The 57283-nt window shown below is 63.1% G+C and carries 50 protein-coding genes and 1 pseudogene; 27 read left to right on the forward strand and 24 right to left on the reverse strand.

Annotated elements, in window-relative coordinates; genetic code table 11:
• Nucleotides 1-11 precede the first annotated feature (11 nt).
• Together JC607_RS01585 and JC607_RS01590 are read right to left on the reverse strand one after the other, a co-directional pair.
• Nucleotides 12-1529, reverse strand: a complete 1518-nt coding sequence (locus JC607_RS01585) for an ABC transporter substrate-binding protein (protein WP_198835199.1) — start codon at nt 1527-1529, stop codon at nt 12-14.
• 80 nt (nt 1530-1609) lie between these two features.
• On the reverse strand, nt 1610-3175 hold the full coding sequence (locus tag JC607_RS01590) for an NAD(P)/FAD-dependent oxidoreductase (RefSeq protein WP_198835200.1): 1566 nt from the start codon (nt 3173-3175) through the stop codon (nt 1610-1612).
• Nucleotides 3176-3347: 172 nt separating this feature from the next.
• Here JC607_RS01590 and JC607_RS01595 point away from each other — a divergent pair, with 172 nt between their 5' ends.
• The 5 genes from JC607_RS01595 to JC607_RS01615 are packed head-to-tail and all read left to right on the forward strand — an operon-like array spanning nt 3348 to nt 9856.
• Nucleotides 3348-4139: a cyclase family protein gene (locus JC607_RS01595; RefSeq protein ID WP_198835201.1), complete on the forward strand. Its 792-nt coding sequence runs from the start codon at nt 3348-3350 to the stop codon at nt 4137-4139.
• 4 nt (nt 4140-4143) lie between these two features.
• Nucleotides 4144-5703, forward strand: a complete 1560-nt coding sequence (locus tag JC607_RS01600) for an NAD(P)/FAD-dependent oxidoreductase (RefSeq protein WP_198835202.1) — start codon at nt 4144-4146, stop codon at nt 5701-5703.
• A complete protein-coding gene (locus tag JC607_RS01605; protein WP_198835203.1) occupies nt 5700-6173 on the forward strand; it encodes a MarR family winged helix-turn-helix transcriptional regulator in 474 nt (157 codons plus the stop codon). Before JC607_RS01600 ends, JC607_RS01605 begins: the two co-directional genes overlap by 4 nt.
• 3 nt (nt 6174-6176) lie before the next feature.
• Nucleotides 6177-8318 (forward strand): indolepyruvate ferredoxin oxidoreductase subunit alpha, encoded by a 2142-nt coding sequence (locus JC607_RS01610; protein ID WP_198835204.1) that lies wholly within the window; start codon nt 6177-6179, stop codon nt 8316-8318.
• On the forward strand, nt 8315-9856 hold the full coding sequence (locus JC607_RS01615) for an indolepyruvate oxidoreductase subunit beta family protein (protein WP_198835205.1): 1542 nt from the start codon (nt 8315-8317) through the stop codon (nt 9854-9856). Before JC607_RS01610 ends, JC607_RS01615 begins: the two co-directional genes overlap by 4 nt.
• A 51-nt stretch (nt 9857-9907) precedes the next feature.
• On the opposite strand, the gene JC607_RS01620 is transcribed toward JC607_RS01615, so the two are convergent.
• Together JC607_RS01620 and JC607_RS01625 are read right to left on the reverse strand one after the other, a co-directional pair.
• Complete coding sequence (locus JC607_RS01620; RefSeq protein ID WP_198835206.1) at nt 9908-11017, reverse strand: 3-hydroxyacyl-CoA dehydrogenase NAD-binding domain-containing protein; 1110 nt, start codon at nt 11015-11017, stop codon at nt 9908-9910.
• Between the two features lies 1 nt (nt 11018).
• The gene (locus JC607_RS01625) at nt 11019-11774 is read right to left on the reverse strand and encodes an enoyl-CoA hydratase-related protein (protein ID WP_198835207.1); all 756 of its coding nucleotides are present in this window, start codon (nt 11772-11774) and stop codon (nt 11019-11021) included.
• Between the two features lie 105 nt (nt 11775-11879).
• Here JC607_RS01625 and JC607_RS01630 point away from each other — a divergent pair, with 105 nt between their 5' ends.
• The 10 genes from JC607_RS01630 (at nt 11880) to JC607_RS01675 (ending at nt 21598) form a co-directional block, all read left to right on the forward strand.
• A complete protein-coding gene (locus JC607_RS01630) occupies nt 11880-14165 on the forward strand; it encodes a bifunctional salicylyl-CoA 5-hydroxylase/oxidoreductase (protein ID WP_198835208.1) in 2286 nt (761 codons plus the stop codon).
• Entirely contained in the window at nt 14162-14902 is a 741-nt protein-coding gene (locus JC607_RS01635; RefSeq protein WP_198835209.1) for an SDR family NAD(P)-dependent oxidoreductase, read from the forward strand. The genes JC607_RS01630 and JC607_RS01635 overlap by 4 nt, the downstream gene beginning before the upstream one ends.
• Entirely contained in the window at nt 14899-15330 is a 432-nt protein-coding gene (locus JC607_RS01640) for a MarR family winged helix-turn-helix transcriptional regulator (RefSeq protein WP_370584727.1), read from the forward strand. Before JC607_RS01635 ends, JC607_RS01640 begins: the two co-directional genes overlap by 4 nt.
• Nucleotides 15327-16154 carry an enoyl-CoA hydratase family protein gene (locus tag JC607_RS01645; protein WP_198835210.1) on the forward strand — a complete coding sequence of 276 codons (828 nt, stop codon included), beginning with the start codon at nt 15327-15329 and terminating at the stop codon, nt 16152-16154. The genes JC607_RS01640 and JC607_RS01645 overlap by 4 nt, the downstream gene beginning before the upstream one ends.
• Before the next feature lie 73 nt (nt 16155-16227).
• Entirely contained in the window at nt 16228-17364 is a 1137-nt protein-coding gene (locus JC607_RS01650; RefSeq protein ID WP_198835211.1) for an acyl-CoA dehydrogenase family protein, read from the forward strand.
• A gap of 38 nt (nt 17365-17402) precedes the next feature.
• Entirely contained in the window at nt 17403-17855 is a 453-nt protein-coding gene (locus JC607_RS01655) for a cupin domain-containing protein (protein WP_198835212.1), read from the forward strand.
• A 10-nt stretch (nt 17856-17865) separates the two neighbouring features.
• On the forward strand, nt 17866-18288 hold the full coding sequence (locus JC607_RS01660; RefSeq protein ID WP_198835213.1) for a thioesterase family protein: 423 nt from the start codon (nt 17866-17868) through the stop codon (nt 18286-18288).
• The gene (locus tag JC607_RS01665; protein ID WP_198835214.1) at nt 18285-18683 is read left to right on the forward strand and encodes a RidA family protein; all 399 of its coding nucleotides are present in this window, start codon (nt 18285-18287) and stop codon (nt 18681-18683) included. The genes JC607_RS01660 and JC607_RS01665 overlap by 4 nt, the downstream gene beginning before the upstream one ends.
• Nucleotides 18684-18762: 79 nt before the next feature.
• On the forward strand, nt 18763-20388 hold the full coding sequence (locus JC607_RS01670; RefSeq protein WP_198835215.1) for an AMP-binding protein: 1626 nt from the start codon (nt 18763-18765) through the stop codon (nt 20386-20388).
• 34 nt (nt 20389-20422) lie between these two features.
• Nucleotides 20423-21598, forward strand: coding sequence for an acetyl-CoA C-acyltransferase (locus JC607_RS01675; protein ID WP_198835216.1), 1176 nt, complete (start codon nt 20423-20425; stop codon nt 21596-21598).
• A gap of 145 nt (nt 21599-21743) precedes the next feature.
• Here the strand turns inward: JC607_RS01675 and JC607_RS25925 are convergent.
• From JC607_RS25925 to JC607_RS01690, 3 genes and pseudogenes are all read right to left on the reverse strand, one after another.
• Nucleotides 21744-22133: pseudogene (locus tag JC607_RS25925) on the reverse strand (ABC transporter substrate-binding protein); the annotation flags it as partial.
• Nucleotides 22134-22172: 39 nt separating this feature from the next.
• Complete coding sequence (locus tag JC607_RS01685) at nt 22173-22976, reverse strand: YggS family pyridoxal phosphate-dependent enzyme (protein WP_198835217.1); 804 nt, start codon at nt 22974-22976, stop codon at nt 22173-22175.
• Between the two features lie 89 nt (nt 22977-23065).
• Complete coding sequence (locus JC607_RS01690) at nt 23066-24580, reverse strand: PLP-dependent aminotransferase family protein (RefSeq protein WP_198835218.1); 1515 nt, start codon at nt 24578-24580, stop codon at nt 23066-23068.
• Nucleotides 24581-24770: 190 nt separating this feature from the next.
• On the opposite strand from JC607_RS01690, the gene JC607_RS01695 reads away from it, so the two are divergent.
• Nucleotides 24771-25973 carry a benzoate/H(+) symporter BenE family transporter gene (locus tag JC607_RS01695; protein ID WP_198835219.1) on the forward strand — a complete coding sequence of 401 codons (1203 nt, stop codon included), beginning with the start codon at nt 24771-24773 and terminating at the stop codon, nt 25971-25973.
• Between the two features lie 34 nt (nt 25974-26007).
• On the opposite strand, the gene JC607_RS01700 is transcribed toward JC607_RS01695, so the two are convergent.
• From JC607_RS01700 to JC607_RS01710, 3 genes are all read right to left on the reverse strand, one after another.
• A complete protein-coding gene (locus JC607_RS01700) occupies nt 26008-27540 on the reverse strand; it encodes a heme biosynthesis protein HemY (RefSeq protein WP_198835220.1) in 1533 nt (510 codons plus the stop codon).
• Nucleotides 27541-27550: 10 nt separating this feature from the next.
• Nucleotides 27551-28693, reverse strand: coding sequence for a COG4223 family protein (locus tag JC607_RS01705; protein ID WP_198835221.1), 1143 nt, complete (start codon nt 28691-28693; stop codon nt 27551-27553).
• A gap of 75 nt (nt 28694-28768) precedes the next feature.
• Nucleotides 28769-29491: a uroporphyrinogen-III synthase gene (locus tag JC607_RS01710; protein ID WP_198835222.1), complete on the reverse strand. Its 723-nt coding sequence runs from the start codon at nt 29489-29491 to the stop codon at nt 28769-28771.
• 118 nt (nt 29492-29609) lie between these two features.
• On the opposite strand from JC607_RS01710, the gene tsaD reads away from it, so the two are divergent.
• The 4 genes from tsaD to JC607_RS01730 are packed head-to-tail and all read left to right on the forward strand — an operon-like array spanning nt 29610 to nt 32331.
• Nucleotides 29610-30692 (forward strand): tRNA (adenosine(37)-N6)-threonylcarbamoyltransferase complex transferase subunit TsaD, encoded by a 1083-nt coding sequence (gene tsaD, locus JC607_RS01715; protein WP_198835223.1) that lies wholly within the window; start codon nt 29610-29612, stop codon nt 30690-30692.
• Nucleotides 30689-31639, forward strand: coding sequence for an NAD(P)H-dependent glycerol-3-phosphate dehydrogenase (locus JC607_RS01720; RefSeq protein WP_198835224.1), 951 nt, complete (start codon nt 30689-30691; stop codon nt 31637-31639). The genes tsaD and JC607_RS01720 overlap by 4 nt, the downstream gene beginning before the upstream one ends.
• 3 nt (nt 31640-31642) lie before the next feature.
• A complete protein-coding gene (locus JC607_RS01725; RefSeq protein WP_198835225.1) occupies nt 31643-31915 on the forward strand; it encodes a YciI family protein in 273 nt (90 codons plus the stop codon).
• Nucleotides 31912-32331 carry an EVE domain-containing protein gene (locus tag JC607_RS01730; protein WP_198835226.1) on the forward strand — a complete coding sequence of 140 codons (420 nt, stop codon included), beginning with the start codon at nt 31912-31914 and terminating at the stop codon, nt 32329-32331. The genes JC607_RS01725 and JC607_RS01730 overlap by 4 nt, the downstream gene beginning before the upstream one ends.
• Nucleotides 32332-32501: 170 nt before the next feature.
• Here JC607_RS01730 and JC607_RS01735 read toward each other — a convergent pair whose 3' ends face one another.
• The 3 genes from JC607_RS01735 to ahcY all read right to left on the reverse strand — a co-directional run bounded on the left by JC607_RS01735 (nt 32502) and on the right by ahcY (nt 35691).
• The gene (locus tag JC607_RS01735) at nt 32502-33704 is read right to left on the reverse strand and encodes an MFS transporter (protein ID WP_198835227.1); all 1203 of its coding nucleotides are present in this window, start codon (nt 33702-33704) and stop codon (nt 32502-32504) included.
• Between the two features lie 110 nt (nt 33705-33814).
• Nucleotides 33815-34156, reverse strand: a complete 342-nt coding sequence (locus tag JC607_RS01740; RefSeq protein WP_198835228.1) for a DUF2853 family protein — start codon at nt 34154-34156, stop codon at nt 33815-33817.
• Between the two features lie 146 nt (nt 34157-34302).
• The gene (ahcY, locus tag JC607_RS01745; RefSeq protein WP_198835229.1) at nt 34303-35691 is read right to left on the reverse strand and encodes an adenosylhomocysteinase; all 1389 of its coding nucleotides are present in this window, start codon (nt 35689-35691) and stop codon (nt 34303-34305) included.
• Between the two features lie 176 nt (nt 35692-35867).
• Between ahcY and JC607_RS01750 the strand changes: the two genes are divergently transcribed.
• Nucleotides 35868-36470, forward strand: coding sequence for an HD family hydrolase (locus tag JC607_RS01750; protein ID WP_198835230.1), 603 nt, complete (start codon nt 35868-35870; stop codon nt 36468-36470).
• Here the strand turns inward: JC607_RS01750 and JC607_RS01755 are convergent.
• Entirely contained in the window at nt 36430-37686 is a 1257-nt protein-coding gene (locus JC607_RS01755) for a PP2C family protein-serine/threonine phosphatase (protein ID WP_198835403.1), read from the reverse strand. The genes JC607_RS01750 and JC607_RS01755 overlap by 41 nt on opposite strands.
• 263 nt (nt 37687-37949) lie before the next feature.
• On the opposite strand from JC607_RS01755, the gene JC607_RS01760 reads away from it, so the two are divergent.
• Nucleotides 37950-38378 (forward strand): Hpt domain-containing protein, encoded by a 429-nt coding sequence (locus tag JC607_RS01760; protein ID WP_198835231.1) that lies wholly within the window; start codon nt 37950-37952, stop codon nt 38376-38378.
• Nucleotides 38379-38387: 9 nt separating this feature from the next.
• On the opposite strand, the gene ilvA is transcribed toward JC607_RS01760, so the two are convergent.
• Nucleotides 38388-39635, reverse strand: a complete 1248-nt coding sequence (gene ilvA / locus JC607_RS01765) for a threonine ammonia-lyase IlvA (protein ID WP_198835232.1) — start codon at nt 39633-39635, stop codon at nt 38388-38390.
• Nucleotides 39636-39794: 159 nt separating this feature from the next.
• On the opposite strand from ilvA, the gene JC607_RS01770 reads away from it, so the two are divergent.
• A complete protein-coding gene (locus JC607_RS01770) occupies nt 39795-41027 on the forward strand; it encodes an argininosuccinate synthase (RefSeq protein ID WP_198835233.1) in 1233 nt (410 codons plus the stop codon).
• A gap of 69 nt (nt 41028-41096) precedes the next feature.
• Here the strand turns inward: JC607_RS01770 and JC607_RS01775 are convergent, their stop codons facing one another.
• Nucleotides 41097-43352, reverse strand: a complete 2256-nt coding sequence (locus JC607_RS01775) for an NADP-dependent malic enzyme (protein ID WP_198835234.1) — start codon at nt 43350-43352, stop codon at nt 41097-41099.
• 129 nt (nt 43353-43481) lie between these two features.
• Here JC607_RS01775 and mutS point away from each other — a divergent pair, with 129 nt between their 5' ends.
• Entirely contained in the window at nt 43482-46109 is a 2628-nt protein-coding gene (gene mutS / locus JC607_RS01780) for a DNA mismatch repair protein MutS (RefSeq protein WP_198835235.1), read from the forward strand.
• Between the two features lie 65 nt (nt 46110-46174).
• On the opposite strand, the gene JC607_RS01785 is transcribed toward mutS, so the two are convergent.
• Together JC607_RS01785 and hrcA are read right to left on the reverse strand one after the other, a co-directional pair.
• Nucleotides 46175-46714: a nucleotide exchange factor GrpE gene (locus JC607_RS01785; protein ID WP_198835236.1), complete on the reverse strand. Its 540-nt coding sequence runs from the start codon at nt 46712-46714 to the stop codon at nt 46175-46177.
• Between the two features lie 41 nt (nt 46715-46755).
• The gene (gene hrcA, locus JC607_RS01790) at nt 46756-47826 is read right to left on the reverse strand and encodes a heat-inducible transcriptional repressor HrcA (protein ID WP_198835237.1); all 1071 of its coding nucleotides are present in this window, start codon (nt 47824-47826) and stop codon (nt 46756-46758) included.
• Nucleotides 47827-47970: 144 nt separating this feature from the next.
• On the opposite strand from hrcA, the gene rph reads away from it, so the two are divergent.
• The 3 genes from rph to hemW are packed head-to-tail and all read left to right on the forward strand — an operon-like array spanning nt 47971 to nt 50464.
• The gene (gene rph, locus JC607_RS01795) at nt 47971-48687 is read left to right on the forward strand and encodes a ribonuclease PH (RefSeq protein ID WP_198835238.1); all 717 of its coding nucleotides are present in this window, start codon (nt 47971-47973) and stop codon (nt 48685-48687) included.
• On the forward strand, nt 48684-49295 hold the full coding sequence (gene rdgB, locus JC607_RS01800; protein ID WP_198835239.1) for an RdgB/HAM1 family non-canonical purine NTP pyrophosphatase: 612 nt from the start codon (nt 48684-48686) through the stop codon (nt 49293-49295). The genes rph and rdgB overlap by 4 nt, the downstream gene beginning before the upstream one ends.
• Nucleotides 49292-50464, forward strand: a complete 1173-nt coding sequence (gene hemW / locus JC607_RS01805) for a radical SAM family heme chaperone HemW (protein ID WP_198835240.1) — start codon at nt 49292-49294, stop codon at nt 50462-50464. Before rdgB ends, hemW begins: the two co-directional genes overlap by 4 nt.
• Here the strand turns inward: hemW and JC607_RS01810 are convergent, their stop codons facing one another.
• Genes JC607_RS01810 through rho form a run of 6 tightly spaced genes read right to left on the reverse strand, consistent with a single transcriptional unit; the run spans nt 50465 to nt 57252 of the window.
• Nucleotides 50465-51352 (reverse strand): ParB/RepB/Spo0J family partition protein, encoded by an 888-nt coding sequence (locus tag JC607_RS01810; protein ID WP_198835241.1) that lies wholly within the window; start codon nt 51350-51352, stop codon nt 50465-50467.
• A gap of 22 nt (nt 51353-51374) precedes the next feature.
• Nucleotides 51375-52160, reverse strand: a complete 786-nt coding sequence (locus JC607_RS01815; RefSeq protein WP_198835404.1) for a ParA family protein — start codon at nt 52158-52160, stop codon at nt 51375-51377.
• Between the two features lie 4 nt (nt 52161-52164).
• Nucleotides 52165-52800, reverse strand: a complete 636-nt coding sequence (locus JC607_RS01820) for a 16S rRNA (guanine(527)-N(7))-methyltransferase RsmG (protein ID WP_233092557.1) — start codon at nt 52798-52800, stop codon at nt 52165-52167.
• Nucleotides 52801-52803: 3 nt separating this feature from the next.
• A complete protein-coding gene (gene mnmG / locus JC607_RS01825) occupies nt 52804-54669 on the reverse strand; it encodes a tRNA uridine-5-carboxymethylaminomethyl(34) synthesis enzyme MnmG (protein WP_198835242.1) in 1866 nt (621 codons plus the stop codon).
• A gap of 11 nt (nt 54670-54680) precedes the next feature.
• The gene (mnmE, locus tag JC607_RS01830) at nt 54681-55961 is read right to left on the reverse strand and encodes a tRNA uridine-5-carboxymethylaminomethyl(34) synthesis GTPase MnmE (RefSeq protein ID WP_198835243.1); all 1281 of its coding nucleotides are present in this window, start codon (nt 55959-55961) and stop codon (nt 54681-54683) included.
• A gap of 22 nt (nt 55962-55983) precedes the next feature.
• Nucleotides 55984-57252, reverse strand: coding sequence for a transcription termination factor Rho (gene rho, locus JC607_RS01835; RefSeq protein WP_092902145.1), 1269 nt, complete (start codon nt 57250-57252; stop codon nt 55984-55986).
• Between the last annotated feature and the right edge of the window lie 31 nt (nt 57253-57283).

The following is a 57283-nucleotide window of genomic DNA, read 5'->3' on the forward strand; positions in this document are numbered from 1 at the left end:
CGCCTCCACCCTCAGCCGCGCTTCATCAGATGCGGCAACAGCGCACCCGAAGCATGCGGCACCACAACCACACCCTTCGCCGAGAGGATCGGCTGCACATATTGCAACAGCGGGATCACCAGCGCCTCTTCCGCGATGAACCGGTCCACCGCCTTCCAGCCTGCGATCCGCTTCGCCTCCTCCTTCTCACCCCAGAGCGGGTTGATCATGTCGATCAGATCCTGCCCGTCCCAGACCGAATGCGGGCTCGGCCCGAACATCGCGAACCCCGTCCCCGTCGTCGGGTCGCCGACCGAGTTGCCCCAGTTGTAAAACGCCGCCGGCGCCAGCTGATCGGCCGCGCGCAGCTCGTAATGTTTGGCGATCTCATAGACCTCGATCTCGGCCTCGATCCCCACCCGGCGCCACAGACCCACAATCGCCTGGATCATCTCGTAATCCTTGGGCTTGAAACCCCGCGTCGTCTGAATTTTGAACTTCACCGGACTATCGGTCGAATAGCCCGAGGCGGCGAGCAGTTCGACCGCCTTTTCCGGGCTGTAATCCACGGTGATCGACGGATCATAGGCCTCATATTCCGGCGTCTCCAGCGTGTCGATCTTCACGCCATACCCCGACAGAAGCCGGTCGATGATCGCCTGTTTGTCAATCGCATGCACCGCCGCCTTGCGGACATTCGGATCCAGCATCACATCGATATCATTGAGGAAAATCATCCCGATATCCGAGATGGGCGTCGCCACGCCGTTCATAGATCCCTTGAGGCGGTCATATTCCTCATAGGGCATTTCCAGCGTGACATGGCTGTTGCCGGATTCGATTTCCGCCACCCGCGCCGCCGCATCGGTCACGAATTTGATCGTCACCGTTTTGAACTCGGGCGCGCCGCCCCAATAGGCCTCATTCGCCTTCAGCCGCACAAAGGCGTTGCGCTCGAATTTCTCGACCATATAGGGGCCGGTGCCGATCGGTGCCGCCTCAAATCCTTCGGCGCCTACCTTTTCGTAATAGGCTTTGGGCAGCACATAGCCGGTCAGGAAATACATCCATTTGAAAATCGTGGGGTCAAACTGCTTCACATCGGCGATGACGCGATTGCCCTCGACCCGGTGATTTTCCAGCGTGCCCCAGACGAACTGAATCGGGCTGCCGGTTGCCGGATCGGCCACCCGCGCCAGGCTCCAGGCCACATCCTCGGCGGTGAAATCCGAGCCGTCATGCCATTTGACGCCCTCGCGCACCACCATCCAGATCTGGCTGTAATCCTCGTTCCAGCCCCATTCGGTCAAAAGCCCCGGTGCCGGTTTCAGATCGGGCTGTTGCAGGATGAACTGGTCGAACACCGACTGGTAAATGCCCTGGATTGTCGGGTTCACCGCACTCGGGCCGGTGGTCGGATCCCAGCTGGGCAGCGTGACGTTATAGGCGATCACCAGCTCGTCGATCTGCGCCAGCGCGGGCAGGCTGAAGGCGCCGAGTGTGACACTGGCGGCTGAGAGCTGCAGCAAGGCTCTGCGGTTGAGTTTCATATTGTTTCCCTGTCGTTTTTATGTGGATGGGTCAGTGATCGCGCGCCGGTCTGATGCCGGCTTGCCGCGCGGGACAGTCGTTACTTTGCCAGTCTCCTCGCCAGCAGATAGCCGGGCCCCGCGCCGGTGCCGGCCCCGGGCCAGACTGCCGCGCCGGTCAAATGCAGGTTTTTCAACGGCGTCGAGCCATCGGAATGGCCCCGCGCCGGGCGGAACATGAAGTTTTGCGACATATGGTGGCTGCCACAAACCTGATCGCCGCCGACCAGATTCGGGTTCTCCGCCTCCAGATCCAGCGGCGAGACTACACGCTTCCCGAGGATCTTCGCCCGCGTGCCCGGCGCGTAGCGTTCCAGAATATCCAGCGCACGTTCCGCCATCGGGGCGGTGGCCTCGTCCCAGCTGCGCGCGGTGATCCGGCCCGCCGCATCGCCTTTGATATCGCCCGGCACCATCCGCACCTGCACCCAGAGGATATGCCTGCCCTCCGGCGCGCGCGACGGGTCCTGACCGGTCGGCTGGCCGACCACCAGGATCGGCTCATCAGGCAAAAGCCCGGCCTGGGCCTGCTGATAGACCCGCGCCTGCTGATCCAGGCTCGGCGCGAGGTGGATATAGGCGAAACGCTTTAGCTCCTCTCCCGCGGCCCAGTCGGGCAGGCTGTCCATCGCGAGATGGATCATCATCGTGCCCGGCGCATAGGCGTAGTCAGACATCGCCCTGTCGAAACGCGGCTCGGTCGCACCGGTCAGCCGCAGCAGAGCCTGCGGCGCCACCCCGGCGATCACCGCTTTTCTCGCTGCAATGCGGCGTCCATCGGCCAGTTCAATGCCGCTCGCCTTGCCATTTTCATGCAGGATACGGCTGACGCTGGCGCCGCATTCGATGCGCCCGCCCCTTGCCTCAATCGCCGCAACCATCGCCCTGATGATGGTATCCGCACCGCCCTGCCCCAGCATCATCCCGAAATTTTGTGAAACCATTCCCTCGAGATAGGGAAAAATACCGCCCCCCGCGACATCGGGCGCGTAATCGAGATGCAGCCCCCAGGCCCCCAGAAGCGCCTGCATCTTTGGCGAGCGGAAGGTCTTTGTCAGAAAGCGGCGCGGCGTCTGCGCCATGAATTGCGCGATGTCGAGACTGCCGCCGATTTTGTTGCGACGCAGCATTTTAAACATGAAATATGCAATCGCATTGAATTTCATCGGCATTGAAAGGATGCCGCCAATCGCTTCTGCCATTTGCGGAAAGCTCTCGATCAGCTCTGCCCAGGCCTCGGCATCTGCGGGATCCTCGGCTTTGATCCGCGCGAGGGTTTCGGCGCGGTCCGTGGTCACGCCCAGCCAGCTCCCATCCGGAAAGGCCGAGGCAAAGGGCTTTGACACCGGCAGAAAGGTGCAGCCATGCCGCGCGAGCTCCTGCCCATACTCCTTATAAAACGCCGATCCGGCGAAGAGATTGAGGTTCATCGCCGCCCAGTCATGGCGATAGCCCGGCAGGGTATAGTCGCCGGTCTTCACCGCGCCACCAGGGACAGAGGCCTGTTCGAAAAGCCCGACTTTCCAACCCTTTGCCGCCAGGTGCAAGGCACAGGCAAGGGCGTTATGCCCCGCCCCGATCAGGATCGCATCATAGCTGTCGGACATTTTTCTGATCCCTGCGTTTTAAGATATATTTGCAAACGCATTTATTTCTGTCTAGCGTGATTCTCACAGGCGCTGAGAAAAGCGTCACGCCGCGCCGGAATGGTCCTGGAACCAAACAGGTGGCGCGCCGGACACCAATCAAAGACCGCATGGTCAGACAGGGAGAACGGATATGACCGCAGCCAATGCGCTGATACAGCTTGCGGGTTTGCTGGCTTCGGGCGGGGTCAGGGTGGTTGACCTGACCGCAACGCTCGGGCCGGAAACGCCGCTTCTGAAACTTCCGCCGACATTCGCGAAAGACACGCCGCCGGTAAAGATCCACAAGATCAGCGAATATGACGAGAATGGCCCCTTCTGGGCCTGGAACTGGCTGGAGCTTGGCGAACATTCCGGCACCCATTTCGACGTGCCGCATCACTGGATCACCGGGCGCGAAAACCCCGAGGGCTATACCGATACAATCGACGTCCAGCGCCTGATCGCCCCGGTCAATGTGCTGGATTTCAGCGCGGACTGCGCGGCCGACCCGGATTTCCTGCTGACCATCGACCATGTAAAGGCCTGGGAGGCAGAACATGGCGCGATCCGGGCCGGCGAATGGGTCGTCCTGCGCTCGGACTGGGATCGGTTTAACCATGACGAGGCGCTTTTCCTGAATGCCAATGAGACCGGCCCCCATACCCCCGGCCCGACCGCTGAAGTGGTGCAATATCTGATCGATAAGGGCATTGTCGGCTGGGGCAGCCAATGTATCGGCACCGATGCGGGCTGTGCCGGTGGCATGAACCCGCCCTATCCGGCGCATAATCTGCTCCATGCCAATAACCGCTTTGGCCTTGCCTCGCTGGTCAATCTCGACAAGTTGCCGGCGAAGGGCGCGATCCTGATTGCAGCTCCTTTGAAAATCAAACAGGGCACCGGCTCGCCGATCCGTGCGCTGGCGCTGATACCGGGAGGCTGACCCTATGGCCGCTGTCGACCACATCATTATTGGATCCGGGATCAACGGGCTGGTTGCTGCCAGTCTGCTGGCACTGAAGGGCCGCAAGGTCCTGGTGCTGGAACGCGAAGAGGTCGCGGGCGGGTGCCTGCGCACCACCGAGCTGCATCCCGGTTTCCTGCATGATCCGATGGCGGCCACATTCGTTCTGTTCATGACTGGCCCGGCGGGGGCGGCGCTTGGGCCGCATCTGGCGAAACACGGGTTCGACTATTGCCACACGCCGCATCCGACGGCGGTGCTGCGCCCGGACGGGCGTGCGCTGGTGCTCTCGACCAATCGCGCAGAGAATGTGGCGGCGCTGAACGCGGCCGCACCCGGAGACGGCGATGCCTTTGCCGCCGAGGTCGACCGGCTGGCGGCGGATGCGCCGTTCATGTTCGCGATCCTGGGTCAGCCGCTGTGGTCCTGGGCCACGCTGAAGGTGCTGCTGAAAGAGACCCGCAAACGCGGATTGCGTGGGATTGCGGGCTGGATGGGCCAGCAGCTTGACCCGATGCGCGGCTGGCTTGAGACCACGTTCAGATCCGAGGAAACCCGTGCGCTGTTTGCCCCCTGGGCGCTGCATTGCGGGCTGACGGTCGAGAATGCCTATTCCGGCGCCATGGGCCGGGTGATCGCCTTCGCGCTCGAGGCCGCTGGCGCGCCGATCTCGAAAGGCGGCGCGGGCCAGGCGGCGAAGGCTTTCGTCTCGCTGATCGAAGCCAATGGCGGCGAGCTGCGCTGCAACGCGGATGTTGATGAAATCACCGTGGAAAAGGGCCGGGTGACCGGTGTCAGGCTGAAGGATGGCACGGCGATCCGGGCGAAATCGGTGCTGGCCTCGGTCGCGCCGGGGCAGCTTTACAACCGGCTGCTGAAGTCTGTGACCCTGCCCGAGGAACAGGCCGCGCTGAAACGCTTCCGCCATGGGCGCGGCGATTTCCAGCTGCATTTCGCGCTGGACGGGGTGCCGGAATGGAAGACACCGGGGCTGGATCAGGTGGCGCTGATCCATCTGGCGGAAAGCGTCGATGCGGTGTCGAAAGCCTCGAACGAAGCGGAACGCGGCCTCTTTCCGGCCAGGCCGACGATCTGCGTCGGCCAGCCCTCGCGACTGGACCCTTCGCGCTGCCCCGAAGGCAAGGCCGTGCTCTGGTTGCAGATCCCCGATGCGCCAACCGTGATCAAAGGCGATGCGGCGGGCGAGATCCAGGCCCGCGACTGGGACGAGGCGCGCGAGGCTTTCGCCGACCGCCTCCAGGCCATTCTCGCCAGCCATATCAAGGATTTCGACGGGCTCGTGCTGGCTCGGCGCGCCTATAGCCCGAAAGATCTGGAACGGATGAACGTTAACCTTGTCGGCGGCGACCCCTATGGCGGTTCCTGCGCGGTGGATCAGTTCTTCATCTGGCGACCGTTTTACAATGCCACCAATGGCACCGGCCCGGTGCGCGGGCTGATCCATATCGGCGCCTCGACCCATCCGGGGCCGGGGCTGGGCGGCGGCTCGGGCTATAATGCCGCAAAGAGGCTGGGCGCATGAGCAGTGAACCCCCTGCCCCCGCGCAGCGCCTTGGTCAGATCGGGCTGTCTTCCTTCCCGCCCTATCTGATGAACCGGCTGATGGGCCAGTATAACGGCATTTTGCGCAGCGAGATGGCCGATATGGGCCTGACCACCGCCAAGATGCGGGCGCTTGGCGTGCTTTCGGTGCTGGACGGCCCGCTGATCCGCGAACTGGCGGAACTCGCCGTGACCGAACAATCGACCCTGTCACGCGCGCTAGACCAGCTCCAGGCCGAGGGGCTCGTGCGGCGTGAGGCCGATGCGAATGACAGCCGCGCCACGCGGATCTATTCGACCGATCTCGGCCGCGCCGCGTTTGAACGGATCTGGCCGCATATGGCGCTGGCGACCGAGCGGATGTTTCGCGGCATCTCGGATGACGAGCGGCATGCTTTCGTCGGCACATTGCAAAAAATGCTGGCCAATATCTGCAAGCAAGAGGTTTAAGCCATGGCAGAGCGCAGTTTCAAAGCCGAGGTCGAACATCTGCGCAAGGGCGCGGGCGAGACCTTTACGGGCGAAGGGATCCTTGCGCTGACCAAGGCGCTTCTGGAATCCGGCGTTGGCTATGTCGGCGGTTATCAGGGCGCGCCGATCTCTCACATGATGGATGTGCTTTCCGATGCCGAAGAGCTGATGGCCGAGCTTGGCATCCGGTTCGAGGCCAATGCGAATGAGGCGGGCGCGGCGGCGATGCTGGCGGCCTCGGTGCATTATCCGATCCGGGGCGCGGTCACGTTCAAGGGGCCGGTCGGCGTCAATGTGGCTTCGGATGCGCTGGCGAACCTGACGGATTCCGGCGTGAATGGCGGCGCGCTGATCATCGTGGGCGAGGATTACGGCGAAGGGTCCTCGATCATGCAGGAACGCAGCCATGCTTTCGCGATGAAATCGCAGATGTGGCTCTTAGATCCTCGCCCGAACCTCCAGGCGATGGTGGATGCGGTGCATTACGGCTTTGACATGTCCGAGGCGACCAATACGCCGGTCATGATGATCGTCCGGATCCGGTCCTGCCATGTTACCGGCACGTTTGAATGCCGCGACAACAGGCGCCCCGCTTTGACGGTGAAAGACGCGCTGAAGAACCCGCAGACCGATTTCACCCGGGTTGTGCTGCCGCCCTTCACCTATCTGCATGAGCAGGACAAGATCAACAATCGCTGGCCGGCGGCTGAGAAATACATCACCGAACACAAGCTGAACGAATTTTTCGGCCCCTCCGGCGGCAAGACCGGGCTGATCGTCCAGGGTGGCATGTATAATGGCGTGATCCGGGCCTTGCAGCGCATGGGCCTCGCCGATCTTTACGGCAATACCGAAGTGCCGATCTATTGCCTGAACGTAGCCTATCCGCTGGTCTCATCCGAATTTCTGGCCTTCTGCGAGGGCAAGGACCATGTCCTTGTCGTCGAAGAGGGCCATCCGGAATTCATGGAGCAGCAGCTCTCGACCTATCTTTACCGCGCCGGGTCTTCGGTCAAACTCCATGGCAAGGGCATCCTGCCGATGGGGGGCGAATATACCGGCCAGGTCATGCTCGACAGCCTGACGGCCTTTCTGAAGATCGCGGCGCCCGGGATGCTGCCCGCGACGGTTCGCGCGCCCAATGAAGACAAACCGCAGCTGCCCGATCTGACCAAAGTGGTGCCGATGCGCCCGCCGGGATTCTGCACCGGCTGCCCCGAACGCCCGATTTTTGCCGCGCTGAAAATGGTGCAGCAGGAACGCGGCAAGCATCAGATCACCGCCGATATTGGCTGCCACCTGTTCGGCGCGATGCCGCCCTTTTACGTCGGCGGTGCCACGATGGGTTACGGGCTTGGCCCGGCGGCCAATGCGGCCTTTGACGGCGGTGGCGAGCGGCGGCCGATCTCGATCATCGGGGATGGAGGCTTCTGGCATAACGGGCTGAACAGCTCGATCGGCAATATGGTGTTCAACAAATCCGATGGCCTCGTGGTGGTGGTCGACAATTACTATTCGGCGGCCACCGGCGGCCAGGATGTGATGTCCTCGCGGGCGGTAAACGACACCAAGGCGACCAACAATCCGATCTCGCAGGCGGTGAAGGGGATCGGCGTGACATGGGTGCGCCAGATTGACCACACCTATGATGTGCCGAAGCTGAAAGCCACGATCACCGAGGCCCTGACCACGCCGGAAAAAGGGCCGAAGGTCATCGTCGCCTCGTCGGAATGCATGCTGAACAAGCAGCGCCGCGAGCGGCCTTTGAAAGCCAAAGCAATCAAAGAGGGCCGCCGGGTCGAAGCGCCGCGCTTTGGCGTGGATGAGACGGTCTGCACCGGCGATCACGCCTGTATGCGGCTTTCGGGCTGCCCCTCGCTGGGGTTGAAACATACCAGCGACCCGCTGCGCGACGATCCGGTGGCCTGGATCGACCAGACCTGTGTCGGCTGCGGCAATTGCGGCGAGGTGGCCGATGCGGCGGTGCTCTGCCCCAGTTTCTACCGCGCCGATGTGGTCCATAATCCGACCGGGTTCGAGAAATGGCGGGCCGGGCTGCGCGCCCGCCTGATCTCCTGGCTCGCGCGGCGCCGCGCCGCCCGCAGGCTGGAGTTCCCGGTATGAGCCTGCATGAGGTTCTTCCCCCGCATCAGCCGGATGAAAAGCTGAAATCCATCATCAAAGTGGCGATCTATGCGGTCGGCGGCCAGGGCGGCGGCGTGTTGACCGGCTGGATCGAGGATCTGGCGCGCGCGCAAGGGTTTGCGGCCCAGGCCACCTCGGTTGCGGGCGTGTCGCAGCGCACCGGCGCCACGATCTACTATGTCGAGATGGCGCCGATGGAAGGCGGCCAGCCGGTCTTTTCGCTGATGCCTGCGGCGGGCGATGTCGATGTGATGATCGCCGCCGAATGGATGGAGGCAGGCCGCGCCATCATTCGCGGCTTTGTCACGCCGGAGCGCACCACGCTGATCGCCTCGACCCATCGCAATCTGGCCGTGTCGGAAAAGATGGTGCCGGGCGATGGGGTCGCCGACCCCGAGGCGGTGCGAGAGGCTGCGATCCAGACCGCAAAGCGCCTCTTTGCCGCCGATTACGAGGCGGTGGCGGTGAAAAACGGCTCGATCATATCCTCGACCCTGTTCGGGGCGCTGGCGGCGTCGGGCGCGCTCCCTTTCCCGCGCGAGGCGTTTGAAGAGGCGATCCGCCAATCCGGCGGCAAGGGGATCGAGGCCAGTATTCGTGCCTTTGGCGCAGGCTATGACGCCGCGCTGAGCGGCGATATCGGCAAGAACGAACCTGCGCCCCGCGTCACTGATACGCCGGTGCGCGGCCCGGCAAAGCTGATGGCGGCCTGGGAAAAGCTGATGACCCGGGTGAGGGCCCTGCCCGCCCCGGTCGCCGAAATGGCGGAGCACGGGCTGCGCAAAGTGGTCGGCTTTCAGGATATCGCCTATGGTACCGACTATCTCGACCGTCTGGCAGGCGTGCTGGCGCGCGACCATGCCCCCTGGGATCTGTCGGTCCAGGCGGCGAAATATATCGCCAATGCAATGTGTTATGATGATGTGATCCGGGTCGCCGATCTGAAAACCCGTGGCAGCCGCTTTCAGCGGATCCGGGGCGAGATGGGCGCGAAAGACCAGCAGCTGATGCAGCTGACCGAATTCATGCATCCCCGCGCCGAGGAAATCGCCGGCATGTTGCCCCGGAAATGGGGGGCGCGGGTCGAGGCCAATCCAAAATCCATGGCGCGGCTCAACCGCTGGTTCGGCCATGGGCGGCGCATCCGCACGGACAGTTTTCGCGGCTATGCGATGCTTTACGTGCTGGGCGGGATGAAATTCTGGCGCCGCCGCACGCTGCGCCACGCGCAGGAGGTTGCGCATCTCGAGGCCTGGCTGACGCGCGCAATGGCCGAGGCCGACCGCAATTACCCGCTCGCGGTCGAGCTGATCCGCTGCCGCCGGTTGATCAAGGGCTATTCCGATACCCATGCGCGGGGCCTGTCGAAATTCGACCGGGTGCTGGCGGCGATTGATCTGGTGGCGGGGCGTGACGATGCCGCCGACTGGGCGCGGCGCCTGCGCGAGGCGGCGCTGAAGGATGAGGAAGGCAAGGATCTCGACGGCGCGATCCAGACAATTCAGAGCTTTCTGTAACGCGAAAGGCCGGGATGATCTCCCGGCCCTTTTGTTTGCTTGCGCCCCGACTTACAGACCCGGCGCAGGCAGATAACGCCTTTTCAGCGCGGGCTTTGCTGCGTATTCCAGCCCGGCAAGCACCTCCCGGATACGCGCCGGGCCATGGGCCTCCAGCATCCCGAACGGCCCACGCGGGAAATTCAGCCCGAGCCTGAGCGCCGTATCGATACCGTCCCGGGTGGTGCCACCTTCCGCCAGAAGCCAGGCGGCCTCATTGACAAGCGTGGCCTCGATCCTGAGCGCGATCGATGCCGCATCGGCGGGCGGCGTTTCGGGACGGTCGGGGAAGAGAAAGCCCTTGCCCGTCTTGCGCCCCAGATTACCGCTCGAGACCTGGGCTTTCAGCGCGTCAAACACATGGTAACGCGGGCTATGCGCCATGGCGGTGGCCAGGCTTTCGGTGGCAGCAAGGTTGATATCGGCCCCGACCAGATCGATCAGGCCAAAAGGCCCCAGCCGGTAGCCCGCCGCCAGCATCGCGGCGTCGATCTCGCCCGCTTCGCGGCCTTCCTCCAATAACGCCAGCGCCTCGCCGTAGAACGGGCGCGCGCAGCGGTTGACGATAAAACCAGGGCGGTCGGGGCAGGCAATCACGGTCTTGCCGGCGGCCTCGGTCAGACTGCGTGCGCGAGCCAGCGCCTCCGGCGCAGATCCGTCATGCGCGACCAGTTCCACGAGTTTCATCACCGGCGCGGGGTTGAAGAAATGGAGGCCCAAAAGGCGCCCCGGGTTACGCAGCCCCTCGGCCATCGCGGCCACCGAAAGCGAGGAGGTATTGGTCGCCAGCACCGCATCCGGCGCCATCACCGCCTCTAGCGCGGTGAAGATCGCGGTTTTCACATCAAGCCGCTCAACCACCGCCTCGATGGCGAGATCGGCCGCGCCCATCGCGTCAACGCCGGGCACCACCTGGAACCGCGCCATAAGCGCATCGCGGGCCTCCGGCGTCAGCTTGCCGGCCTCAACCCGGGGCGCGAGCGCGCCCGCCAGGCGCTCGGCCGCGTTGTCACGGGCGGGCTCATGCGCATCGGTGGCGAGCACGTCAAACCCCGCCGCCGCATAGGTCTGCGAAATCCCCAGCCCCATCGTGCCAAGGCCAATCACCGCAACCGTCGCCATCTCAATTCCCCTGATAAACGGGTTTACGCTTTTCGCGGAAGGCGCGGATGCCCTCGGCCTTGTCCTGGCTGTCCAGAAGCGCCTCGAACGCGGCCCGCTCTGAGGTCAGCGCAAGCGCTGCTTCGGCGCCTTCGACCAGCGCGGCCTTTGCCGCCGCCAGTGCCAGCGGCGCCCGCACTGCGAGGCGGGCGGTCAGCGTGGCACCCTCGGCCAAAGCATCGTTCACGCGATGCGAGGCCAGACCCCAGGCGAAAGCCGTATCCGCATCGATGATTTCCCCGGTCAGCACCAGCCGCGCCGCCCGCGCCGGGCCGACCCGCGCCATGAGACGCTGCCCGCCCCCGGCACCTGGAATGATCCCGAGATTGCTTTCCGGCAGGCCAAGCCGCGCCGTATCACCGACCAGCAAAAGATCGGCCATCAGCGCCAGTTCCAGCCCGCCACCAAGCGCGAAGCCCTCGACCGCCGCGACCAGCGGTTTCGGAAAAGCGCGGATCGCCGCCCAATGCGCCTTGCGCGGATCAAGCGCCGCATCAGAGCTGGATTTCGTCTCCATCTCGGCAATATCTGCGCCTGCGGCAAAGTTCCCCTCTGCCCCGTGCAGCAGCACCGCCCGGCAACCGGGATCCCCTGCCAACCGGTTCAGCACCGAAGCCAGATCTGCCAGAAGCCCCGTATTCAAGGCGTTTTTAGCCGCAGGCCGGTTCAGGATCAGCCGCGTCCAGCCGCCCTCATCACTCTCGATCAGATGTTCCATGACGGCAGAATGCCCTCTCACCATGAATATTCAAGTCGAAAAATTTTAAACTTGAAATTTATTTTGAAAGCCGCAAGGATCGGCGCAAATCAGGGAGTTCCGGCTATGAAGATCCTTTGCCTTGGGGCGGGTCCGGCGGGCCTTTATTTCGCCATTTCGATGAAGCTGCGCGATCCGTCCCATGACGTCACGGTGCTGGAACGCAACAAGGCCAATGACACATTCGGCTGGGGCGTGGTTCTGTCGGATGATGCTTTGGGGCGGATGCAGAAGAACGATCCGGTCTCGACCGAGGCGATCCGCGCCGATTTCGCCTATTGGGATGATATTGCCGTGATCCATGACGGGGTCCGCACGGTTTCGGGCGGGCATGGTTTCGCCGGGATCGGGCGCAAGGCGATGCTGATCCTGTTGCAAAACCGCGCGCGTGAGCTGGGCGTCAATCTGCAATTCGAGACCATCTTCAAATCCGCTGAAGAGTACCGCCAGGATTACGACCTGGTTGTCGGCTGCGACGGCATTAACAGCATCGTGCGCAACGAGTATAAAGATGTCTTCCGGCCCGATATCGACCTGCGCAAATGCAAGTTCATCTGGCTTGGCACCCATCAGAAATTCGATGACGCCTTTACCTTCATCTTCGAGAAAACCCAGCATGGCTGGGTCTGGGCGCATGTCTATCAATTCGACAACAACACCGCGACTTTCATCGTCGAGACCCTTCCCGAGACATGGGAAAAATTCGGTTTCGCCGAGATGTCAAAAGAGGAAATCGTCGAGACCTGTCGCCAGATTTTCGAGTCTCACCTTGGCGGGCATGAACTGATCTCGAACGCGGCGCATCTGCGCGGCTCGGCGGTCTGGTCGCAATTCCCCCGGGTGATCTGCGACAGGTGGTATCACGAGAATGTCGTGCTGATGGGCGATGCGGCGGCAACCGGGCATTTCTCGATCGGTTCGGGCACGCGGCTGGCCTTTGATTCCGCGATTGCGCTGGCCGAATATCTGCATTCCGAGCCGGATATGCAGGCGGCATTTGAACGCTATCAGGAGGAGCGCCGGATCGAGGTCTTGCGCCTGCAATCGGCGGCGCGCAACAGCCTTGAATGGTTCGAACAGGTCGAGCGTTACCTCGATATGCCCTCGCCCCAGTTCGCCTATTCGCTGCTGACGCGCAGCCAGCGGATCAGCCATGAAAACCTGCGGCTGCGTGACCCGGAATGGCTCGCCAGCGCGGAAGACTGGTTCCAGGAACAGGCGGGGGGCAAAAAGGGCAGCCGCCCGATGTTCGCGCCCTTTAAGCTGCGGGATATGCAGCTGAAGAACCGCATCGTCATGTCGCCGATGGCGCAATATAAGGCGGTTGATGGCTGCCCGACCGACTGGCACCTGATCCATTACGCGGAACGCGCCAAGGGTGGTGCAGCGCTGATCTATACCGAAATGGCCTGCGTCTCGGCCACGGGCCGCATCACGCCCGGCTGCCCCGGTCTTTACGCGCCGGACCATGAGGCGGCCTGGAAACGGCTTGCGGATTTCATCCATCAGGAGACCACCGCGAAGCTCTGCATTCAGATCGGCCATGCCGGGCGCAAGGCTTCGACCTGTGTGCCCTGGGATGGCGGCATCGATGCGCCCCTGAAAACCGGCAACTGGCCGGTGATCTCGGCCTCTCCCATCGCCTATAAGCCCGATCTGGCAGTGCCGAAAGAGATGGACAAGGCCGATCTGGCAGCGGTGAAAGGCGAATTCGTCGCAGGCGCGGAAATGGCGCAGCGCGCGGGCGCCGATATGATCGAGATGCACGCGGCCCATGGCTATCTGCTGGCCTCCTTCATCAGCCCGGTCACCAACCGGCGCACAGATGAATATGGTGGCAGCCTGGAAAACCGCCTGCGCTATCCTCTGGAGGTGTTTCGCGCCATGCGCGCCGTCTGGCCCGAGGAAAAGCCGATGTCGGTCCGGATCTCGGCGCATGACTGGATCGAGGGCGGCGTGACCCCGGAAGAGGCGGTCGAGATCGCGCGTCAGTTCAGCGCGGCCGGGGCCGACATCATCGACGTCTCATCCGGGCAGACCGACCCGGCCGAGCGCCCGATCTATGGCCGCATGTTCCAGACGCCGTTCTCCGACCGCATCCGCAACGAGGCCGGGCTTTCGACCATGGCCGTGGGCAATATCACCGACTGGGATCAGGCCAATGGCATCCTGATGGCGGGCCGCGCCGATCTGGTGATGATCGGGCGGATGCATCTCGCGGATGCCAACTGGACGCTGCATGCCGCGATTGACCAGGGCGAGACCCATGCCGAATGGCCTGCCCCCTACCGTCATGGCCAGGTGACGCTGACCCGGCTGCATCAGCGCCAGCAAGAGGCGATCCGGGTATGACCGATCTGGCGGGCAAGCGCGTGTTGATCACCGGCGGCGGCACCGGCGTTGGGGCCGACCTCGCGCGGGGCTTTGCGGCGCAAGGCGCCGAAGTGGTGATCTGCGGGCGCCGCCTCGCACCTTTGCAGGCGGTGGCCGGACCGATTGGCGCGCGGGCGTTGCAGGCCGATGTGACGGATGAGGCGGATGTGAAACGCCTGTTCACCGAGGCCGGGCGCTGCGACATCGTGATCGCCAATGCCGGGGCCTCGACTTCGGCGCCGCTGGCAAAAACCTCGCTGGCGGACTGGAACGCGATGCTTGCGGTCAATCTCACCGGGGTCTTCCTGACCTTCCGCGAAGCGCTCATGCAGTTTGACGGCTGGGGGCGGCTGATTGCCGTCGCCTCGACCGCCGGGCTGAAAGGTTATGCCTATGTCGCACCCTATGCGGCGGCGAAACATGGCGTGGTCGGCATGGTCAAGAGCCTGGCGCTTGAGGTGGCGAAGAAGCCCGTCACGGTGAATGCGCTTTGCCCGGGGTTTCTTGATACCGAGATGACCGACCGTTCGGTCGCGAATATCGTCGAAAAAACCGGGATGAGCGCGGGTGACGCGCGCAGGACGCTCGCCGCCACCAATCCGCAACTGCGCCTGATCCAGCCTGCAGAAGTGACCTCTGCCGCGCTGTGGTTGTGCGGCGCGGGGGCCGGGGGCATCAATGGCCAGGCATTGGCCATTGCAGGAGGCGAGGTGTGAGTGAGGGTTCCAAACGCAGGCTGAAGCTCTGGATCCGGATGCTGGCGGTGACGCGCAGTTCGGAATCCGGTCTGCGCGAATTCCTGCGGCTGACGCATGACACGACGCTGCCGCGGTTTGACGTGCTGGCGGCGCTTTACCGGCGGCGCGAAGGCTGCACCATGAGCGAGCTGAGCCGGCTTTTGCTGGTCTCGAACGGGAATGCAACGACGGTGGTGGACCGGCTGGAGAAAGACGGGCTGGTCGCGCGCCGCCCGTCCGAGACCGACCGCCGCACGGTCTATGTCGGGTTGACGCCCGAAGGGCTGAACCAGTTCGAAGCCCTCGCCTCGGGGCATGAGGCCGAGGTGGCGAAGATCTTTGCCGGGCTCGACGATGCGGATGTCGATGTCCTGACGGAAATTCTGAAGAAGGCGATGAAGAAATGAGCAGTCTTACGCGGACCGAACTGGCCGGGCTGAAACCGGAGCATTTCCTCTGGGAGGTGAAAGACCGGGTAGCTGTGCTGCGGCTGAACCGGCCGGACCGCAAGAACCCGCTGACCTTCGAAAGCTATGCCGAGCTGCGCGACACATTCCGCGCGCTGGTCTATGCGACAGATGTGGATGTGGTGGTCTTTGCCGCGAATGGCGGCAATTTCTGCTCGGGCGGCGATGTGCATGACATTATCGGCCCGCTGGTCGGCATGGATATGAAGGATCTGCTGGCCTTTACCCGCATGACCGGCGATCTCGTGAAGGCGATGATCGGCTGCGGCAAGCCGATCATTTCGGCGGTGGACGGGATCTGTGTCGGCGCCGGCGCGATCATCGCCATGGCATCAGACCTGCGGCTGGCGACACCCGAGGCGAAATGCGCGTTTCTGTTCACCCGGGTCGGCCTCGCGGGTTGCGATATGGGCGCCTGCGCCATGCTGCCCCGGATCATCGGTCAGGGCCGCGCCGCCGAGCTTTTATACACCGGACGGGTGATGTCGGCAGAGGAAGGTGCGGCCTGGGGGTTCTGGAACGGGGTCCATCCGGCGGAGGTGCTGGAGGCGGAGGCGCTGAAGCTCGCCACCCGCATCGCTTCGGGGCCGGTCTTCGCGCATGGCATCACCAAGACCCAGCTGAACCAGGAATGGAATATGGGGCTGGAACAGGCGATCGAGGCCGAGGCCCAGGCCCAGGCGATCTGCATGCAGACCCGCGACTTTGAACGCGCCTATCACGCCTTTGTCGCGAAAGAGAAACCCGTGTTCCAGGGCGACTGAGCTTTGGGATTTTGGCCGATGACCGGGGGTTTTGCACCCCCGGACCCCCGCAGGATATTTAGGGACAGAAAATATGAGCGACCGCAGTTTTCTGGACTGGCCCTTCTTTGAAGCGCGTCATCGCGAGCTGGCGCAGGCGCTGGACGGTTGGGCGGCGGCGCATCTGCCGGTGGATCATTCTGATGTCGATGCCGCCTGTAAAGGGCTGGTGCGGGATCTGGGGGCGGCGGGGTTTCTGCGGCATACCGGGGCTGATGAGGGCGAGGTGCTGGATGTCAGGAGCCTTTGTCTGATCCGCGAGACGCTCTCGCGCCATGACGCGCTGGCGGATTTTGCCTTTGCCATGCAGGGGCTTGGCATGGGGGCGGTGTCGCTGTTTGGCACGCCCGGGCAGCGGCGCTGGCTGAAGAAGACGCGGGCAGGTGAGGCGATTTCGGCCTTCGCGCTGACGGAACCGGGGTCAGGGTCGGATGTGGCCAACAGCACCACCCTGGCCGAAAAGGTCGAGGGGGGCTGGCGGCTATCGGGCGAGAAGACCTATATCTCGAACGGGGGCATCGCCGATCTTTACGTGATCTTTGCCCGCAGCGGCGAGGCGCCGGGGGCACGCGGGCTCTCGGCCTTTCTGATGCCGGCGGATGTGGCGGGGCTGGAAATTGCAGAACGGATCGGGGTGATGGCGCCGCATCCTCTGGCGAGGCTGAAACTGGATCAGGTGTTCCTGCCCGATTCCGCGCTGATCGGCACGGCGGGGGCCGGGTTCAAACTGGCGATGTCGGTGCTGGATGTGTTCCGTTCAACCGTGGGGGCGGCGGCTTTGGGCATGGCGCGGCGCGCATTGGATGAGGCGCTGAGCCGCACGCAGAGCCGCCGGATCCAGGGCGAACCGCTGTCTTCCTTGCAGATGGTGCAGGGGCATCTGGCCGATATGGCGCTGAAGATCGACGCGGCGGCTTTGCTGGTCTACCGCGCCGCCTGGACCAAGGATCAGGGCGCGACGCGGGTCAGCCGCGAGGCCGCGATGGCGAAACTTTACGCGACCGAGGCCGCCCAGGAAGTGATCGACGCGGCGCTGCAGCTGCATGGCGGCGACGGGGTGCGCAGCGGCATGAAGGTCGAGGAGCTTTACCGCGATATCCGCGCACTGAGGATCTATGAGGGCGCCTCGGATGTGCAGCGCGTGGTGATTGCGCGCAGCCTTCTGGGTTAGAATTTCAGGACGACCACCAACAACAGGGAAATATGGCAATGACCAGGGCACTTGACGGCGGCATCACCCGGCTGGGAACGGGCATCGAAGGCGTGGAATGGAACATTCTGGGCCAGCGCTATTTCCCCAAAGCCGATTGCGCCAGCACCTTTTCCTTCGAGACCAATTCCGAGCCGGGCCAGTTCGTGCCGGTGCATATCCACCCGACTCAGGATGAATTCATCCTGGTCCAGGAGGGTGAGCTGCATGTGAAGCTCGATGGTGTCTGGTCGGTGGCGCGGCCCGGCGATCTGGTGAAAATGCCGCGCGGCGTGCCGCATGGCTATTTCAACAAGGGCGATGTGCCCTCGCGTGCCCTGTTCTGGGTCTCGCCCGCCGGCGATCTGCGCGCTTTGTTCGAACAGTTGCACAATATGACCGATGTGGAAGAGGTCGTCCGCGTCTCGGCCGAACATGCGGTCAATTTCCTGCCCCCCGAAGCCAACGAATGAGGCAAGGGAAATGATCTGGCACCGCCCCATCCGGATAGAGTTCAACCATTGCGACCCGGCGGGGATCGTCTTCTATCCGCGCTATTTCGAGATGACGAATTCCGTCGCCGAGAACTTTTTCCGGGAGGTGGCGGGCCTGCCCTATGAGGTGATGATGGCCGGCGGCAATGGCGTGCCGCTGGCCCAGGTGACAGCGGAGTTTCATGCGCCCTCGCGCCTCGGTGAGGTGCTGGACTGGCAGCTGAGCATCGAACGGATCGGCCGCGCCTCGATCACCTGCCATATCGAGGCGCATCACCTTGATGAGCGCGGCGCGGGCAGCCACCGTCTGACCGCCGGTCTGACGCTGGTCTATGTCGACGGATCGGGACAGTCCCATCCCTGGCCGGACGATGTCCGGGCCCGGATTATAGCATTTCAGGAGAAACCATGAGCATTCAGACCCTGCATCCCGAAGGCTGGAAACCCGCAAAGGGCTATGCGAATGGCATGGCCGCCGAGGGCCGGATCGTCGTCACCGGCGGGCTGGTCGGCTGGAACGCGCAATGCGAATTCGAGAGCGATGATTTCGTCGATCAGACGGCGCAGACCCTGCGCAATATCGTTGCCGTACTGGCCGAAGCCGGCGCCGGGCCCGAACATCTGGTGCGGCTGACCTGGTATATCACCACCAAAGAGGAATATCTCGGCGGGCTCAAGCGTCTTGGTGCGCATTACAAAGAGATCATCGGCCGCCACTACCCCGCCATGGCGGTGGTCCAGGTTATCGCCCTGATGGAAGACCGCGCCAAGGTCGAGATCGAGGCCACGGCGGTGATCCCGGCCTGACCATAAGACAGAACATCCCCCCGCAAGCTGCGACAAGACAGCGACAAGACTGCGGTGGGGCCAACAGGGAGCTAACCTCATGATGGGACCAACGGGCCATCTGGACACTTTCACCCGCGACCGCCTGCCCGCCACAGAGTCCTGGCCCGGGCTGGATCTGACGGGTTTTGACTATCCCGAATGGCTGAATGTGGGGGTCGAGCTGACCAACCGCATGGTCGAAAAGGGCTTTGGCGACCATATCGCGCTGATCGGCAATGGCCGCTCGCGCACCTATAAGGAACTGACCGACTGGACCAACCGCATCGCCCATGCGCTGGTCGAGGATTACGGCCTGAAGCCCGGCAACCGGGTGCTGATCCGGTCGGCCAATAACCCCGCAATGGTGGCCTGCTGGCTTGCGGCGACCAAGGCGGGCGCGGTGGTGGTCAATACGATGCCAATGCTGCGCTCGGGCGAGCTGACAAAGGTGATCGACAAGGCCGAGATCAGCCATGCGCTTTGCGACACGCGGCTGATGGAAGACCTGATCCATTGCAAGAATGACAGCGCGTTTCTGACCACTGTGATCGGCTTTGACGGCACCGCCAACCATGATGCGGAACTGGACCGTATCGCCCTGAAAAAGCCGGTGCGATTTGACGCGGTACAGACCGGGCGCGATGATGTGGCGCTTTTGGGGTTCACCTCGGGCACGACCGGCGATGCGAAGGCGACGATGCATTTCCACCGCGATCTGCTGATCATCGCGGATGGTTATGCGAAAGAAATCCTCAATGTGACGCCCGATGATATTTTCATCGGCAGCCCGCCTTTGGCCTTTACCTTCGGGCTGGGGGGCCTCGCGGTCTTCCCGCTGCGCTTTGGCGCGACGGCGGCGCTTTTGGAACAGGCCAGCCCGCCCAATATGATCGGCATGATCGAAGAACATCGCGCCACCGTCTGCTTTACCGCGCCGACCGCTTACCGCGTGATGCTGGCCGCAATGGATCAGGGGGCGGATCTGTCCTCGCTGCGCGCGGCGGTTTCGGCGGGCGAGACCCTGCCCGCGCCGGTCTATGAGGAATGGCAGGCCAAAACCGGCAAGCCGATGCTTGATGGCATTGGCGCGACCGAGATGCTGCATATCTTCATCACCAACCGCTTTGACGATCACCGCCCCGGCTGCACCGGCAAGCCCGTCACCGGCTATGAGGCGAAGATCGTCGACGAAGACATGACCGAAAAGCCGCGCGGTCAGACCGGGCGTCTTGCCGTACGCGGCCCGACCGGCTGCCGCTATATGGATGACCCGCGCCAGGAGGTCTATGTAAGGGATGGCTGGAACCTGACCGGCGATACGTTCTGGCAGGATGAAGAGGGCTATTTCCACTTTGCCGCCCGGACCGACGACATCATCCTCTCGGCCGGCTACAATATCGCCGGGCCCGAGGTCGAGGCGGCGCTGCTGTCGCATCCGGCGGTGCAGGAATGCGCGGTGATCGGCGCGCCTGACGCGGATCGTGGCCAGATTGTCGAGGCGCATGTGATCCTCGCTCCGGGGCATGAGGGTGATGCGCTGATGATCAGGGCGCTGCAGGACCATGTGAAAAAGGTGATCGCCCCCTATAAATACCCGCGCCGCGTGATCTTTACCGGGGCGCTGCCCAAGACCCAGACCGGCAAGATCCAGCGCTTCCAGCTGCGCCAGCCTGCGAAATCCTGAACGGTCCCTTTTCCTGTGAAACCGGAGCCCCCCGATGAATGACGTCTTTCTTTGCGCGATGCGCCGCACGCCGATCGGGCGCTATGGCGGCGCGCTGGCCCCGGTGCGGCCCGATGATATGGCGGCACAGGTGATCGACGGTCTGCTGGCGCTGTATCCGGGGCTGGCGCCGGATGAGGTGATCTTTGGCTGCGCCAACCAGGCGGGCGAGGACAATCGCAATGTCGCGCGGATGGCGGTTCTGTTGTCGGGGCTGGATGTTTCCGTGCCGGGCCTGACGGTCAACCGGCTTTGTGCCTCGGGGATGGATGCGGTGATCGCGGGCGCGCGGGCGATCCGGGACGGGGCCGATGTGATCATCGCGGGCGGCGTGGAATCGATGAGCCGGGCGCCTTTCGTGATGCCCAAAGCGGATACGGCCTTTGCCCGCCAGGCCGAGATTTATGACACGACCATCGGCTGGCGCTTCGTCAACAAGCGGATCGCAAAGGCGTTCGGGATCGAATCGATGCCCGAGACCGCCGAGAATGTCGCGGAAGACTACGGCATCTCGCGCGAGGATCAGGACGTTTACGCTTTGTCGTCGCAGACCCGCTATGATGCAGCCTGGCATGCGGCGGATATCCTTCCCGTCACGATCCGGAACCGCAAAGGCGATACGGTCGTCAGCGCGGATGAACATCCCCGCGCGACCTCGATTGAAAAGCTCGCGGCCCTGCCGGCACCGTTTCGCGATGGCGGCACGGTGACCGCAGGCAATGCGGCAGGGGTGAATGACGGCGCGGCGGCGGTGCTGCTTGCCTCGGCCAAAGGCGTAAAGGCGCTTGGCCTGACACCTCTGGCACGGATCGGGCGCGCGGCCTCGGCCGGGGTTGCGCCCCGTGTCATGGGAATCGGCCCGATTGCGGCGGTGGAGCGTCTGGTCGCGCGCGGCGCAAAGCCGCCCGCCGATCAGGATGTGATCGAGCTGAACGAGGCTTTTGCCGCCCAGGTTCTGGCCTGTACCCGTGCCTGGGGGCTCACCGATGCTGACCCGCGCGTCAACGCCAAAGGCGGCGGCATCAGCATGGGCCACCCGCTCGGCATGTCGGGCGCCCGCATCGTTGCCAGCGCCGCAAGACGGCTGCATGAGGGCGGCGGCGCCTCGGCACTGGCCACGCTTTGCATCGGCGTCGGCCAAGGGGTCGCGGTCGAGCTGCTGGCGGTCTGAGGCGCCTGATCCCGGCTGGGCGGCACTTTCCAGTGTTTCGCATAGGCGCGTGAGAAATAGTTCGGATCGCGAAAACCACAGCGCCCGCCTCAAGACAGGCGAGCGTCGCCGAACAGGCGCCGGCCTGGTTCATCATGGGCAAGTGGCCATTGTTCAGCGCGGCAAAGCATTCGCCAAAGGCGCGGGTCCCGTCATTGCGGTCCCAGTAGAAACCGGTGGTCAGCAAGAGGCCCTGCGCAGTCTCCAGCCCCGTCGAATGGATGTCCGACAGGAACATCAGGATGCCCGCAAAAGTCTGGCCACCGCCAACCATGCCGAATTCCGCCGCCTGTTTCAGTGTGTTGCTGGCATCACCGCCCTTTCGCCACCGAAATCGGAAAAGATGCCACTCATTTCGGCCAAAACGCCGGACGTCACATCCGTATTGTCCCTGGCCAGAGCCACCGCAGGAAGCTAGGCCGATGCGAGCAATGCGCACAGGCCCCGGGCCACGTTCACGCTGTCTGGAACGGCGCGGCGAGATTGCGGAAACCATCCGCGCCGTCCTGAGGCGTCACGAGATGTAGCGGGCGGTTCAGAGATCATCGAGGCCCGGCCAGAACGGCCCGGCCTCTTTCGGGCGCGGGCCAAAGATCGCCTGACCAACCCGAACCACATCGGCCCCCTCTTCGATCGCGATTTCGAAATCGCTGGTCATCCCCATGGAAAGACGCGAAATTTCCGGGCGCCTGATCTGGGCCTCATCGCGCAACCGGCGCAAAAGCGCAAAGCAGTGCCTGACGCGCACCGGATCGGGGCTGAGAATAGCGAGGGTCATAAGCCCCTGCGGCTTCAGGCGTTCAAACCCCTCGAGCTGACCGAGAAACTCATGCAGCCTGTCCGGGCTGAGGCCATATTTGCTCTCCTCGCCCGAGGTATTGACCTGGATAAAGACGTCCAGATCGCGGCCCTCGGCCTCCAGCCGCCGGTTCAGCTCTGCCGCAAGGCGCAGGCTGTCCAGCGCATGAAACTCGGAGGCAAACCTCACAAGATATTTCACTTTATTGGTCTGGAGATGGCCGATAATGTTCCAGCGGATCGCCAGATCGGACAGAGCCGCCTGTTTCTCGCGCGCCTCCTGCAGCTTGTTCTCGCCGAAATCGCGGATCCCGGCGGCCCAGGCCAGGCGCAGAATATGCGCGGGCAGGGTCTTGGTGACCGGCAAAAGCCGCACTTCGCGCCTGTCCCGCCCGGAACGCGCGCAGGCAGCCGCGATCCGGGCCTCTGTATCTGCGAGACCCTGCGCGAACCTCTGCTGCGGATCGGGGCCGAAACGGGCAATATCGGCCGCGCTCAGGTCAGAGCCAGGCAGGGGCGGCGGGGCAATGGTCGTCGGCATGGGCATATCTCGCAGACTGGGGGCCGCCCATTCTGGCCCGGAACCGGCGGTGCCGACCCCACCAATTCCGGACAGGTCATCCGACCAATTCAGGCGCCGTCGCGGTCGCTCAGCAGGCCATTCAGAATGGCGGCGAGCCTGCGCACACCACTTTCCAGTTCCGTGGGGGTGAAGGCGGCAAACCCCAGCAAAAATCCCGGCCTCGGCCGCGCGGTCGCATGCAGACCGGTCAGGCCTGTGAGGCCAAGCCCGGCCTTTGTGGCAGCGTCGATCACCTGCGCCTCTGACAGCGCGCAGGTCAGGAGGCAGGGCATCTGCAAGCCGCCCGCCGGCACCCGGGCCTCGACCAGACCCGCCAGATGTGTCTCGACCAGCCGCGCCAGGATTCGCAGCCTTTCCGCATAGATCGCGCGCATCAGCCGGATATGCGCGCCGAAATGACCGCCCTGCATGAATCGCGCCAGCACCAGCTGCGGGATCGACGCGGGGTGACCATCCTGCTGCGTCCGCGCCAGCGTGAAGGGCTGCACCAGATCGGGCGGCAGGATCAGATAGCCAAGCCGCAGCCCGGGAAACAGCGATTTGGTGAAAGTGCCGATATAGATCGTGCGCCCATGCGGATCGAGCCCCTGCACGCAGGCGGTCGGCCGGCCTATGTAATGGAATTCGCTGTCATAATCATCCTCGATGATCCAGCCGCGATGCTCGGCGGCCCAGCCGATCAGGGCAAGGCGGCGCTCCAGCGACAGGGTCGCGCCGGTCGGAAACTGGTGCGAAGGGGTCAATGACACCGCCCGCGCCCGGTCCGGCGCATCAAGCATGTGGTCGACAAGGATCCCCTGATCATCAAGCGGCACTGGCACCGGCACAGCCCCTGCCGCCGCAAAAGCCTGCCGCGCGCCGTGATAGCCGGGGTCTTCGACGAAAATCCGGTCGCCCGGATCAAGCAGCAGATTGGCCGTCAGCGCCATCGCCTGTTGCGAGCTGGTAAGGATCAGCACCCGATCCGCCGTCGCCCGCGCCCCGCGTTCCAGATTGACATGGTCGGCAATCGCCTGACGCAGCGGCTCTGCCCCCTGTGGATCGGTCATGATCAGGGCGCTGGTGCCATGATCGCGCAACACCTGGCGCTCCAGCCGTTCCCAGATCCGGATCGGAAAATTGCGCGTCTCGGGCTGGCCCTGCTGAAAAATCCGCCCCGGCGGGCCGGTATGGGTGCCGCCATTTGCCACAATCGCGGCACCCCGTGCGCTGAGCCCGCCCCGCGCAGTGACCTCGCCCGGAGCCGGTGCCGCCTGGCCTGTGACGCGGCGCGAGGCCGGACGCAGATCGCGGATCGCGGCCACGAAACTGCCGCTGCCGACGCGGCGACGAATGAAGCCTTCGGCATGGAGCTGGTTGTAAGCGGCCTCGACCGTGTCGCGGGACACCCCGAGCGACGCCGCCAGCCCCCGCGTCGCCGGCAGGGGTTTTTCTGCCGCCAGCGCCCCATCGAGGATCAGCTGACGGATCGCCCGCTGGATCCGGCCATGCAGCGGCAAACCCGCCTGATCGGGGTGGAGGAGCCAGGCCTTGACGGTTTCAAGCTGGGAATGGCGGAACAATTGGTCTGCTCCTCTGGCGCATCCTGTAACCGGTATCCTGCCAGTAACGCCGCCTGATTGCGAGGCCCGGATGCCGGACTGTAGCGTCCCTGGTCAAATTGGTCTGAGTTAACTGCAAAAATTGGCAGGAACCGGCAGGCCACTCTCCGGGTAAGCCCTGAGGCAACTGAACGTCATCCGGAAGCTCCCCATGTCTGCGCCCATCCCTGCCCAAACAGCCACAATCGGCGCCCGGGACCTTCTGCATCCGGTCATCGCCGGGCTGATCTCGGTCATCGTCAATTACGGCGGCACCTTTATCCTGGTGTTCCAGGCGGCGCGCATGGCCGGGCTTGATCTCGCACAGACCGCCTCCTGGGTCTGGTCGGTCTCGGTGGGGGTAGGCGTGACCGGCCTCGTCCTCAGCTGGCGCTGCCGCGCGCCCGTCATAACCGCCTGGTCAACACCCGGAGCCGCCTTCCTCGTCACCGCATTGGCGAGTGTCAGCTATCCCGAAGCCATCGGCGCCTATATGCTCTCGGCCCTCGGCTTTGTTATTCTGGGCGTCTCGGGCTGTTTCGACCGCCTGATCCGCCTGATCCCCCCTGCCATCGCCGCCGCCCTGCTGGCCGGGATCCTGCTGCAATTCGGGATCGATGCTTTCGGAGGCGCCAGCGCCGACCCGGCCCTGGTGGGCCTTCTGGTCGGCAGCTATCTGATCCTCAAGCGCTTTACCGCGCGCTATGCGATTGTGGGGATCCTCGCCATCGGCCTCGCCTGGCTGTTGCTGCGTGGCGAGGTCGGGTTCTCCGGCCTGCGATTCGAGCTGGCCATGCCGCTTTTCACCGCGCCCGTCTTTACCCTGAACGCGGCGCTCAGTATCGCGCTGCCTTTGTTCCTGATCACGCTGACCGGGCAATATATGCCGGGGATGCTGGTCCTCAGAAATGATGGCTATACGACCAGCGCCAACCCGATTGTGACCGCGACCGGCCTTGGCTCGCTGGTGATGGCGCCCTTCGGCTCGCATGCCTTCAATGTCGCGGCGATCACGGCAGCCATCGTGACCGGGCCAGAGGCACATGCGGATCCGTCAAAGCGCTGGATCGGCGGTATCGCAGCCGGGCTGTTCTACACGCTGACAGGCGTTTTTGGCCTGGCGCTGGTGGGGGTGTTCATGGCTCTTCCGGCGGCTTTCATCACCACGCTCGCAGGGCTTGCGCTTCTCGGCACCATCGGCAGCAGTCTTGCCACCGCGATGGCAGAGCCGAGGCTTCGCGAAGTGGCGCTGATCACCTTTCTCGCCTCGGCCGCAAATATCCGGATGCTGGGGATCGGCGGCTCGTTCTGGGGCCTGGTGATCGGGCTGATCGCCTGGGCGGTGCTGACGAGGCGGGACCGAAAGCCGAGCTGATCTATTGGCCCAGCTTCCGGGTCACGACCGCCCCTCAGGTGGCCCGGCGCAGGATTTCATCCGGCGTGATCACCGGATCCGAGGCCTCTTCGGCCTCGTCAGGCTGCACCACCGGCGCGCTGGTCCCGATCACCTCGGCCTCTTCGGGTTCCGGCAGACTGACCAATTCCGGCGTCGGTGCCGGGCGTGTCGCCGCGAACAAGAGCGGCGCGAGGCCGGCACTGGTCGCAGGGCGGCTGCCCTGGATGCCATCGGGCTCGCGCCAGGACAGGGTGTCGAAACCGCTGCACGAGGCACAGATCGGCACCCATTGCGCATGGACGGTGCCGCATTTGTCGCAGACCCATTCCGGCCCGCGCGACGCCGCAAGGGCGCGGGCAAGCACCCCGCGAACCTCTTCATCCGGGGCGCCCATGCCGCGTTCGGCCGCCGCCAAGATCGCAAGCGAGCGCTGCGTCGGGTGGTCCACCGGGATGGCTGCAAGCGCCGCTTTCGCGCCCCGGAAATCCTCGGCGGCCAGCAAAAGCTCTGCCTCGGTCAGCCGGCTTTCCTCGTGATCCGGGCGCGATGCCAGAAAGGCGCGGAAACGTTTCAGCCGCTGCTCCGCCGTCTCGGAGGGTTCAATGGCCGCGAAAGCCGCCGCCAGATCGGGATGAGGCTGTGCCTCCCAGGCCTTTTTCAGAACCCGGGCCGCGCTTTTGCTGTCGCCCTTCGCCACCAGCGCCCGCGCCGCGATCACCGCCGCGGGGATCAGGTCGGGCGAGAGCTTGTTGGCCTCGATCGCCGCCTCGCGCGCCTCGATCGTCGATCCCTCATCCAGCACCGTCTTCGCCTCTTGCAGCGCCAGCAGCGCGTCCCGGCGCCGATAGACCGAGCGCGGCAATTCCCCCGAGCGCAGCTTTTGCGACAACGTCCCCCGCGCGCCGGCCCAGTCGCCCCCTTCGGCCTGAAGCTTCAGCAAAACGTCCTGGGTCTCGGAATGTTTCGGCTTCAGGGCCAGCGCCTGTTCCGCGAGTTTCAGCGCGGTCGCGGTATCGCCTGACGCCAGCTTCTGCCGCATCAGCCCCCGCACCGCGACAAACCGCGTCTGTTCATCCGCCAAAAGCGCCTTCCAGGCCTCGGTCGCGGCGCGGCCATCCCCGGCGGCCTCGGCGGCCTGGGCGGTCAGAAGCCGCGTGAGTTCCGGCTTTTGCAGCAGGCGTTCGGCGGTACGGGCACGGGCCAGCGCGGTATTCGGCTCGCCCGAGGCCAGGGCGATCAGACCGTCCGAAAGCGCGGCATAGCCGCGACGCTCGCGGTTGCGGTCGAAATAGCGGCTGATCGCCGTCTCGTCGCCGTTGAGAAACCGCAGCACGGCGAACAAAAGCCCGACCAGTTTCAGCCCGAGCCAGACCAGCACCACCGCCAGCAGCAGCACAACCAGTGCCGCGAGCGGGTTCAGGGTGAACTCCTGATCAAAAGCCCAGAGCCGCACCGTCCCGCCCTGTTCGGACATGCCGCCGGCGACCACCGCCAGCAGGGTCACCAGACCAAGGAACACCGCAATTTTGACCAGCGACCAGAGCATGATGCCCTCCTTACGGCTTCAGCGCGGCAAGCGCCGCTTCGGCATCAATGCGCGCCTGGGCCTGCAAAACCCAGGGCTCCATCGCCGCCTGCCCCTCGGGGGGAAGGCCCTTCAACTCCGTCAGCGCCGCCGGCAGATCTCCGGCGCCAACCGCCGCCTCGGCGCGCGACAGCACCGCATCGGGGTCGGTTCCCTGCTGCGGCGTCAGTGAGCGCTGGCCGGTGGTGACGCGCAAAAGCGAAAGCGCGCGGTCGCCGAAACCACCCGCCTCAGCGGCACGCAGCGAAATATCCAGCGCTTCGCGCGCCGCCTCGGGGAAACTCGCGGCAAGCTGTTGCACGCCGGGCAGGCCATCCGCCGCATGGGCGCCAAGCGCCTGCGGCACCTCTGTCGTACCAAGCGCGGTCAGCGCATCGGCATAGGGCTGGCCGTTTTTCACCGCCTCATTCAGCGTGATCCAGGCCGCATCCCGCAGCGCCGCCTGGCGCGTGGCCTCCGCCGCACGCTCGGCCTCGGCCGCGACCTCGCTGGCGCGGGCATCCAGTTCAGCGGTGATCTGCTGGCGCAGGGCATCGGCATCCATCTGACCGCCGGGCTGACCGGCAGGCGCATTTTTCAGCGCATCAACCTCGGCTTTCAGCGCCGCAAAGGCTGCGGGCGGGATCGTGCCGTCCGGCAAAGCCTCGGCCTGAGCCCGCGCCTGCGCGTCAAGCCCGTCAATCCGCCCGGCCAGCGCAGATAGCTGTTCGCCAACCGCCCGGGCCGCGCTGTCAGCCGCCGCCGCCGCATCGCTTGCCGCCTTGCTGGCGCTGGCGGCGGTCTGGCCCTGTTCGGTCACCTGCGCCCCAAGCCGCGCAATCCCGGCCTCGATCGCTTCGGCATCGAGATCGGCCCTGAGGCCAAAAACGTTGTAATGCGACAGGCCAAACCCCAGGGCCGCAGCGACGACGCCACCCAGAAAGGGCGCAACAAAGCCGCCCCTGCGTGGTGGTGGCGCGCGATACATGCCCGCAGTCGCGGGATCGACGGGCTGAGGTTCCACTTCGGTTGCAACTGCCGCGACCGCTTCTGCCGGCGCCGCATCCTTCGCATCTGGCGAAATGGCTGCGGTGGCCTCGCCCGTCACCCGAGCCGGATCTTCTTCCACTGCCATTCAGGGTCACTCCGTCAGACGCGTTCCGATATGCCTGCAAGGTAAGCCCCAGGCCCCCCTCTGTTCAACCCGCAGTCAGCCCGCAAGCGGCGGAAAGCAGCGGGCAATCGCCGCAATCATCGACGGCCCGTCCGGTCGCACCGCGACCAGCGCCAGATCGGCCAGCGTCTCTGGCAGAATCAGCCGCGCATTCTCGCTGATGACCACCGGCTGCAGATGCGACAAAGGCAGCCCTTCAGCCGCCTCAAGGAAAAGCCGCGCCGAACGCGGTGAAAACAACGGCAGGATCAGAGGCTCGCCCGACGCAATCGCGGCCCGCGCGGGGGCGGTCAGCGGACAGGCGCGCTGGCGGTACACCACCAGCGAGGTGACCTTGCGCCCGAAAGGCACAAGGGCTGCCCCAAGATCAGCCGCCCGGTCCTCACCATGCAGGTATAAAAGCCGGTCCTCCTGCCGCGAGAGGATCAGCCGGACAAGATCCCCGGCATCTCCCCCCGCCGAAACAGTCTCTATGCCGGCCTTTTTAGCCACTTCTGCCGTGCGATCGCCAACGCAGATGGCACGCGGCGGAAGCTGCGCGCCCCCTGCCTGCAAGCGCAAAGCCGCAAGCGCGCCAGCCTCTGATGTCAGCACCAGCGCCTGGAAATCCCCGTCCGGAAACGTCGGCGCCAAATACTCCGGCAGCATCAGAGGCGAGGCGATCACCCGCGCCCGATCCCCGAAACTGGCCGTGAGCTCGGCAGTGAAACGGGTTGCCTGAGGCTCCGGACGGGTGTTGAGGATGATCTGGGACGGCATGCGCCGGGGCCTCTCCGCGCTGGCTGGATTGTCTTCCGGCATTGTCTGATGCCGGGGCGGATGCTACCTGCAGGAAGGGTCGCGCCACAAGCCGCGCCGCCCGGGAATGCCAGGCGCCATGACGGAAACGACGATCTTTCTCGGGATTGAATCAAGCTGCGATGATACGGCGGCCGCAATCGTGCGTCGCCATGCCACAGGCGAAGCCGAAATCCTGTCTTCGGTGGTCGAGGGCCAGGCAACATTGCACGCGCCCTTTGGCGGCGTGGTTCCTGAAATCGCCGCCCGTGCCCATGCTGAACGGCTGGACTACGCGGTTGAGGCCGCCTTGCGCGAGGCGGGCCTCGGGCTGCGTGACCTTGACGGAATCGCGGTCACGGCGGGGCCCGGCCTGATTGGCGGGCTTTTATCGGGGCTGATGCTGGCAAAGGGCCTCGCCGCGGCAACCGGCCTGCCTCTGGTCGCAGTGAACCACCTCGCCGGCCATGCGCTGACGCCACGGCTGACCGATGGCATCGCCTATCCCTATCTCATGCTGCTCGTCTCGGGCGGGCATTGCCAGTTCCTTGCGGTCGAAGGGCCGGAAGATTTCCGCCGCCTTGGCTCCACCATTGATGATGCCCCAGGCGAAGCCTTTGACAAGATCGCGAAACTCCTCGGCCTGCCGCAGCCAGGCGGGCCGCATGTTGAACGCGAAGCCGCCTTGGGCGATGCAAAACGGTTCCGTTTTCCGCGCCCTCTGCTGGATCGGCCGGGCTGCGATCTGTCTTTCTCGGGGCTGAAAACCGCTGTGCTGCGCGCACGCGATGCGATCATCGCAGAGAAAGGCGGGCTGATGCTGCAAGATCGCCGCGATCTTTGCGCCGGGTTTCAGGAGGCCGTGGCCTCGGTTCTGGCCGAAAAGACCCGCCGCGCGCTGGAGCTTTTTCCCGCACCGGTGCTGGCCGTGGCGGGCGGCGTTGCGGCAAATCAGGCCATTCGGGCAAGGTTAGAGACTGTTTGTGATGCCGCCGGCGCGCGTTTCCTGGCGCCTCCTTTGCGGCTTTGTACCGATAATGGCGCGATGATCGCCTGGGCCGGGATCGAGCGTTTCCTCTCTGGCGCGGAAGACAGATCGGCCCTTATCGCCCGCTCGCGCTGGCCGCTGGATGAAAGCGCGGCGCCGATGCTGGGATCCGGGAAACGGGGGGCGAAGGCATGATCGGAATCGCAGGCGCCGGGGCTTTCGGAGTGGCCCTTGCGGTCACGCTCGCCAAAGACGGGCGCGAGGTGCGGCTCTGGGCCCGCGATGCCGGGGCCCGCGCGCGGATGCGCGCGCAGCGCGAGGCGGATAAGCTGCCGGGGATCGCGCTGCCGGAAGGCATCCTGATCCAGGACGGGCTGGCGGATCTGGCAAAATGCGAGGCGGTTCTTCTGGCCATGCCGATGCAGGCGATGCGCGGTTTTCTTGCCGAGGCGCCGGAACTTCTGAACACCGACCTCGTCGCCTGTTCCAAGGGCATTGACCTGACCACGCTGCAGGGGCCCGCCGAAGTGATGGCGGGGGCGGGGGCGAGCGGGGCGAAAGCCGTGCTGACCGGCCCGAGCTTTGCCGCTGATATCGCGCGCGGCCTGCCGACGGCACTGACCCTTGCCTGTGATTGCCCGCGCGCCGAGGCTTTGCAACATCTGCTGTCGACCCAGACCTTGCGGCTTTACCGCAGCGATGATGTGACCGGCGCGCAGCTGGGCGGCGCGCTGAAAAACGTGATCGCGATTGCGGCCGGCGTGGTGATCGGCGCCGGGTTTGGCGATTCCGCCCGCGCCGCGCTGATCACCCGGGGCTATGCCGAGATGAGCCGGCTTGCGGTCGCCCTTGGCGCACGCGCCGAGACGCTGGCCGGCCTCTCGGGCCTGGGCGATCTGATCCTGACCTGCACCTCGGAACAGTCGCGGAATTTCTCGCATGGGCTGGCGCTTGGTCAGGGCCGCGAGGCGGCGAAGGCCACCGTCGAAGGCGTTGCGACCGCCCAGGCGGCCACGCGGCTCGCGCGTGAAAAGAAGATCGACATGCCGGTGACGACCATGGTCGCGCGGCTGGTCGCAGGTGAAACCAATCTGGGAGAAGCGGTCAGGGACCTGATGTCGCGCCCGCTGAAACAGGAGTGAGACATGCGCGCAGCCCTGATCTGCATCGACAAGCCGGGCCATCTCGAGACCCGCAAGGCCAATCGTGACGCCCATCTGGCCTATATCGCCGGGACCGGTATCGTCGAGATGGCCGGTCCGTTTCTGGACAGCGATGGCGCGATGATCGGGAGCCTGGTGATCCTGACCGTTGACAGCCTTGATCAGGCCAGGGCCTGGGCTGCGGCGGATCCTTACGCGAAGGCCGGGTTGTTCCAGGATGTGACCATCCGCGAATGGAAAAAGGTGATCGGATGAATTACTGGCTTTTCAAATCCGAACCCGACACCTGGTCCTGGGATGCCCAGGTTGCCAAAGGTGACACCGGCGAGGAATGGAACGGCGTGCGGAACTACCAGGCGCGCAACAATATGCGGGCGATGAAAATCGGCGATCGCGGCTTTTTCTACCATTCGAATATCGGCAAGGAAGTGGTGGGCATTGTCGAGGTCTGCCGCGAAAGCGCGCCCGACAGCACCACCGAAGATCCCCGCTGGGACTGCGTCTGGATCAGGGCGATCAAACCGCTGAAACGCCATATCACGCTGGATGAGGCCAAGGTGACCCCGGGTCTGGAACAGATGATTCTGGTGAACAATACGCGGCTCTCAGTTCAGCCGGTCAGCCCCCAGGAATGGGAAATCATCTGCCTTATGGGTGGGGTTGAGCCGTAAGAAATCCGGAGGGCCCCGCACCCCTGCAGGACCCTCCTTCCACCCCACATGCACCCCGCAGGTGTTGAAATTAAGGTCCCGGGCTTCTGCCGCCGACAGGGTTACAGTGACAGAAAAGGGCGCTTCGGACAAATCCGAAGCGCCCTTCATTTATCGCAAATTCAACAGGTTCAGTGGGTGACGCGCGGATTGGGCAGGAAGATCGCGACGACGCCGATCAAAGGCAGGAAGGCGCAGATCTTGTAGACGGTGATGATGCCATATTCATCGGCCAGCACGCCAAGCGCCGCCGCCCCGATGGCTGCGATGCCAAAGGCCAGCCCGAACAGAAGCCCGGCGACCATGCCGGTATTTTGCGGCATCAGATCCTGGGCATAGACCACCATCGCCGGGAAGGCCGAGGCCAGCATCAGACCCGCCACCGAAGCCACGATCACATTCGGGATCAGGGGCAGCCAGGGCAGCACGATGGTCAGCGGCAGGATCCCAAAGATCGACCAGAGAATCACCTTCCGCCGCCCGATCTTGTCGCCGATCGGGCCACCGATGATCGTCCCTGCCGCCACGGCAGAGAGGAAGATGAAGAGGCAGACCTGGGCCTGTTCAGCCGGAATGGCAAACTGCTTCATCAGGTAGAAAGTGTAGTAGCTGGAGAAGCTGACCGAATAGATGAACTTCGACATCATCAGCAGGATCAGCAGGAACATGCCGCGACGCACCACCTCGGGCGGCAGCGGCACCACGGTCTTCAGCCGCGTCTTGCGCGCAACCAGCCGGCCGGCACCCACCTGAGTATACCAGCGCCCGACCGCTGCCAGCAGCAGCATCCCCGCCAGCGCGACCCCGGCGAAAAGCTGGATCGACAACTGGCCCTGGGCCATGACCACAAAGGCCGCCGCCAGGGGCCCGAGCGCCGTGCCGGCATTACCGCCGACCTGGAACAGGCTTTGCGCAAAACCCGGTCGCATCCCCGCTGCCAGCCGCGCGATGCGCGAGCTCTCAGGATGGAAGATGGCCGAGCCCAGCCCGACCAGCGCGACCGACCACAGGATCATCGCGAAACTGGTGGCATGGGCGAGCGCGATCAGCCCGACCCCGGTCGACAGCATCCCGAGCGACAGCGCATAGGGCATCGGCCGCCGGTCCGTGTAATAGCCGACCAGCGGTTGCAAGATCGAACCAACCCCCTGAAAAACAAGCGTAATCAACCCGATCTGGGTAAAGCTCAGCGAGAATTTCTCCTCGAAGAGCGGGAAGGAAGCCGGGATAAGGCTTTGCATCAGGTCATTGAGAAGATGACCCATAGAGACGGCGAGCACGATCGGAACCACCGTGGTTTCCACGGTTGTGCTGCTTTGGACATTGGTGGACATGACGACCTGCGCGAAAACAGAAAGCCGCGTCACCATGACGCGGCTTTAAGAGAATGACAATCTGTCGGATTGATCCGGTTACAATCCCGGGATGATCCGGACAGGGGTGATCAGGCGTATACGGCTTCTTTGCCGAAATGCTTCACCAGCAGATAATAGAACACGGCGCGGAATTTGTTGCGCTCGGATTTACCATAGGTCTCGATCGCGGCATTGATGCCTTCATCCAGCGCCGCGCTGTCGGCAAGGCCCAGCTTCTTGATCAGGAAGCTGGCTTTCACCCGGGCCAGCTCTTCCGGATCCGAGGCTGCAACGGTCGAGGCATCCGCGTTGTAAATCGTCGGGCCACAGCCGATCGTGACCCTGGTAAGAAGGTCCAGATCCGGCGTTACGCCGCATTTGTTCTTGAGATCGTCGGCATATTTGGCGATCAGTTCGTCCCGCTTGCCCATAGCTGTCCTCGCTATTTTCCCAGAAAACCCCCGCAATGCGGGGTCGCGGCAGAGTTTAGGCGGTCAGACTCAAACGGCAATGGGAAAAAATGACGCCCCGCCTCAGAAAGAGACGGGGCGCGCGCGCATTCACAGCGTGTAAGCGATCAGTAGCGGTAATGTTCGGCCTTGTAGGGCCCGTCGACATTCACGCCGATATAGGCCGCCTGATCGGCTTTCAGCTCGGTCAGTTTAACGCCGATTTTCTTCAGATGCAGGCGGGCCACTTTCTCATCCAGCGCTTTCGGCAGGATATAGACGCCAGGCTGATACTCTTCGCCCTTGGTCCACAGCTCGATCTGCGCCAGCGTCTGGTTGGTGAACGAGGCCGACATCACGAAGGACGGGTGGCCGGTCGCATTGCCGAGGTTCAGGAGGCGACCTTCCGACAGGAGGATGATCCGGGCGCCCGAGGGCATCTCGATCATGTCCACCTGGTCCTTGATATTGGTCCATTTGTGGTTTTTCAGCGCGGCAACCTGAATTTCATTGTCGAAATGGCCGATATTGCCGACAATCGCCATGTCTTTCATGGCGTGCATGTGTTCCAGCCGGATCACGTCCTTGTTGCCGGTGGTGGTGATGAAGATGTCGGCGCTTGCCACCACATCTTCCAGAAGCACCACTTCAAACCCGTCCATTGCCGCCTGAAGCGCACAGATCGGATCGACCTCGGTAACCTTCACCCGCGCGCCCGCACCCAGCAGCGAAGCGGCCGAGCCTTTGCCCACATCGCCATATCCGCAGACGACCGCAACCTTGCCGGCCATCATCGTGTCGGTGGCGCGGCGGATGCCATCAACGAGCGATTCCTTGCAGCCATATTTGTTGTCGAACTTGGACTTGGTGACCGAGTCGTTGACGTTGATCGCCGGGAAGGGCAGCTGGCCCTTCTTGTGCAGATCATAGAGGCGGTGGACGCCGGTGGTGGTCTCTTCCGAAACACCCTTGATCGCGGCCCTGGTTTTCGCGAACCAGCCGGGGCTTGCCTTCATCCGCTTCTGGATTTGCAGCTTGATGACTTCTTCTTCCTCGGATTGCGGCACCGCGAGCACATCCTCGCCCGCTTCCATCCGTGCGCCGAGAAGGACGTAGAGCGTCGCATCGCCACCATCGTCGAGGATCATATTCGCGCCCTCTGCAAACATGAACGAGCGGTCCAGGTAATCCCAATGCTCGGTCAGGGTCTGGCCCTTGACGGCAAACACCGGAACGCCGGCGGCAGCGATCGCGGCGGCAGCGTGATCCTGGGTCGAGAAGATGTTGCACGAAGCCCAACGCACATCGGCACCGAGGGCGGTCAGCGTTTCGATCAGCACCGCCGTCTGGATGGTCATGTGCAGCGAGCCGACGATGCGCGCACCTTTCAGCGGCTGCGACGGGCCGAATTCCTCACGGCAGGACATCAGCCCCGGCATTTCGGTCTCTGCGATGACCAGTTCCTTGCGACCAAAATCCGCGAGGCCGATATCCTTGACGATATAATCCGTTGCCATACTTCTCTCCTGAACCTGACCGCTGAACCTTGTCGGCGCCCCCTTACCATTGGCAATGGAAACGGGCAATAAGATGCTTCGGGCACGGGCCGGGACCCGCCGTAATGCCCGCGTTCGGGCCTGTTTTCCGCTGCGCCCCGACCGAATTCCGGACAGGCTCGCGCAGGAGGCAGGGAATGGCAGCGAAACAGGCACGGGCCTGGCAAAGGATGCTCTCGGGGCGCCGGCTGGACCTGCTGGACCCGACGCCGATGGATATCGAGATTGCCGATATCGCCCATGGCCTTGCCTTTGTGGCGCGCTGGAACGGGCAGACGCGCGGCGACTGGCCCTATTCGGTCGCCGAACATTCGCTGCTGGTCGAGGCGATCTTTTCCCGCGCCAATCCCGGCATCGCGCCGCGCTGGCAACTGGCGGCGCTGCTGCATGACGCGCCCGAATATGTGATCGGTGACATGATCAGCCCGGTGAAGGCCGCCGTCGGGCCGGGTTATGGCGAGCTCGACACAAGGCTGACGGCGGCGGTCCATCTGAAATTCGGTCTGCCTTCGATGCTGCCGGCGGCAATCAAGAAACAGATCAAGCTGGCCGATAATGTCTCGGCCTGGCTGGAGGCGGTGCAGATCGCCGGCTTTTCCGAGGCCGAGGCCAACCGGTTCTTCGGCCGCCCGGATCCGGTGCTGGCGCGCGGCCTTGAAATCGTCCTGCGCCCGCCGGCCGAGGTCCGGCGTGATTTCGTCAGCCGCCATGAAGCGCTTTTGACCCTGGCAGGCCAGTGAGATCAGGCCCAGGATATTCCAGGATCAGCCCGGACACATCATCGGGGAAATTCCCGGTGCCGGCAAACCGCGCCAGTTCAGCAACCAGGCCTTCGAGCATCTGACCTGAATCTGGCTGCGCGATGTTGCGGATCATCTCAGCCGCGCCTTCTTCGCCCAGATCCTGCCCCGCCGCGCCCGGGCATTCGGTCACCCCGTCTGACAGCAGAACCAGCCGATCCCCCGGCGCCAGCCGCAGGGATATCTCGCTATATTGCGCGTCATCTATCAGCCCGACCGGCAGTCCGCCCTGCCCCACCTGCTCCACCTCGCCGCTGGCATGCAGGATCATCGGATGCGGATGCCCGGCCTGAACCAGCCGCAGCGCGCCGCTGGGTTCATCCAGTTCGGCATAGACCATCGTGAAATATTGCTCGACCTGCAGTTCATCCAGCATCAGCCGGTTGAAGGCGGTGGTCAGTTCCGCCGGGCTGCGGATATGGCGCTGCCCGATAGGGCCGGTCGTGAAGGCGATATTCTGGGCCGGCGCTCCTTCGGACAGATAGCCGCTCAGCCGCACCGTCATCATCGCCGACGCGACGCCATGCCCCGAGACATCCACCGACCAGACCGCGATCCGCCGCGCGTCAAGCCGGAAACAGCCAACCAGATCTCCCCCGATCCGCCCCGCCGTCCGCACCATCATCGCCACCTGCGAGGCCCCGAAATTGCGATGCCGGTCGCGCAGGAGCGTGCTTTGCAGCTTGCGCGCCTCGATCAGGTCGCGGTCCAGCGCATCATAGAGCCGCCGCAGTTCCGCAAGCGTCTCCTGCACCACATGGTTTTTCCGGACCAGTTCCGACTGCATCTCCTGGATGCGCTGCCCCGCCCTGAGCCTGGCGCGCAGCTCACCCGGGCTGAAGGGTTTCGTCAGAAAATCATCCGCCCCCGCCTCAAGCCCGCTGGCGACCTCCGACTTGCCGGATTTCGAGGTCACGAGGATGAAATAGCCATAGGACTCACGCGGGAGGGCGCGGAACTGCCGGCAGAATTCGACCCCGGTCATCCCCGGCATCATCCAGTCCGAGATCACCATATCGACATTTTCACGCGCACAGATCGCAAGCGCCTCGGCGGCCGTGGCGGCCTGAGCCACCTGATAGCCCCAGCGGCGCAGATACATGATCGACAATTGCCGCTGTGCCCGGCTGTCATCAACCACGAGCACAAGCGGCATAAGGCCCGCGACATGTGCCACGCCCGGTTGCGGCCGTCCGGGCCCGGCATCGTGCAAATCGCCCTCGGCCAAAGGTTGCCGCTCCAAAGATTGCCGTTCCACGCGCTCACCAGCATTGATCCCCCCCTTTCTCGCCCCTGCGGGTTAATCTCCGGTGAAGGCAGGATCAGAAAAATGCGCGGCCACTTACCTCCTGTTAAGGCTGGGCGCCGCAGAATGGCGGGGCCCGTGTCTTCCACGACTCGTCTCTGAAAGGATAAGCCATGGCCCTGATCACCCCTGCGGCGGGTCCGGTTGCCGCGCCCCGTCTTGCTGGCTCCTGCCATGGCAGCTGTGATCCTGCGCCCGATTTCGACCATCTGATCGACATGACGCGCCTGGAGGAGCTGATGGATGAGATCGGCTGCGAAGACCTTTCTTCGATCACCGATCTTTTCCTCGATGAGACTGACGCTGTGATCACCCGCGTCATCAGCTCCGGCAACGGGCCGCAAATGGCCGAAGATCTGCACTTCCTGAAAGGCTGCGCGCTGAATCTCGGCCTCAGGGCGCTGGCCGGGATCTGCCACGACGCCGAACGCTGCAATGCCTGTGGCCAGACCTCACCGTTGAATCCGGTGATTTTCCTTGCGGTCTATGATGCCTCGAAACTGGCATTGCTGGCCGCGCTGGACGAGGAGGCTATCAGATAAAAGTGGCGGTCAGATAAGGAACTCGGCCAGTGCCTCGTCATCGGTGATGTCACGATAGGCAAAGCCGGCCGCATCCATACGCGCCGTGAACGCATCGAAATCGCCGTGCTCTTTGGTTTCGATCCCGATCAGGATCGAGCCGAAATTCCGCGCCGACTTCTTCATATATTCAAACCGGGTCACGTCATCATCCGGGCCCAGCATCGACAGAAACTCGCGCAAGGCACCGGGGCGCTGCGGCATTCTCAGGATGAAATACTTCTTCAGCCCGGCATAGCGCTGCGCGCGTTCCTTGACCTCCGGAAGCCGTTCGAAATCGAAATTGCTGCCCGAAGTGACACAGACCACCGTCTTGCCACGGATCTGACCGGCAAGTTCCGGCAGCACATCGATCGACAGCGCCCCGGCGGGTTCCAGAACGATCCCCTCGACATTCAGCATCTCGAGCATGGTGATGCAGACCCGGTCTTCGGGCGCCAGCAGCACCTGATCGGGTCTGACATGTTTCAGCCGCTCCCAGGTCATCTGACCCAGTCTCGCCACCGCCGCCCCATCAACAAAACTGTTCACCTTTGCGAGCTTTTGCGGCCCGCCAAGGCGCACCGCCTCGGCCAGACAGGCGCCGCCCAGAGGCTCGACATAGCGGAAATCGGTCTGCGGCGAGACCGCATGCAGATAGGTCGTCACCCCCGCGGCAAGCCCGCCGCCGCCGACCGGCACCACGACAAGGTCCGGCATCCGGCCCAGTTGTTCCAGCATCTCGACGCCGACACTGGCCTGGCCCTCGATCACATCCGGATCGTCGAAAGGCGCCAGAAAATGCGCGCCGCGTTCAAGGCAAAAGGCCTGCGCCGCCGCGAGCGTCTGATCGAAATAGTCGCCGGTCAGCACGATCTCGACATTCGGCCCGCCAAAGATCCGCGTCTTGTCGATCTTTTGCTGCGGTGTCGTCACCGGCATGAAGATGATGCCGTTCACCCCGAAATGCCGGCAGGCAAAGGCCATGCCCTGGGCGTGATTGCCGGCACTCGCGCAGACGAAATTCATCTGATCCGGCTGCGCCACCCGCATCTTGCGCATCGCATTGAAGGCGCCCCGCAGCTTGTAGCTGCGCACCGGCGTCAGATCCTCGCGTTTCAGCCAGATATCGGCCTCATACCGCGACGAGAGATGCTCGTTGCGCTGAAGCGGCGTTTCAGGGAACAGCTGGCGCAACTCATGCGTGGCGGCTCTGGCGGCTTGGGCAAAATCGGTCATGACAGTGGCATGCCTCAAGGCGCGATGTTGCGCAAGATCCGTCCCGCGCCGAAAAGCCGGGTTACTAAGGCCAGGTGGCCCCCGGGATGACGCGGCCTCGCTTGCCCTTCCCCAGGTTTCCCGCTAATCGCGGGCGAAACCGGATATGGAGCCCGTCCCATGAAAAAGCCCAGCAAAGTCGTGCTTGCCTATTCGGGCGGCCTCGACACTTCGATCATCCTCAAATGGCTGCAAACCGAATATGGCTGCGAAGTGGTGACCTTCACCGCCGATCTCGGCCAGGGCGAAGAACTGGAACCGGCGCGCCAGAAGGCGCTGCTGCTGGGGATCAAAGAGGAAAACATCCACATCCTCGACCTGCGCGAAGAATTCGTCCGCGATTTCGTCTTCCCGATGTTCCGCGCCAATGCGGTCTATGAGGGGCTTTACCTGCTTGGCACCTCGATCGCGCGGCCGCTGATCGCGAAGCATCTCGTTGAGATCGCTCAGGCCACCGGCGCCGATGCCGTGGCACATGGCGCGACCGGCAAGGGCAATGACCAGGTCCGGTTCGAGCTGGGCGTTGCGGCGCTTGATCCGTCGATCCGGGTGATCGCGCCCTGGCGGGAATGGGATCTCTCCTCCCGCACCAAACTGCTGGAATTCGCCGAGGCGAACCAGATTCCGGTCGCGAAAAACAAGCGTGGCGAGGCCCCCTTCTCGGTCGACGCGAACCTGCTGCATACCTCGTCCGAGGGCACCGTGCTGGAAGACCCGGCAATTGAAGCACCCGATTATGTCGCCTCGCGCATTGTCGCGGTGGAAGACGCACCGAACACTCCGGAATTCATCGAAATCACCTTCGAAAAGGGCGATCCGGTTGCACTGAATGGCGAGGCGCTGTCGCCGGCCACCATGCTGACCCGGTTGAACGAACTGGGCGGCAAGCACGGCATCGGCCTGCTCGATTTCGTCGAAAACCGGTTCGTCGGGATGAAATCGCGCGGCGTTTACGAGACCCCCGGCGGCACCATCCTGCTGGAAGCCCATCGCGGTATCGAACAGATCACGCTCGACAGCGGCGCGGGTCACCTCAAGGACTCGATCATGCCGCGCTATGCCGAGCTGATCTATAACGGCTTCTGGTTCTCGCCGGAGCGCGAGGCGCTGCAGGCCCTGATCGACAAGACCCAGGAGCATGTCTCTGGCACCGTGAAGCTCAAGCTTTACAAAGGCGTCGCGCGCACTGTCGCCCGCTGGTCGGATCACACGCTCTATTCCGAGAAGCACGTCACTTTCGAAGAGGATGCCGGCGCTTACGATCAGAAAGACGCGGCAGGCTTTATCCGTCTGAACGCGCTGCGCCTGCGGCTGATCGCCACCCGCAACGCGCGCGTCGCGAAAAAAGGCTGATTGCCGGTTTCAGTGCGGGACCGGTAAGGCCCCGCACTGACTGAACTTTCTGGGTCGGGCCAGAGGTCCTTACCCCACCTTACAGGCCGCCATCACCGCCATATTCAGGATGTCATTGACGGTGGAGGAGGTCGAACAGATCTGGATCGGCTTGTTCACGCCCGACAGGATCGGCCCGATCACCGTGGCGCCTGCCATTTCCTGCATCAACTTGACCGAGATCGAGGCCGAATGCCGCGCCGGCACCACGAGGATATTCGCGGGCCCGGTCAGGCGGCAGAACGGATAGGCCGCCATCTGATCTGTGTTCAGCGCGACATCGACGGTCATTTCGCCATCATATTCGAAATCGACGCCGCGCCGGTCCAGCACATCGACAGCCCGATGCATCTTGGTCGCGCGCTCCGACACCGGATAGCCAAAGGTCGAGAAGCTGACGAAGGCCACGCGCGGGTCGACCCCCATCGAGCGCGCCACGCCGGCGGCGCGTGTCGCGATGGTCGCCAGATCCTCTTCATCGGGCCATTCATGCACCAGGGTATCGGTGATGAAGACGATGCGTCCCTTATGCAGCAGCGCTGTCACCCCCACCGCGCCATCGACGGCTTTCGCGTCGAACACATTGTTGATCAGCGACAGCACATGCGCTGATTTCCGCGTCGCCCCCGTCACCAGCCCATCGCCATGGCCATGTGCGAGCATCAGGGATGCAAACACATGCCGGTCGCGTGCCGCAATGCGGTGAATATCCTGGCGATCATGTCCCTGGCGTTGCAGGCGTTTGTAAAGAAAGTCCTTATACTGATCGAGATGGCGCGAATTGGCGGCATTCACCACCTCAAGCTCGCGCACCGCGTCGCCCAGACCGGCCGTCTCCAGCTTTTCGCGCACATCCGCCTCGCGGCCCACAACCAGCGATTTCCCCAGACCAGACCGCTGCCAGGCCACCGCCGCGCGCAGGACACGCGGGTCATCGCCTTCGGCAAAGATCATCCGCGCCTGGGCCTGGCGCGCCCTTGCATGCAGGCCCTGGAGGATGGTCGCCGTCGGGTCCATCCGCGCCTTCAGGCTTGCCTCATAGGATTTCATATCGATGATCGGGCGGCGCGCCACGCCTGTATCCATCCCGGCCTTGGCCACCGCCGGCGGCACGACATAGATCAGACGCGGGTCAAACGGCGTCGGAATGATGTAATCGCGCCCGAAGGAAAGCTTGCGCCCATAGGCCATCGCGACCTCGTCAGGCACATCTTCGCGCGCCAGTTTCGCCAGCGCCTGGGCACAGGCGATCTTCATCTCGTCATTGATCGCCCGGGCATGGATATCCAGAGCGCCCCGAAACAGATAGGGGAAGCCCAGCACGTTATTGACCTGGTTCGGGTAATCTGAACGCCCGGTCGCCACGATGGCATCAGCGCGCACCGCATGGGCCTCTTCCGGCGTGATTTCGGGATCGGGGTTTGCCATGGCGAAGATCACCGGGTTCTCCGCCATCGAGGCGACCATCTCGGGCGTCACAGCCCCTTTGGCCGAAACGCCCAGGAACACATCCGCGCCGATCATCGCCTCTTCGAGGCTGCGCGCATCGGTCTTCACGGCATGGGCCGATTTCCACTGGTTCATACCCTCGGTCCGGCCCTGGTAAATCACGCCCTTGGTGTCGCACATGATGCAATTCTCATGCCGCGCGCCCATGGATTTCAACAGTTCCAGACAGGCGATCCCGGCGGCCCCTGCCCCGTTCAGAACGATCTTCACGTCCTGAATCTTCTTCCCCGAAATCTCCAGCGCGTTGATCAGCCCCGCCGCGCAGATCACCGCTGTGCCATGCTGGTCATCATGGAAGACCGGGATATCGCAGATCTCTTTCAGACGCTGTTCGATGATAAAGCATTCCGGCGCCTTGATATCTTCAAGGTTGATGCCGCCAAAGGTCGGTGACATCAGCTTGACCGCCCTGATGATGTCATCCGCGTCTTCGGTATCAAGCTCGATATCGATCGCATTCACATCGGCAAAGCGTTTGAAAAGAACCGCCTTTCCCTCCATCACCGGCTTCGAGGCCAGCGCGCCAAGGTTCCCCATCCCCAGAATCGCGGTTCCGTTCGAGATGACGGCGACCATATTCCCTTTGACCGTGTAATCATAAGCCGTCTCGGGCCGGTCGGCGATGGCCTGGACCGGTATCGCAACCCCGGGCGAATAGGCCAGCGACAGATCGCGCTGCGTCGCCATTGGCTTCGACGCTGTGATCTCGTATTTCCCCGGACGCGGCTCGAAATGATAAGCGAGGGCTTCTTCCGGCGTGGTTCTGGAACGGGTCATTTGCGGGCCATGGTGCGAATTAAAGTTACTTTGCACATGCCTTGTCACGCATGAAATGAAAAGCCCGGATGACGGCCTTTTCGTCACGCCTTCGTTTTTGTAGGGTCGGCGCCGAAGCCCGGGGGAACCATGTCAGACGAAACCGTCACGCCAATGATGGCGCAATATCTCGAGATCAAAGCGCAGAATCCTGGGGCTTTGTTGTTCTACCGGATGGGCGACTTCTACGAGATGTTCTTTGACGACGCTCTGGCGGCGTCCGAGGCGCTGGATATCGCGCTGACCAAACGCGGCTTCCACAAGGGCGAGCCGATTGCCATGTGCGGCGTGCCCTATCACGCCGCCGAAGGCTATCTGCTGACGCTGATCCGCAAGGGCTTTCGCGTCGCCATTGCCGAACAGCTGGAAGACCCGGCCGAAGCAAAGAAGCGCGGTTCGAAATCGGTTGTGAAACGCGATGTAGTGCGGCTGGTAACGCCCGGCACCCTGACCGAGGATTCCCTGCTCGAAGCGCGGCGCCACAATTACCTCGCCGCCTATACCGCTTTGCGCGATGAGGGCGCGCTGGCCTGGTGCGATATCTCGACCGGCGAGTTCCGGGTCATGCCCTGCGCACTGGCGCGTCTCGGGCCAGAGCTGGCCCGGCTTGCGCCACGTGAACTGCTGGTTCCGGATGAGGAATCGACCGAAATCGCGAACCTGGTGACTGATTCCGGTACTGCGATGACGCCGCTGGCCCGCGCGAGTTTCGATTCCACCGGCGCCGAAAAGCGGCTTTGCGCGCTGTGGCAGGTCAGTTCTCTGGAAGGGTTCGGATCGTTTACCCGCGCCGAAATCGCGGCGATGGGCGGGCTGGTCGACTATCTTGACCTGACGCAGCGCGGCCGCCTGCCGCTGTTGCGCCCGCCGATCAAAGAACTGCCCGGCGGCACGATGCAGATCGACGCCTCGACCCGGCGCAATCTTGAAATCACCCAGGCACTCTCGGGCGGGCGCGAGGGATCGCTGCTGGCCGCCATCGACCGCACTGTGACCGCCCCCGGCGCGCGCCTGCTGGAGCGCCGCCTCTCCTCGCCCTCGCGCGATCTGACCACGATCCGCAGCCGCCATGACGCTTTGCGCGCGCTGCTGGATAAAAGCCGGCTCCGCGAAGATCTGCGCGACGACCTGCGCCGCGTGCCCGATATGGACCGCGCACTGTCGCGCCTTGCGCTGGATCGGGGCGGCCCGCGGGATCTGACCGCGATCCGCGCCGGCCTGACCCAGGCCCTGAGCCTGACCGGCAAACTGAACGACCTGCCCGATCTGCTGAGCGAAGCCTCGCAGGCGCTCACCGGCCATGAAACCCTGGTCGGCCTGCTGGATCAGGCGCTGGTGGCCGAGCCGCCGCTGCTGGCCCGCGATGGCGGGTTTATCGCCACCGGTTTCGACCAGGAACTGGATGAAACCCGCCAGCTGCGCGACGAAGGCCGGGGCGTGATCGCCGGAATGCAGGCGCAATATTCCGAGCATGCCGGTGTGCCGGCGCTGAAGATCAAACATAACAACGTGCTGGGCTATTTCATCGAGGTCACCACAACGCATGAGGAAAAACTCCGCGCCCATCCCGACCTCTTCATCCACCGCCAGACCACGGCCGGTCAGGTCCGCTTTACCACGGTCGCGCTGTCCGATCTGGAAACCCGGATCCTGAACTCATCAAACCGGGCGCTGGAGCTGGAAAAACGTCACTATGAAAGCCTGAAACGCGCGATTCTCGATCAGGCCGGCCCAATAGGCGCCACAGCGCGCGCCCTGGCCGAAATCGACCTCTGCGCAGGCTTTGCCGATCTCGCCGCCGAGGGCGACTGGACAGAGCCAAAGGTCGATGACAGCCGCGCCTTCCTGATCGGGGGCGGACGCCATCCGGTGGTTGAACGCGCCCTCAGACGCCAGGGCGGGCAGAGCTTTGTCGCCAATGACTGCGACCTGACCACCGGCAATTCCCCGGCGATCTGGCTGCTGACCGGCCCGAATATGGCGGGTAAATCGACCTTCCTGCGCCAGAACGCCCTGATCGCGCTGATGGCTCAGGCCGGCAGCTTCGTCCCGGCCCGCGCGGCCCATATCGGCCTTGTCAGCCAGCTTTTCAGCCGCGTCGGAGCGTCAGACGACCTCGCGCGGGGCCGCTCGACCTTCATGGTCGAAATGGTAGAAACCGCCGCCATCCTGAACCAGGCCGATGATCGCGCCCTGGTCATCCTGGATGAGATCGGCCGTGGCACCGCCACCTGGGATGGCCTCTCCATCGCCTGGGCCACGCTGGAGCATCTGCACGAAATCAACCGCTGCCGCGCGCTCTTCGCCACCCATTACCACGAAATGACCCAGCTTTCCGCAAAGCTCGACGGCGTCGAAAACGCCACCGTCTCGGTGCGCGAATGGGAAGGCGAGGTGATCTTCCTGCATGAAGTCAGGCGCGGCGCCGCCGACCGCAGCTACGGCGTCCAGGTCGCCCGTCTCGCCGGTCTGCCGCCCTCGGTCATCGAACGCGCAAAAACCGTCCTCGAAGCCCTTGAACAGGGCGACCGACAGGGCAGCAAACAGGCCGCCCTGATCGACGACCTCCCCCTCTTCCGCGCCGCGCCGCCGCCCGCACCGCCCAAAGCCGCGAAAGAAAGCGAGATCGAGGCCCGCCTGAAAGATATAAGCCCCGACCAGCTCACGCCGATCGGGGCCCTCAATCTGGTCTACGAACTCAAAGCCCTGCTGAGCTGACTTCCTCCTGACCGAAATACTCCGGGGGTGTGGGGGCTGGCCCCCCCCCGCCCGGAGCCAAAAGCTCAGGCCGCAGCAGAGGACACGCCAACCTGCGCCGGACGCAGCAGCCGGTCATGGAGCATAAAGCCTTCGGTCATCACCTGGATGATCTGCCCGGCTTTGGTACCCGGCACCGGCGCCTCAAACATCGCCTCATGCATCTGGGGATCAAACAGATCACCAATCGCCGGCGACACCGCCTTCACCCCATGCTTATCCATCACCTTGGACAGCTCGCGCAGCGTCAGCTCGACCCCTTCGATCAGCGCGCTCGACGCAGCACGGCTTTCTTCCGGAATGGCCGCAAGCGCGCGGTTCAGGTTGTCATAGACCGGCAAAAGATCCCGGGCCAGCCGCGTGCCGCCATATTGCTCGGCCTCGCGGCGGTCCCGGTCGGCCCGTTTGCGCGAATTCTCGGCATCCGCCAGGGCGCGCATGAACTTGTCGCGGAACTCGTCACGTTCAAGACGGAGCGTCTCCAGCTCGTCAAGCGACATCTCTTCATATTCCGGCAGATCGCCCGCCTGGCCGTTTTCCTGGGCGGCGTTGTCTTCCTGCGCCATGACCACTCCTCAAGTCTTTCGGGCCTCAGCCCCTTTTCACTTCAACCGCGTCCGCGATCGGAAACCATCCGACCGACGAGCTGCGCCGTATAATCGACAATCGGCACAACCCGCCCATAGTTCAGTCGGGTCGGTCCGATCACGCCGACGGCACCGATAATCTTTCGCTCGGCGTTCATATAGGGGGAAACGACCAGACTTGAACCCGAAAGTGAAAAGAGTTTGTTTTCCGAGCCGATGAAGATGCGCACCCCGTCGCCCTCATCCGCAAGTTCCAGAAATTCCGCGATATCGCGCTTGCGTTCGAGATCGTCGAAAAGATTGCGGATCCGGTCGACATCCTCGGATCCGGCGCTTTCCAGCAGATTGGCACGGCCGCGCACAATCAGCCGCTCGGACGAGAGGCCCGCATTCTCCCAGACCGCCAGCCCGCTTTCGACAAGCTCGCGCGCCAGAACATCAACCTCCTGGCGACGGGCCGCAACTTCGGCGCGGATATGCTGGCGCAGATCCGAAAGCGTCCGCCCGCCCGCCATGGCATTGAGGAAATTTGCAGCCTCGCGCATCGAGGACGGTGTTTGCCCGGGCGGCGGATGGAACAGACGGTTCTCAACCTGGCCATCGGCAAAGACCAGCACCACCAGCGCCCGGTCTGCCGAAAGCGAGACAAATTCGATATGCCGGATCGGCGCCGATTCATGCTTTGGCGTCATCACGATACTGGCGCCCCCGGTCAGGAAGGAAAGCGCCGCCGAAACATGGTCGAGCGCCATACCGACATCGTGATCCTCGCCGCTGAGCGTCGCGTCGATCCGCGCACGGTCGGCCTGATCCACCGTTCCGACCTCAAGAAAACCGTCGACAAACAGCCGCAGCCCCTGCTGCGTCGGAATCCGCCCCGCCGAGATATGCGGGCTGTCGAGCAGGCCGAGAAATTCCAGATCCTGCATCACATTGCGGATGGTCGCGGCCGAGATCTGTTCGCTCAGACTGCGGGTAAGCGTGCGCGATCCAACCGGCTCACCGGTTTCAAGATAGCCTTCGACGACGCGCCGGAAAACTTCGCGCGATCGGTCACTCATTTGCTGCAGCAGCTCTTTTCTGTCCGCCATTACATCCCGGCCCGCCTTTCATTTGACTTAAGGACCAATAGCACCCGCCGTCAATGCGCCAGCCCCCTGTGATGCCTGGTGATCAGGGTTGCATCCGGCGCCTGCCCGCGCATATCTGACCGCAAATCTTTGAAAGGATCAGTTATGCGCCCCTCTGGAAGAGAGCTCGACCAACTTCGCACGGTTTCCATTGAAACCGGGGTTTCCCTTCACGCCGAGGGCTCCTGCCTGATCCGGATGGGAAATACCCATGTGCTTTGCACCGCCTCGATTGAAGACAAGCCGCCGCCCTTCCTGCGCAACACCGGCATGGGCTGGGTGACGGCGGAATATGGCATGTTGCCGCGGTCCACCCATACCAGATCGCGCCGCGAGGCGGCTGCAGGCAAACAATCCGGCAGAACACAAGAGATTCAACGGCTTATCGGTCGCAGCCTGCGCGCGGTCGTGGACAGGCAAGCGCTTGGGGAACGTCAGATCACCGTCGATTGCGATGTGATCCAGGCCGATGGTGGCACCCGCTGCGCGGCCATCACGGGCGGCTGGGTCGCGCTGCGCCTTGCAATGAACAAGCTGATGCAAAAGGGCCTCGTCACCGGCGATCCGCTGCTCGATCATGTCGCGGCTGTGTCCTGCGGCATCTATGCCGGCCAGAATGTGCTGGATCTGGACTATGACGAAGACTCGGCTGCCGGAACTGATGGCAATTTCGTGATCACCGGCAAGGGCAAGCTGGTTGAGGTTCAGGCCTCGGCAGAAGGTGCGCCTTTCGCGGTCGAAGATCTCACCGTGCTGCTCGGCCTTGGTCTGAAAGGCACTGCCGCTCTGGTCGAAGCACAGAAGAAGGCCATTGGCGCATGACCCGCAAATTCACCGGCGACCAGCTTGTGATCGCGAGCCACAACAAGGGCAAGCTGGAGGAATTCGCGACATTGCTGGCGCCGCTCGGCATCCGTTGCGTTTCCGCAGGTGAGTTTGACCTGGATGAGCCGGAAGAGACCGAGGACACATTCGTCGGCAATGGTCGGATCAAAGCGCATTATGCGGCAAAGGCCACCGGCCTTCCCGCGCTGGCTGATGATTCCGGCCTGACGATTGATGCGCTGGACGGGGCTCCGGGTGTCTACACCGCTGACTGGGCAGAAACCCCGCATGGCCGTGACTTCGGCATGGCGATGGAAAAAACCTGGGCCCTGCTGGAAGAGCGCGGGGCGCCCGCCCCGCGTCAGGCCCAATTTCGGTGCACTCTGGTTCTTGCCTGGCCCGATGGACATGATGAAATCGTAGATGGCAGCTGCGCCGGAGAATTGATCTGGCCACGCCGGGGTCTTGACGGCCATGGCTACGACCCCATGTTTCAACCAGACGGCTACGCACAGACCTTTGCCGAGATGACGGCCGATCAGAAGAATGCGATCAGCCACCGCGCGCGCGCCGTCGCGGCTATGATGGAAAAGTGTTTCACGTGAAACAAACACCCGCAGAAGACTGGCAAGAGGGGGGCTTCTCCCTCTACCTTCACTGGCCCTTCTGCAAGGCAAAATGCCCCTATTGCGATTTCAACAGCCATGTACGTGCAAGAATAGATCAGGCCGAATGGAAAGAGGCCTATCTGAAAGAGCTGGATCGCGCCGCCACGGAAACCGGAGGCCGCATTCTCCGCTCGGTGTTTTTCGGCGGCGGCACACCTTCCCTGATGGATCCCGATACGGTTGGTGCGATTCTGGATCGGGTCTCGCGACATTGGCGTATAACCAACGATTTCGAGGTGACACTTGAGGCGAATCCGACCTCTGTAGAGGCGTCTCGTTTTGCATCCTATCGGCTGGCGGGCGTAAACCGTGTCTCACTCGGCCTTCAGGCGTTGAATGATCACGATCTGCGGCGCCTTGGGCGGCAACACAGCGCCGCCGAAGGGCTGGCCGCGCTGGATCTCGCCCGCAGCCTTTTTGACCGAACCTCCTGTGATCTGATCTATGCCCGTCAGGATCAGGATCTCGCCTCCTGGGGCGATGAGCTGCGCCAGGTCCTGGCGCGCGGGCCTGACCATATCTCGCTTTACCAGCTGACCGTCGAGGAGGGCACGGTCTTTGCCAGGCTATATGACGCCGGAAAGCTCCGGGGTCTTCCGGATGAAGACCTCGCAGCAGATATGTATGATCTGACCACAGACATCTGTGGCACAGCCGGTTTGCTTGGGTATGAAGTCTCGAACTATGCCCGACAGGGCTGTGAATCCCGGCACAATCTGACCTATTGGCGCATGGGCGACTATCTCGGCATCGGCCCGGGGGCACATGGCCGCCTCACTCTGAACGGCCAACGCGTGGCAACCCTCGCTCATAAATCACCTGAGCTCTGGCTGGAAGCCCTGAGGAAGACAGGCAAGGGAGAAGTTCCACGTGAAACAATCAGCCCGCAGGATCAGGCGCTGGAATATCTGATGATGTCGCTGCGGCTGAGCGAAGGCATGTCACTGCCCCGCTACGCCAGGATGCTTGGACGTCGGCCGAACAGCGAAAAGCTGGAAACCCTGCAGAAGGATGGCTTCATCACCCTGCAGGATGATCGTCTGACAGCCACCGCGACCGGCCGGCTTTTGCTCAACCGGCTGATCCTGGAGCTGTCAGAAGCCTGATCAGTCGCGGGCCAGACCCGATGGCCCGGAAGACAGCAGCTGGCACAGCAGGTCCAGCTCTTCCAGATCGCGATAGGAAATAACCAGGCTGCCGCCCTGCCCCTTGTGATCGATCCGTACAGTCATCCCAAGCTGCGCCGACAAATCTCCCTCCAGCGCGCGCGTATCGGCATCTTTGGTGCTCTCCCGCGCGCTCACCTGCTCTGACGGCGTCGATCTTGTCGGTTCCAGGGCCTCACGGGCGAGCTTTTCAGTCTCCCGCACCGAAAGGCCGCGCGCGATCACGGTCTGGGCCAGCCGCAAAGGGTCTGGCGCTGTGATCAGAGCCCGTGCATGACCTGCCGACAGCGCGCCCTCGCGCACCATCTTTTGCACGTCACCGGGCAGGTTCAGCAACCGAAGCAGATTGGTCACATGGCTACGGCTTTTCGACAGCGCCTCGGCCACCTTTTCCTGAGTATGACCAAAGCGATCAATCAGCTGGCGCAGACCCAGAGCCTCTTCGATCGCATTGAGATCCTCGCGCTGAATATTCTCGATAATCGCGATTTCCAGCACTTCGGTATCATCAAGCTCACGGATCACCACCGGAACTTCATGCAGCTGAGCGATCTGCGCCGCGCGCCAGCGCCGTTCGCCGGCAACGATCTCGTAGTGATCGCCTTTGACCCGCACGACCAGAGGCTGGATAACCCCCTTCTGCCGCAGTGAATCTGCCAGAGCCTCCAGCGCCGCCTGGTCGAAATCTTTGCGCGGCTGCTCCGGGTTCGGCTGCAGCTTTTCGACCGGCAACCTGGTGTCCGCCCGCCGCGGCCCCTCACTCTCGGGGCGCAAATTCACATCCGACATCAATGCCGAAAGACCACGACCAAGCCCTTTGCGTTCCATGCTCTGCCTCTTCTTCTTGTTGTCAGGACCGCAGTTTAGCGGCAATTTCCCCGGCCAAAGACCGATAGGCCTCGGCACCGCGCGAGGTCGGATCATATTCCGTCACCGGCTTGGCGAAAGAAGGCGCTTCAGAAAGCCGCACATTGCGGGGAATGATGGTGCGAAACACCATATCGCCGAGGTTCTCGCGCGCATCAGTCTCAACCTGCTGTGCCAGATTGTTGCGCCCATCATACATCGTCAGAACAACGCCCTCAATCCGAAGATCCGGATTCGCCGAGCGCCGCACATCCCGCACCGTCAAAAGAAGCTGCGAGAGCCCCTCAAGCGCGAAAAACTCGGCCTGAAGCGGCACAAGCACCGAATTCGCCGCCACAAGCGCGTTCACCGTCAGCAAAGACAGCGAAGGCGGACAGTCAATCAGCACGACATCAAAGCCCATCGCCTCGATATCCGGGTGGCGCAAAGCGTCATGCAGCAGAAAACTGCGCTTTTCATTGGCAACGAGGTCGATATCGGCCGAGGCCAGATCGGAGTTCGCCGGGCTGATCCACAGATTATTCACCGATGTGCGCTGAATAATGGCGTTCGGTGCCCCATCCGACAGAATCAGGTCATATGTCGTCAGTTTGCGATCATTCGTCGCGACCCCGAGGCCCGTCGAGGCGTTGCCCTGAGGATCAAGATCGACCAGCAGGATCCGCAGGCCCCTTTCGGCCAGGGCTGCCGACAGGTTTATCGCGGTCGTGGTCTTCCCAACGCCGCCTTTCTGGTTGGCGACGGCGATGACATGCGCCGGAAAGGGCATGGCGTCAGTCTTGGGAATCGCGGCTGGCACGGCGCACTGTCCTTAATTTCAGGGTGGCTGATCCTTTATGCCCCGGATCGTCCGCCGCCTCCAGATCGAAGCGCCAGTTTTTCTGCGCCGCCGCAACCTCATCCGCCCAGCTCTCGCCCTTCGGAAAAAGACAGGTCATATCGGGCGATCCATGTCGCTCGGCAATGGCGCAAAGCATATCCAGGGGGGCAAGCGCCCGTGCGGACACAACATCTGCCCCTAGTGGCGCAATCGCCTCGGCCCGCTCGGCCCGCACATCGACCGGGATACCCATCTGCCGCGCCGCTTCACGCAGGAAGGTGGCCTTACGCTGGTCCGATTCAACAAGCACCATCCTGGTTGCAAGACCACGATCCTGAAGCAAAGTGGCCACAACGATCCCAGGAAATCCGCCACCCGACCCGAAATCTGCCCAGAGCTGCGGTTGTTCCGGCGCAAGCAGAAAGATCCGCGCCGAATCCTCGATATGCCGCGACCAGATCTCTCCCACTGTGGAGCGAGAGATCAGATTGATCTTCTGCGTCCATTTCGCGGTCAGTGCCTCGTAAAGTCTCAGCCTTTCAAGGCCTTCCGGACTGATGCCCAGCTCATTCCAAAGTGCTTTATCCAAGGGTCACCCGGCCAGTCTGGCCGCTGCGATCTTGCGCAGCGATGCGATCAGCAGCATCACTGCAGCCGGTGTCATCCCCTCTATCTGACGCGCCTGCTGGATGGTTTCCGGCAGTTTACGCAGCAATTTCCCGGTAAGCTCCGCCGAAAGACCGGAAAGCGCGGCATAATCGAAATCTGCGGGGATTTTCATCGCCTCATGGCGGCGCAGCTCTTCGGCTGCGGCGGCCTGCCGATCCGTATATTGGGAATAAAGCGACTCGATTTCCGCCTGCGCCCTTGCGGCGGCCGGATGATCTGCAAGCGCCGGCACCAGCAAATCCAAAATGGCCGGATCATAATCCGGCATGGCCATCAGATCCCAGGCAGTCCGCCGCGCTCCGTCTTTGCTGACGGTGATTCCGACCTCGGCAAGCTCTTTTGGGGTGAACTTTGCCGCTGCCAGAACCTCGGTGACCGCCCCGAGGGCCTCCATTTTCGCCCCGAATGCGCGGCTGCGCGCCTCCCGGACGCAACCGATCTCCTGGCCTTTGGGCGTCAGGCGCTGATCCGCGTTATCTGCACGCAGGCTGAGCCGGTACTCGGCCCGCGAGGTGAACATACGATAGGGCTCGGTGACGCCACGGGTGACCAGATCATCAATCATGACCCCGATATAACTGTCACTGCGCGAGAAACTCACCGGCTCCTGCGCCTTTGAGGCACGCGCGGCGTTCAGCCCGGCAACCATGCCCTGGGCTGCTGCCTCCTCATATCCTGTGGTTCCATTGATCTGGCCCGCAAGATATAGGCCGGCGAGAGCTTTGGTCTCCAGCGACGACTTCAGCCCCCGAGGGTCCAGATAGTCATATTCAATGGCATAGCCTGGCTGAAGAATGGTCGCATTCTCAAGGCCAGCCATGGTGCGGACGTAAGCCTCCTGCACCTCAGCGGGCAAAGAGGTCGAAATTCCGTTTGGATAGACCGTATCGTCATCAAGGCCTTCGGGTTCCAGAAAGACCTGATGGCTGTCCTTGTCGGCAAAGCGCACGACTTTATCCTCGATCGAGGGGCAGTAACGGGGGCCGACGCCATCAATATGGCCACCATACATTGCCGAACGATTAAGATTATCACGAATAATCTGATGCGTGGCCGCAGAGGTATGCGTGATGCCGCAGGAAATCTGCCTCGCGACCGGTTTATTGTTCATAAAGGAAAGGAGAACCGGATCTTCATCGGCGGGCTGCATTTCCAGCCGACTCCAGTCGATCGACTTGCCGTCCAGTCGTGGTGGCGTCCCGGTTTTGAGGCGCCCCGTTTCCAGACCAAGATCATGGATCTGCTGCGCAAGTCTGACAGAAGCTTTATCGCCAACGCGGCCACCCGGGCGACTTTGGTCACCGACATGGATCAGGCCGTTCAGGAATGTGCCGGTTGTGAGCACGATGGCCGCTGCAGAAATCTCGGATCCGTCAGCCAGTCGCAGCCCGGTAACGCGCCCTGCCAGAGTGATGAGCTCCGCCGCCTCACCCTCGATGACAGAGAGACAGGTCTCCTCGGCCAGCAAACTCTGCACCGCGCGACGATAGAGTTTACGATCAGCCTGGGTCCTTGGCCCCTGTACTGCGGGGCCCTTTCTGCGATTCAAAAGCCGGTACTGAATACCCGCCATATCCCCGGCCCGGCCCATAATGCCGTCCATCGCATCAATTTCCCGAACGAGATGGCCCTTTCCAAGGCCGCCAATCGCCGGATTGCAGGACATGACGCCTATTGTCTCTGCGCGCATTGTGACCAATGCCGTTCTCACCCCAATACGCGCCGCAGCCGCGGCGGCTTCGGCCCCGGCATGGCCGCCGCCGACCACCAGAACATCAAAATGTTTCACGTGAAACACCCTCACTTTCCGATACAGAAGCTGGCGAAGATCTCGCCCAGCAATTCTTCGACATCAACCCGCCCGACCAGACTGTCCAGTGATCGCAACACCTGACGCAATTCTTCCGCCACGATCTCGGATTGAACACCGTGATCCATCATCTGCAACACAGCCCTGATCGCGGTGATTCCCTGCTCCAGCGCATGCCGATGCCGTTCACGCACCATTATACCAGCACCAGCGACTTTTTCCGAGAGCCGCGCTGTAACTTGCTGCAGCAGCGCGTCGATTCCTTCGCCAGTAAGACCCGAGACCGCGAGGCCAGGGCCAGCACCACCAAGGTCGGCCTTCCCGCTCAGCTGGATATCACCGTCCCGAAGCGCAATCCCAAGATCACCCTGGCCGAGGAACAACCGCAAATCGGCGGCCTCAGCGCGCTGAATCGCCCGTCTGATGCCTTCACGCTCCACCAGGTCGTCACTTTCCCTGAGCCCGGCGGTGTCGAGCAAGGTAACCGCGAGGCCGGAAAGGTCCATCCTGACCTCGATCACGTCCCGCGTCGTGCCCGCTATTTCCGACGTAATCGCCGCCTCCCGACCTGCCAGGCGATTGAGAAGTGTGGATTTCCCGGCATTCGGCGGGCCAATAATCGCCACCTCGAAACCTTCGCGAATGCGTTCTGCGGCTGAAACGGCCGCCGCTTCGCGGGCAATCTCATCCGATAGCGCTGTCAGTATCTCGCGCACTTCCGGGGTCACATCGACCGGCACGTCTTCATCAGAAAAATCGATCGTTGCCTCGATCAAAGCCGCGGCCCGGATCAGGCGGCTTCGCCAGTGATCAACTGTTTTTCCGATACTGCCGGACAATACCCGCAGCGCCTGCTTACGCTGCGCTTCGGTTTCAGCATCAATCAGATCGGCCAGGCCCTCGACCTGTGTCAGGTCGAGCATGCCATTGTCGAGTGCCCGCCGGGTAAATTCGCCCGCCTCTGCCATACGCGCAAGGCCGGTTTCGCCAATCGCCCGCAGCACGGCATTGACCACCGCCAACCCGCCATGGGTTTGCAGCTCGATCACTTCTTCGCCGGTAAAGCTGGCATTTTCCGCAAAGCCCAATACCAGAGCTTGGTCGAGATGTTCACCCTGCCACGAGATATTGCGCAAACTGGCAAGGCGCGGCTTTGGAGCCGCGCCTGTCAGTGCTTTGCATATGGCGAAAGAATTCGGGCCAGAGACCCTGATTACCGCGACACCCGCCCGCCCACGAGCTGTCGCGCTGGCATAGATCGTGTCAGCCATCGCAACCCCGCTGGCCCCCCGATCAGGTATTCATCGAGTCGAAGAACTCGGAATTCGACTTGGTCTGTTTCAGCTTTCCGATCAGGAATTCGATGGCGTCGGTGGTGCCCATCGGGTTCAGGATGCGGCGCAGCACATAGGTCTTCTGCAGATCGGATTTGTCGACCAGGAGATCCTCTTTCCTTGTGCCCGATTTGAGGATGTCCATCGCCGGGAAGACGCGCTTGTCGGCCACTTTCCGATCCAGAACGATCTCGCTGTTGCCGGTGCCCTTGAATTCTTCGAAGATGACTTCATCCATCCGCGAGCCGGTATCGATCAGCGCGGTCGCAATGATCGTCAGCGAGCCGCCCTCTTCGATATTCCGTGCCGCACCGAAGAAACGCTTCGGGCGTTGCAGCGCGTTGGCGTCCACACCACCAGTCAGAACCTTGCCCGAGCTCGGCACGACCGTGTTAAAGGCACGACCAAGTCTTGTGATCGAATCAAGAAGGATCACAACATCTCGTTTATGTTCAACCAGGCGCTTGGCCTTTTCGATCACCATCTCGGCCACAGCCACGTGGCGCGTCGCCGGCTCGTCAAAGGTCGAGGACACAACCTCGCCCTTCACCGAGCGCTGCATATCGGTGACTTCCTCGGGCCGCTCATCGATCAGCAGCACGATCAGATAACATTCCGGGTGATTCGCTGCGACCGAGCGCGCGATATTTTGCAGAAGAACCGTCTTACCTGTACGCGGCGGGGCCACGATCAGCGCCCGCTGGCCTTTGCCGATGGGCGCCACCAGATCGATGATCCGGGCCGAACGGTCCTTGATCGTCGGATCCTCGATTTCCATCTTCAGCCGCTCTTCCGGGTAAAGCGGCGTCAGGTTGTCGAAATGGACCTTGTGTTTCGCGCGCTCCGGATCGTCGAAATTGATCAGCGTCGCCTTCACAAGGCTGAAATAGCGCTCATTCTCGGACGGGGCCTTGATCACGCCTTCGATGGAATCGCCGGTGCGCAGCGAAAACTGACGGATCATCTCGGGGCCGACATAGATGTCATCGGGGCCAGGCAGATAGTTGGCCGAAGGGCTGCGCAGAAAGCCGAAACCATCCTGCAGAACCTCAAGAACGCCATCGCCACCGATTTCCCAGCCTTCCTCGGCATGTTCCTTGAGGATCTGGAACATCATCTCGCCCTTGCGCATCGAGGGCGCATTCTCGATCTCCCACTCCTCCGCCATGGCGAGAAGATCGGCCGGGGTCTTGGCCTTGAGATCGGAGAGGTTGAGGCGTTCTGTCATCGCAATACCATTATGCCAGACGCGCGTGTGG

The organism is Paracoccus sp. IB05 (assembly GCF_016405985.1).
In the GTDB taxonomy this organism is placed as follows: domain Bacteria; phylum Pseudomonadota; class Alphaproteobacteria; order Rhodobacterales; family Rhodobacteraceae; genus Pseudogemmobacter.

Bases quoted from the DNA above. Each gene is read 5' to 3' on its own strand.
- hrcA (WP_198835237.1), bottom strand. From the start codon at position 47,826: ATGGCGGACAGAAAAGAGCTGCTGCAGCAAATGAGTGACCGATCGCGC.
- JC607_RS01720 (WP_198835224.1), top strand. From the start codon at position 30,689: ATGATCGGAATCGCAGGCGCCGGGGCTTTCGGAGTGGCCCTTGCGGTC.
- JC607_RS01755 (WP_198835403.1), bottom strand. From the start codon at position 37,686: ATGCCGCTTGTGCTCGTGGTTGATGACAGCCGGGCACAGCGGCAATTG.
- JC607_RS01605 (WP_198835203.1), top strand. From the start codon at position 5,700: ATGAGCAGTGAACCCCCTGCCCCCGCGCAGCGCCTTGGTCAGATCGGG.
- JC607_RS01685 (WP_198835217.1), bottom strand. From the start codon at position 22,976: ATGCCGACGACCATTGCCCCGCCGCCCCTGCCTGGCTCTGACCTGAGC.
- JC607_RS01695 (WP_198835219.1), top strand. From the start codon at position 24,771: ATGTCTGCGCCCATCCCTGCCCAAACAGCCACAATCGGCGCCCGGGAC.
- JC607_RS01655 (WP_198835212.1), top strand. From the start codon at position 17,403: ATGACCAGGGCACTTGACGGCGGCATCACCCGGCTGGGAACGGGCATC.
- JC607_RS01650 (WP_198835211.1), top strand. From the start codon at position 16,228: ATGAGCGACCGCAGTTTTCTGGACTGGCCCTTCTTTGAAGCGCGTCAT.
- JC607_RS01785 (WP_198835236.1), bottom strand. From the start codon at position 46,714: ATGGCGCAGGAAGACAACGCCGCCCAGGAAAACGGCCAGGCGGGCGAT.
- JC607_RS01705 (WP_198835221.1), bottom strand. From the start codon at position 28,693: ATGGCAGTGGAAGAAGATCCGGCTCGGGTGACGGGCGAGGCCACCGCA.
- JC607_RS01620 (WP_198835206.1), bottom strand. From the start codon at position 11,017: ATGGCGACGGTTGCGGTGATTGGCCTTGGCACGATGGGGCTGGGGATT.
- JC607_RS01770 (WP_198835233.1), top strand. From the start codon at position 39,795: ATGAAAAAGCCCAGCAAAGTCGTGCTTGCCTATTCGGGCGGCCTCGAC.
- JC607_RS01595 (WP_198835201.1), top strand. From the start codon at position 3,348: ATGACCGCAGCCAATGCGCTGATACAGCTTGCGGGTTTGCTGGCTTCG.
- JC607_RS01670 (WP_198835215.1), top strand. From the start codon at position 18,763: ATGATGGGACCAACGGGCCATCTGGACACTTTCACCCGCGACCGCCTG.
- JC607_RS01725 (WP_198835225.1), top strand. From the start codon at position 31,643: ATGCGCGCAGCCCTGATCTGCATCGACAAGCCGGGCCATCTCGAGACC.
- JC607_RS01585 (WP_198835199.1), bottom strand. From the start codon at position 1,529: ATGAAACTCAACCGCAGAGCCTTGCTGCAGCTCTCAGCCGCCAGTGTC.
- JC607_RS01760 (WP_198835231.1), top strand. From the start codon at position 37,950: ATGGCCCTGATCACCCCTGCGGCGGGTCCGGTTGCCGCGCCCCGTCTT.
- JC607_RS01775 (WP_198835234.1), bottom strand. From the start codon at position 43,352: ATGACCCGTTCCAGAACCACGCCGGAAGAAGCCCTCGCTTATCATTTC.
- rph (WP_198835238.1), top strand. From the start codon at position 47,971: ATGCGCCCCTCTGGAAGAGAGCTCGACCAACTTCGCACGGTTTCCATT.
- mnmE (WP_198835243.1), bottom strand. From the start codon at position 55,961: ATGGCTGACACGATCTATGCCAGCGCGACAGCTCGTGGGCGGGCGGGT.
- JC607_RS01645 (WP_198835210.1), top strand. From the start codon at position 15,327: ATGAGCAGTCTTACGCGGACCGAACTGGCCGGGCTGAAACCGGAGCAT.
- JC607_RS01660 (WP_198835213.1), top strand. From the start codon at position 17,866: ATGATCTGGCACCGCCCCATCCGGATAGAGTTCAACCATTGCGACCCG.
- ilvA (WP_198835232.1), bottom strand. From the start codon at position 39,635: ATGACCGATTTTGCCCAAGCCGCCAGAGCCGCCACGCATGAGTTGCGC.
- JC607_RS01810 (WP_198835241.1), bottom strand. From the start codon at position 51,352: ATGGAACGCAAAGGGCTTGGTCGTGGTCTTTCGGCATTGATGTCGGAT.
- JC607_RS01700 (WP_198835220.1), bottom strand. From the start codon at position 27,540: ATGCTCTGGTCGCTGGTCAAAATTGCGGTGTTCCTTGGTCTGGTGACC.
- JC607_RS01750 (WP_198835230.1), top strand. From the start codon at position 35,868: ATGGCAGCGAAACAGGCACGGGCCTGGCAAAGGATGCTCTCGGGGCGC.
- ahcY (WP_198835229.1), bottom strand. From the start codon at position 35,691: ATGGCAACGGATTATATCGTCAAGGATATCGGCCTCGCGGATTTTGGT.
- JC607_RS01815 (WP_198835404.1), bottom strand. From the start codon at position 52,160: ATGCCCTTTCCGGCGCATGTCATCGCCGTCGCCAACCAGAAAGGCGGC.
- JC607_RS01615 (WP_198835205.1), top strand. From the start codon at position 8,315: ATGAGCCTGCATGAGGTTCTTCCCCCGCATCAGCCGGATGAAAAGCTG.
- rdgB (WP_198835239.1), top strand. From the start codon at position 48,684: ATGACCCGCAAATTCACCGGCGACCAGCTTGTGATCGCGAGCCACAAC.
- JC607_RS01610 (WP_198835204.1), top strand. From the start codon at position 6,177: ATGGCAGAGCGCAGTTTCAAAGCCGAGGTCGAACATCTGCGCAAGGGC.
- JC607_RS01625 (WP_198835207.1), bottom strand. From the start codon at position 11,774: ATGGAACATCTGATCGAGAGTGATGAGGGCGGCTGGACGCGGCTGATC.
- JC607_RS01675 (WP_198835216.1), top strand. From the start codon at position 20,423: ATGAATGACGTCTTTCTTTGCGCGATGCGCCGCACGCCGATCGGGCGC.
- JC607_RS01590 (WP_198835200.1), bottom strand. From the start codon at position 3,175: ATGTCCGACAGCTATGATGCGATCCTGATCGGGGCGGGGCATAACGCC.
- JC607_RS01730 (WP_198835226.1), top strand. From the start codon at position 31,912: ATGAATTACTGGCTTTTCAAATCCGAACCCGACACCTGGTCCTGGGAT.
- JC607_RS01600 (WP_198835202.1), top strand. From the start codon at position 4,144: ATGGCCGCTGTCGACCACATCATTATTGGATCCGGGATCAACGGGCTG.
- rho (WP_092902145.1), bottom strand. From the start codon at position 57,252: ATGACAGAACGCCTCAACCTCTCCGATCTCAAGGCCAAGACCCCGGCC.
- JC607_RS01740 (WP_198835228.1), bottom strand. From the start codon at position 34,156: ATGGGCAAGCGGGACGAACTGATCGCCAAATATGCCGACGATCTCAAG.
- tsaD (WP_198835223.1), top strand. From the start codon at position 29,610: ATGACGGAAACGACGATCTTTCTCGGGATTGAATCAAGCTGCGATGAT.
- JC607_RS01735 (WP_198835227.1), bottom strand. From the start codon at position 33,704: ATGTCCACCAATGTCCAAAGCAGCACAACCGTGGAAACCACGGTGGTT.
- JC607_RS01635 (WP_198835209.1), top strand. From the start codon at position 14,162: ATGACCGATCTGGCGGGCAAGCGCGTGTTGATCACCGGCGGCGGCACC.
- JC607_RS01710 (WP_198835222.1), bottom strand. From the start codon at position 29,491: ATGCCGTCCCAGATCATCCTCAACACCCGTCCGGAGCCTCAGGCAACC.
- JC607_RS01630 (WP_198835208.1), top strand. From the start codon at position 11,880: ATGAAGATCCTTTGCCTTGGGGCGGGTCCGGCGGGCCTTTATTTCGCC.
- mutS (WP_198835235.1), top strand. From the start codon at position 43,482: ATGTCAGACGAAACCGTCACGCCAATGATGGCGCAATATCTCGAGATC.
- JC607_RS01665 (WP_198835214.1), top strand. From the start codon at position 18,285: ATGAGCATTCAGACCCTGCATCCCGAAGGCTGGAAACCCGCAAAGGGC.